Annotated in this window: 63 protein-coding genes (1 of these 63 cut by a window edge); 47 read left to right on the plus strand and 16 right to left on the minus strand. The window is 30.4% G+C overall.

Annotated features, from left to right (window positions below; translation table 11 throughout):
• From BMY18_RS12345 to BMY18_RS12395, 11 genes are all read left to right on the plus strand, one after another.
• A protein-coding gene (locus tag BMY18_RS12345; protein ID WP_092454466.1) for a hypothetical protein crosses the window boundary here: on the plus strand, window positions 1–208 show its 3' portion. 95 nt of this gene lie to the left of the window's left edge; 208 of the gene's 303 nt are visible here — the last part of the coding sequence; the start codon falls outside the window, past its left edge; it ends in the stop codon at window positions 206–208.
• Window positions 209–633: 425 nt separating this feature from the next.
• Complete coding sequence (locus BMY18_RS12350) at window positions 634–1,092, plus strand: VanZ family protein (protein WP_092454468.1); 459 nt, start codon at window positions 634–636, stop codon at window positions 1,090–1,092.
• 68 nt (window positions 1,093–1,160) lie between these two features.
• A complete protein-coding gene (locus BMY18_RS12355) occupies window positions 1,161–1,823 on the plus strand; it encodes a hypothetical protein (protein WP_092454470.1) in 663 nt (220 codons plus the stop codon).
• Window positions 1,824–1,898: 75 nt separating this feature from the next.
• Window positions 1,899–2,510: a methyltransferase domain-containing protein gene (locus BMY18_RS12360; protein ID WP_170841393.1), complete on the plus strand. Its 612-nt coding sequence runs from the start codon at window positions 1,899–1,901 to the stop codon at window positions 2,508–2,510.
• 95 nt (window positions 2,511–2,605) lie between these two features.
• Window positions 2,606–3,139, plus strand: a complete 534-nt coding sequence (locus BMY18_RS12365) for a GNAT family N-acetyltransferase (protein ID WP_092454474.1) — start codon at window positions 2,606–2,608, stop codon at window positions 3,137–3,139.
• 400 nt (window positions 3,140–3,539) lie between these two features.
• Entirely contained in the window at window positions 3,540–4,430 is an 891-nt protein-coding gene (locus tag BMY18_RS12370) for an acyl-CoA thioester hydrolase/BAAT C-terminal domain-containing protein (RefSeq protein WP_092454475.1), read from the plus strand.
• Window positions 4,431–4,872: 442 nt separating this feature from the next.
• Window positions 4,873–5,493, plus strand: a complete 621-nt coding sequence (locus BMY18_RS12375) for a GNAT family N-acetyltransferase (RefSeq protein ID WP_092454477.1) — start codon at window positions 4,873–4,875, stop codon at window positions 5,491–5,493.
• Between the two features lie 656 nt (window positions 5,494–6,149).
• A complete protein-coding gene (locus BMY18_RS12380) occupies window positions 6,150–6,584 on the plus strand; it encodes a GtrA family protein (RefSeq protein WP_092454478.1) in 435 nt (144 codons plus the stop codon).
• 77 nt (window positions 6,585–6,661) lie between these two features.
• A complete protein-coding gene (locus BMY18_RS12385) occupies window positions 6,662–7,108 on the plus strand; it encodes a hypothetical protein (RefSeq protein ID WP_092454479.1) in 447 nt (148 codons plus the stop codon).
• Between the two features lie 363 nt (window positions 7,109–7,471).
• Window positions 7,472–8,356, plus strand: coding sequence for a TraX family protein (locus BMY18_RS12390; RefSeq protein WP_092454480.1), 885 nt, complete (start codon window positions 7,472–7,474; stop codon window positions 8,354–8,356).
• 457 nt (window positions 8,357–8,813) lie between these two features.
• Complete coding sequence (locus tag BMY18_RS12395; protein WP_092454482.1) at window positions 8,814–9,170, plus strand: RidA family protein; 357 nt, start codon at window positions 8,814–8,816, stop codon at window positions 9,168–9,170.
• A gap of 341 nt (window positions 9,171–9,511) precedes the next feature.
• Here BMY18_RS12395 and BMY18_RS12400 read toward each other — a convergent pair whose 3' ends face one another.
• Window positions 9,512–10,672, minus strand: a complete 1,161-nt coding sequence (locus tag BMY18_RS12400) for a DUF2971 domain-containing protein (RefSeq protein ID WP_092454483.1) — start codon at window positions 10,670–10,672, stop codon at window positions 9,512–9,514.
• A gap of 383 nt (window positions 10,673–11,055) precedes the next feature.
• On the opposite strand from BMY18_RS12400, the gene BMY18_RS12405 reads away from it, so the two are divergent.
• From BMY18_RS12405 to BMY18_RS12475, 15 genes are all read left to right on the plus strand, one after another.
• On the plus strand, window positions 11,056–11,517 hold the full coding sequence (locus BMY18_RS12405; RefSeq protein ID WP_207647445.1) for a class I SAM-dependent methyltransferase: 462 nt from the start codon (window positions 11,056–11,058) through the stop codon (window positions 11,515–11,517).
• Window positions 11,518–11,534: 17 nt separating this feature from the next.
• Window positions 11,535–12,116 carry a phosphohydrolase gene (locus BMY18_RS12410; RefSeq protein ID WP_207647446.1) on the plus strand — a complete coding sequence of 194 codons (582 nt, stop codon included), beginning with the start codon at window positions 11,535–11,537 and terminating at the stop codon, window positions 12,114–12,116.
• A gap of 92 nt (window positions 12,117–12,208) precedes the next feature.
• The gene (locus tag BMY18_RS12415; protein WP_092454487.1) at window positions 12,209–12,886 is read left to right on the plus strand and encodes an HD domain-containing protein; all 678 of its coding nucleotides are present in this window, start codon (window positions 12,209–12,211) and stop codon (window positions 12,884–12,886) included.
• Window positions 12,887–13,007: 121 nt separating this feature from the next.
• Window positions 13,008–13,523 carry a P-loop NTPase family protein gene (locus BMY18_RS12420; RefSeq protein ID WP_092454488.1) on the plus strand — a complete coding sequence of 172 codons (516 nt, stop codon included), beginning with the start codon at window positions 13,008–13,010 and terminating at the stop codon, window positions 13,521–13,523.
• Window positions 13,524–13,571: 48 nt separating this feature from the next.
• The gene (locus tag BMY18_RS12425) at window positions 13,572–13,982 is read left to right on the plus strand and encodes an HIT family protein (RefSeq protein WP_242941028.1); all 411 of its coding nucleotides are present in this window, start codon (window positions 13,572–13,574) and stop codon (window positions 13,980–13,982) included.
• On the plus strand, window positions 13,979–14,968 hold the full coding sequence (locus BMY18_RS12430; RefSeq protein ID WP_092454490.1) for a phosphotransferase: 990 nt from the start codon (window positions 13,979–13,981) through the stop codon (window positions 14,966–14,968). The genes BMY18_RS12425 and BMY18_RS12430 overlap by 4 nt, the downstream gene beginning before the upstream one ends.
• Before the next feature lie 35 nt (window positions 14,969–15,003).
• Window positions 15,004–15,630 carry an HAD family hydrolase gene (locus tag BMY18_RS12435; protein ID WP_242941029.1) on the plus strand — a complete coding sequence of 209 codons (627 nt, stop codon included), beginning with the start codon at window positions 15,004–15,006 and terminating at the stop codon, window positions 15,628–15,630.
• 83 nt (window positions 15,631–15,713) lie between these two features.
• Complete coding sequence (locus BMY18_RS12440; protein ID WP_092454492.1) at window positions 15,714–16,370, plus strand: hypothetical protein; 657 nt, start codon at window positions 15,714–15,716, stop codon at window positions 16,368–16,370.
• A 34-nt stretch (window positions 16,371–16,404) separates the two neighbouring features.
• Window positions 16,405–16,563 carry a metallophosphoesterase gene (locus tag BMY18_RS21525; RefSeq protein ID WP_139197277.1) on the plus strand — a complete coding sequence of 53 codons (159 nt, stop codon included), beginning with the start codon at window positions 16,405–16,407 and terminating at the stop codon, window positions 16,561–16,563.
• On the plus strand, window positions 16,563–17,285 hold the full coding sequence (locus BMY18_RS12445; protein WP_278281017.1) for a metallophosphoesterase family protein: 723 nt from the start codon (window positions 16,563–16,565) through the stop codon (window positions 17,283–17,285). Before BMY18_RS21525 ends, BMY18_RS12445 begins: the two co-directional genes overlap by 1 nt.
• 435 nt (window positions 17,286–17,720) lie before the next feature.
• The gene (locus BMY18_RS12455; RefSeq protein ID WP_092454498.1) at window positions 17,721–18,227 is read left to right on the plus strand and encodes a helix-turn-helix domain-containing protein; all 507 of its coding nucleotides are present in this window, start codon (window positions 17,721–17,723) and stop codon (window positions 18,225–18,227) included.
• Between the two features lie 106 nt (window positions 18,228–18,333).
• Window positions 18,334–18,552, plus strand: coding sequence for a GNAT family N-acetyltransferase (locus BMY18_RS12460; RefSeq protein ID WP_092454500.1), 219 nt, complete (start codon window positions 18,334–18,336; stop codon window positions 18,550–18,552).
• 124 nt (window positions 18,553–18,676) lie between these two features.
• Window positions 18,677–19,027 carry a VOC family protein gene (locus BMY18_RS12465; protein ID WP_092454501.1) on the plus strand — a complete coding sequence of 117 codons (351 nt, stop codon included), beginning with the start codon at window positions 18,677–18,679 and terminating at the stop codon, window positions 19,025–19,027.
• 116 nt (window positions 19,028–19,143) lie between these two features.
• Window positions 19,144–19,629, plus strand: a complete 486-nt coding sequence (locus BMY18_RS12470) for a GNAT family N-acetyltransferase (RefSeq protein ID WP_092454503.1) — start codon at window positions 19,144–19,146, stop codon at window positions 19,627–19,629.
• 274 nt (window positions 19,630–19,903) lie between these two features.
• A complete protein-coding gene (locus tag BMY18_RS12475) occupies window positions 19,904–20,452 on the plus strand; it encodes a hypothetical protein (protein WP_092454505.1) in 549 nt (182 codons plus the stop codon).
• Between the two features lie 939 nt (window positions 20,453–21,391).
• Here the strand turns inward: BMY18_RS12475 and BMY18_RS12480 are convergent.
• The 5 genes from BMY18_RS12480 to BMY18_RS12500 all read right to left on the minus strand — a co-directional run bounded on the left by BMY18_RS12480 (window position 21,392) and on the right by BMY18_RS12500 (window position 25,909).
• Window positions 21,392–21,973, minus strand: a complete 582-nt coding sequence (locus BMY18_RS12480) for a hypothetical protein (protein ID WP_092454508.1) — start codon at window positions 21,971–21,973, stop codon at window positions 21,392–21,394.
• Window positions 21,973–22,731: an ImmA/IrrE family metallo-endopeptidase gene (locus tag BMY18_RS12485; protein WP_092454510.1), complete on the minus strand. Its 759-nt coding sequence runs from the start codon at window positions 22,729–22,731 to the stop codon at window positions 21,973–21,975. The genes BMY18_RS12480 and BMY18_RS12485 overlap by 1 nt, the downstream gene beginning before the upstream one ends.
• A 17-nt stretch (window positions 22,732–22,748) precedes the next feature.
• Complete coding sequence (locus tag BMY18_RS12490) at window positions 22,749–23,093, minus strand: hypothetical protein (protein WP_092454512.1); 345 nt, start codon at window positions 23,091–23,093, stop codon at window positions 22,749–22,751.
• Between the two features lie 234 nt (window positions 23,094–23,327).
• Window positions 23,328–24,995 carry a hypothetical protein gene (locus tag BMY18_RS12495; RefSeq protein WP_139197279.1) on the minus strand — a complete coding sequence of 556 codons (1,668 nt, stop codon included), beginning with the start codon at window positions 24,993–24,995 and terminating at the stop codon, window positions 23,328–23,330.
• A gap of 44 nt (window positions 24,996–25,039) precedes the next feature.
• Window positions 25,040–25,909, minus strand: coding sequence for a Shedu anti-phage system protein SduA domain-containing protein (locus tag BMY18_RS12500; protein WP_092454516.1), 870 nt, complete (start codon window positions 25,907–25,909; stop codon window positions 25,040–25,042).
• 445 nt (window positions 25,910–26,354) lie between these two features.
• On the opposite strand from BMY18_RS12500, the gene BMY18_RS12505 reads away from it, so the two are divergent.
• From BMY18_RS12505 to BMY18_RS12565, 14 genes are all read left to right on the plus strand, one after another.
• Window positions 26,355–27,122, plus strand: a complete 768-nt coding sequence (locus BMY18_RS12505; RefSeq protein ID WP_092454518.1) for a TIR domain-containing protein — start codon at window positions 26,355–26,357, stop codon at window positions 27,120–27,122.
• A 23-nt stretch (window positions 27,123–27,145) separates the two neighbouring features.
• A complete protein-coding gene (locus tag BMY18_RS12510; RefSeq protein ID WP_092454520.1) occupies window positions 27,146–27,763 on the plus strand; it encodes a hypothetical protein in 618 nt (205 codons plus the stop codon).
• Between the two features lie 51 nt (window positions 27,764–27,814).
• Window positions 27,815–28,498, plus strand: coding sequence for a hypothetical protein (locus BMY18_RS12515; protein WP_092454522.1), 684 nt, complete (start codon window positions 27,815–27,817; stop codon window positions 28,496–28,498).
• A gap of 38 nt (window positions 28,499–28,536) precedes the next feature.
• On the plus strand, window positions 28,537–28,782 hold the full coding sequence (locus BMY18_RS12520) for a hypothetical protein (protein ID WP_092454524.1): 246 nt from the start codon (window positions 28,537–28,539) through the stop codon (window positions 28,780–28,782).
• Between the two features lie 8 nt (window positions 28,783–28,790).
• Window positions 28,791–29,528 (plus strand): hypothetical protein, encoded by a 738-nt coding sequence (locus BMY18_RS12525; protein WP_092454526.1) that lies wholly within the window; start codon window positions 28,791–28,793, stop codon window positions 29,526–29,528.
• A 94-nt stretch (window positions 29,529–29,622) separates the two neighbouring features.
• Window positions 29,623–30,534 (plus strand): hypothetical protein, encoded by a 912-nt coding sequence (locus tag BMY18_RS12530; RefSeq protein ID WP_092454528.1) that lies wholly within the window; start codon window positions 29,623–29,625, stop codon window positions 30,532–30,534.
• Window positions 30,491–30,655, plus strand: coding sequence for a hypothetical protein (locus tag BMY18_RS21080; RefSeq protein WP_170841395.1), 165 nt, complete (start codon window positions 30,491–30,493; stop codon window positions 30,653–30,655). Before BMY18_RS12530 ends, BMY18_RS21080 begins: the two co-directional genes overlap by 44 nt.
• 3 nt (window positions 30,656–30,658) lie before the next feature.
• A complete protein-coding gene (locus BMY18_RS12535) occupies window positions 30,659–31,651 on the plus strand; it encodes a ComEC/Rec2 family competence protein (RefSeq protein WP_092454530.1) in 993 nt (330 codons plus the stop codon).
• 151 nt (window positions 31,652–31,802) lie between these two features.
• A complete protein-coding gene (locus tag BMY18_RS12540; RefSeq protein ID WP_092454532.1) occupies window positions 31,803–31,979 on the plus strand; it encodes a MerR family transcriptional regulator in 177 nt (58 codons plus the stop codon).
• Window positions 31,980–32,009: 30 nt separating this feature from the next.
• The gene (hsdR, locus tag BMY18_RS12545; RefSeq protein ID WP_242941030.1) at window positions 32,010–35,246 is read left to right on the plus strand and encodes a type I restriction-modification system endonuclease; all 3,237 of its coding nucleotides are present in this window, start codon (window positions 32,010–32,012) and stop codon (window positions 35,244–35,246) included.
• 19 nt (window positions 35,247–35,265) lie between these two features.
• Window positions 35,266–36,684 (plus strand): class I SAM-dependent DNA methyltransferase, encoded by a 1,419-nt coding sequence (locus BMY18_RS12550; RefSeq protein ID WP_092454535.1) that lies wholly within the window; start codon window positions 35,266–35,268, stop codon window positions 36,682–36,684.
• On the plus strand, window positions 36,684–38,060 hold the full coding sequence (locus BMY18_RS12555; RefSeq protein WP_092454537.1) for a restriction endonuclease subunit S: 1,377 nt from the start codon (window positions 36,684–36,686) through the stop codon (window positions 38,058–38,060). The genes BMY18_RS12550 and BMY18_RS12555 overlap by 1 nt, the downstream gene beginning before the upstream one ends.
• A gap of 187 nt (window positions 38,061–38,247) precedes the next feature.
• Window positions 38,248–38,730 (plus strand): hypothetical protein, encoded by a 483-nt coding sequence (locus tag BMY18_RS12560; protein ID WP_092454539.1) that lies wholly within the window; start codon window positions 38,248–38,250, stop codon window positions 38,728–38,730.
• 41 nt (window positions 38,731–38,771) lie between these two features.
• Window positions 38,772–40,379 carry a hypothetical protein gene (locus tag BMY18_RS12565; RefSeq protein ID WP_092454541.1) on the plus strand — a complete coding sequence of 536 codons (1,608 nt, stop codon included), beginning with the start codon at window positions 38,772–38,774 and terminating at the stop codon, window positions 40,377–40,379.
• 60 nt (window positions 40,380–40,439) lie between these two features.
• Here BMY18_RS12565 and BMY18_RS12570 read toward each other — a convergent pair whose 3' ends face one another.
• From BMY18_RS12570 to BMY18_RS12610, 9 genes are all read right to left on the minus strand, one after another.
• A complete protein-coding gene (locus BMY18_RS12570; RefSeq protein WP_092454543.1) occupies window positions 40,440–41,591 on the minus strand; it encodes a tyrosine-type recombinase/integrase in 1,152 nt (383 codons plus the stop codon).
• 1 nt (window position 41,592) lies between these two features.
• Window positions 41,593–42,756 carry a site-specific integrase gene (locus BMY18_RS12575; RefSeq protein WP_092454545.1) on the minus strand — a complete coding sequence of 388 codons (1,164 nt, stop codon included), beginning with the start codon at window positions 42,754–42,756 and terminating at the stop codon, window positions 41,593–41,595.
• A gap of 319 nt (window positions 42,757–43,075) precedes the next feature.
• Window positions 43,076–43,594, minus strand: coding sequence for a hypothetical protein (locus BMY18_RS12580; RefSeq protein ID WP_092454547.1), 519 nt, complete (start codon window positions 43,592–43,594; stop codon window positions 43,076–43,078).
• A 285-nt stretch (window positions 43,595–43,879) separates the two neighbouring features.
• On the minus strand, window positions 43,880–44,332 hold the full coding sequence (locus BMY18_RS12585; RefSeq protein ID WP_092454549.1) for a hypothetical protein: 453 nt from the start codon (window positions 44,330–44,332) through the stop codon (window positions 43,880–43,882).
• 71 nt (window positions 44,333–44,403) lie between these two features.
• On the minus strand, window positions 44,404–45,555 hold the full coding sequence (locus tag BMY18_RS12590) for a tyrosine-type recombinase/integrase (protein ID WP_092454551.1): 1,152 nt from the start codon (window positions 45,553–45,555) through the stop codon (window positions 44,404–44,406).
• Entirely contained in the window at window positions 45,555–45,752 is a 198-nt protein-coding gene (locus BMY18_RS12595) for a helix-turn-helix domain-containing protein (RefSeq protein ID WP_092454553.1), read from the minus strand. The genes BMY18_RS12590 and BMY18_RS12595 overlap by 1 nt, the downstream gene beginning before the upstream one ends.
• Window positions 45,753–45,923: 171 nt before the next feature.
• The gene (locus BMY18_RS12600; RefSeq protein ID WP_092454555.1) at window positions 45,924–46,334 is read right to left on the minus strand and encodes a hypothetical protein; all 411 of its coding nucleotides are present in this window, start codon (window positions 46,332–46,334) and stop codon (window positions 45,924–45,926) included.
• Between the two features lie 163 nt (window positions 46,335–46,497).
• Window positions 46,498–46,854: a hypothetical protein gene (locus BMY18_RS12605; protein ID WP_092454557.1), complete on the minus strand. Its 357-nt coding sequence runs from the start codon at window positions 46,852–46,854 to the stop codon at window positions 46,498–46,500.
• Between the two features lie 192 nt (window positions 46,855–47,046).
• A complete protein-coding gene (locus BMY18_RS12610) occupies window positions 47,047–47,751 on the minus strand; it encodes a hypothetical protein (protein ID WP_092454558.1) in 705 nt (234 codons plus the stop codon).
• 213 nt (window positions 47,752–47,964) lie between these two features.
• On the opposite strand from BMY18_RS12610, the gene BMY18_RS12615 reads away from it, so the two are divergent.
• The 7 genes from BMY18_RS12615 to BMY18_RS12645 all read left to right on the plus strand — a co-directional run bounded on the left by BMY18_RS12615 (window position 47,965) and on the right by BMY18_RS12645 (window position 55,805).
• Window positions 47,965–48,978, plus strand: coding sequence for a DUF6076 domain-containing protein (locus BMY18_RS12615; RefSeq protein WP_092454560.1), 1,014 nt, complete (start codon window positions 47,965–47,967; stop codon window positions 48,976–48,978).
• 530 nt (window positions 48,979–49,508) lie between these two features.
• Window positions 49,509–51,383, plus strand: a complete 1,875-nt coding sequence (locus tag BMY18_RS12620) for a hypothetical protein (RefSeq protein ID WP_092454562.1) — start codon at window positions 49,509–49,511, stop codon at window positions 51,381–51,383.
• A gap of 242 nt (window positions 51,384–51,625) precedes the next feature.
• On the plus strand, window positions 51,626–51,907 hold the full coding sequence (locus BMY18_RS12625; RefSeq protein ID WP_092454564.1) for a hypothetical protein: 282 nt from the start codon (window positions 51,626–51,628) through the stop codon (window positions 51,905–51,907).
• A gap of 494 nt (window positions 51,908–52,401) precedes the next feature.
• Window positions 52,402–53,004 carry a hypothetical protein gene (locus BMY18_RS12630; protein ID WP_092454566.1) on the plus strand — a complete coding sequence of 201 codons (603 nt, stop codon included), beginning with the start codon at window positions 52,402–52,404 and terminating at the stop codon, window positions 53,002–53,004.
• Between the two features lie 17 nt (window positions 53,005–53,021).
• The gene (locus tag BMY18_RS12635) at window positions 53,022–54,086 is read left to right on the plus strand and encodes a hypothetical protein (RefSeq protein WP_092454567.1); all 1,065 of its coding nucleotides are present in this window, start codon (window positions 53,022–53,024) and stop codon (window positions 54,084–54,086) included.
• A 67-nt stretch (window positions 54,087–54,153) separates the two neighbouring features.
• Entirely contained in the window at window positions 54,154–55,020 is an 867-nt protein-coding gene (locus BMY18_RS12640) for a hypothetical protein (protein ID WP_092454569.1), read from the plus strand.
• 167 nt (window positions 55,021–55,187) lie between these two features.
• Window positions 55,188–55,805 (plus strand): crossover junction endodeoxyribonuclease RuvC, encoded by a 618-nt coding sequence (locus BMY18_RS12645; protein ID WP_092454571.1) that lies wholly within the window; start codon window positions 55,188–55,190, stop codon window positions 55,803–55,805.
• 627 nt (window positions 55,806–56,432) lie between these two features.
• Here BMY18_RS12645 and BMY18_RS12650 read toward each other — a convergent pair.
• Complete coding sequence (locus tag BMY18_RS12650) at window positions 56,433–57,449, minus strand: hypothetical protein (protein ID WP_092454574.1); 1,017 nt, start codon at window positions 57,447–57,449, stop codon at window positions 56,433–56,435.
• Between the last annotated feature and the right edge of the window lie 222 nt (window positions 57,450–57,671).

Below are 57,671 nucleotides of genomic sequence, written 5' to 3' on the forward strand. Positions count from 1 at the left end.
AGGTCTAAGTATGCTTCTCATTGGTATAATAATGCTTTTTTATTGGAGTACAAAAAATTTCATCTGGAAATGCTCAAAATGTAATAATACATTTGAAATCACATGGCAGCAGAACTTGCTAGGGATGAATATGGGTGTTAATGATAAGTTACTATATTGTCCTTATTGTAAAGATAAAATTGAATGTAAAGGGAAAAAGAAAGTGTAATAAGTAATGAGTAATGAGTAATAAGTAATAAGTAATGAGCAATAAGCAATAAGCAAAGAGTATATTCAAAAAGGAAAAGTGTATACATCTGCCCCCGTAAAAAGAGGAGTGGCAAGTATATTGTGGAATATACTTGCCATTTTATGAAAAAATTAGTTATCATATATTAAGTAAGTTAGCTTTCCGCAGGAGGGATATTCCTGTTCCTTGGTTAACTTATATTCATAGTATACATACAAATTATGTCTCAAGAGTGATTGCTTGATGAACAAATTGCGTTTAAAGTTTGAAGGAATTGTGAAGATGGTCTATGTGTGTAAATAGAAGGAAGTTATAGAATAGGAGAGATATCCAATTAATTAAGTCACAATCGTATTATATTGCGTCAGAAATTAAAAAATATAAAGGGAAAATAAGGGGAAAAAATGAAAAAAGTAATTAAGGTTATTTTTGCTATTAGTTTTGTGTTTTATCTGCTTTTATTAGTAAGTATATTATATTTAAGGCCAAATTTCATACATCATTGGTCATATATTGAATATATAAAGTATTCAATAAATATCATTCCATTCAAAAACATAAGTAGATATATCATAGCGCTATTTACTGGAAGTATGAACCTATCAGCGCCGATAACAAATCTTGGCGGTAATCTTATTCTACTTTTTCCTATGGGATTATATTTACCATTCTTCATAAAAAAAATTAAAAAAGTAAGCACATTTTCTGTTTGGATAATTATCATAATATTTTTGCTTGAGCTCATACAACTATTGACCACAAGAGGCGCTTTTGATATTGATGATATTATTCTTAATACGTTAGGTGCAATATTAGGCTTTGTGATCTGGAGAACGAAACCTATTCAGAAATTACTGAAATAGGGATAGATGAAAAAAAGTTAAAATAGCAAGCTATTAAATGTTATTAAAACAATATCAGGAGGATATCCATGGAAATCGACCACATTTATATATGCACAGAAGCCAAAGCACCTGCTGGTGACTTGCTTAAAGCATTTGGGCTTGTAGAAGGTTCTTCAAATATACACATTGGGCAAGGGACAGCAAACAGAAGATTCTATTTTCATAACTTTATGTTGGAGCTTCTGTGGGTAGAAAATTTGGACGATGTACGCAGCGAGCTCACTAAGCCAATGAGATTATATGAACGCTGTTTATCAAGAACAAATAACTTTTCTCCATTTGGAATTGCATTTAGACCTACAAAGGAAAAAACTGAAATAGCACCATTCCCAGTGTGGGACTATCATCCTATTTATTTACCAGATTTTCTAAAAATTCAAGTTGCCGAAAATACACCACTGAGTGAACCCATGTATTTCTATCTAAATTTTGCGACAAGGCAGGCAGAGTCTCCAATTAGGAAGACAGAACCAATGGAACATAAAGTCCCGTTGAATGAAGTGACATCTGTAAAAATTCATGTAAATCAAGATGATGCATTATCAGAGTCAGCTTGTACACTAAATCGACTTAATCTTCTATCCATTAATCAAGATAGAGAACACTTTGTTGAGTTAGAGTTTGATAATGGAGTTTTAAATCAATCTATGGATTTTAGACCGGATCTACCGTTGGTGTTTAAGTGGTAATGTGACGTAGTTGCCGCAAAAAGTCAACGTCAGTTAAAAAATAGGAAGGCAATGAATATCGGGAGGAAGTTATATATGGCGAGTGTACCATTTTGGGAGGAATCCTATAAAGATGATAAAATATCTGCATTTGGAACGAATCCAAATCCAGAAGTGAAAGAGTTTATAGAACTATTTCAAAAAAGTTGGAATGTGTTAGAAGCTGGATGTGGTGAAGCTAAAAATTCCATATATTTAGCTTCAAATGGATTTGAAAGAGTAAATGCATTTGATATTTCGGAAAATGCGATTGCAAAGGTGAAAAAGATTGCAGCTAAAAATGAAGTGGAATTGAATTCATTTACACAAGATTTATGCACTTTTCCATGGAAAGAAAATTATGACTTAGTTATTTCATATGGGACGCTGCATTTTGTGGCGAAAGAAGGATGGCATCATTTCATTCAAGAGGCAAAAGAGCATACCAATGTTGGAGGAATTCATATTATTCAGATTTTTACGAATAAGGTTCCAGCATCACCAGATATTGAAGAGTTTGCGGTTGGTTTGGCGGATGAAGGAGAATTACAGGGATTTTATCAGGGATGGAAGATATTAAGCTTGAAAGCATTTGTGCTTGAAGATGAGCATCCAGGTGCACCGAAGCATTATCATGCAATTAACAAAATTGTTGCACAGAAATTATAAACAGAGTACATAATGAGTGATATATATTGAAAGAGCACAAATTAAGTGGATTTAAATGTAGATGGGTAGATTATTAATTTTTAATAGGAGGGTTTATGATAAAGACAGAGCGATTACAGATAGTTCCTTTGGAAGATAAGTATTTGGAAGATGTATTCCAACTATGGGGAAACTTTGGGGTTATTAAGTATACATACAATAAGCTATTATCATCAAGAGAGGATTGTCAAATTAGATTGAATGATTTGTTATCCAGGTATAAAGACAACTTAGGTGCAAATAAGTTCATTATTTTATTAAATAATAAAATGATTGGAATAATTGGATTTCCTGTTATCGATAACGATGATTTTAAATGTGGACTTTTTTATCAGATAAAAGAAGAATATTGGGGAAAGGGTTATGCATTTGAAGCAGCTCAAGGCGTTTTGAATTATATATTTGAAAAGCACTCAAATGCTTATGTTATTGCAGACGCAGTAGTTTTAAATGTTGCAAGTATTAAGATCCTAAATAAACTTGGATTTAAGCAGATATTTATTGAGGAAAACGGATTTAAGAATAATGGAATGGAAATAGACCTTGTACATTTTGAAATAGATAGAAGGCAAACAATAACAGTATCTTAAGATTTCCATAAAATTAATATTGCTTTATAGTTCTGTTTAATATAGAATAAATAAGTTCTACTCCCCAGTAGAATGATATATGTGAGCCACTACTCCCCTCAAAATTGTAGTGGCTTATATTTTGTGCCAGTAAGTATCATATGGTATATTAAGTGTGGGATTATATTACCATAATTTGTATTAATTTAACTTGAAATAACCATATAAAAGTTATAAACTTACTTCATACAAGATGTTGGGGAATATATTGTAATGGGGACTGTTAAAATCAGTAAATTTTAATATAGACATTTTATTAGTTACAGATTCCCAAGAGGGTCTGTGGCTATTTTTTTTGTATAAGAGCTTGTAATTTATATGGGATTTGAATTGTTAGAAAAACAGAAATGAGGTTTAATTGATGGAAAGATGTACATTAGAAAAAGAAGGATTTATTGCTAATTACTATTCAGGTAATTATGATACTGATAAAGCGATTATTTCAGTTGGCGGGGCATCATGTGATGAAAAGACAAGTATTGCTATGGCAGAATTTCTCATTAAAGAGGGCTATAATGTTTTAGTTCTCGGGTTTTATTTATGGAACGGACTTTCTAACAAATTAGCATCCATACAAGTCGATTATGTAGAAAAAGCAGTTCATTGGTTGTTGGATAAAAAGGGAGTAAAGAAAATAGCTATGACTGGAATTTCTACAGGGAGTGGTTACACATTACTTTCAGCTTCACTTATTCCAGAAATTACATGTGTAATTCCCGTTGTACCATATGACCATGTACTTGAAGGAACTACCAAAAATAATAAAAGATTGTATTGCTCTGTCTATACATGGCATGGGGAGGATATTCCGTACACCCCAACAGAATTTCTTGATATGGGAATGATGGTATGGCTTCGTAGAGCAAAGAAAGCACAAGGATATGGTCTTACAAGATTTATGAGATATGGGTATGACCAACTTACACCAAAATTAACCCCAGAATCTAGAATTAGGACTGAAAATATGAATGCTGATGTACTTCTTCTTGCAGTAAAAAATGATGACTTCTGGCCATCGGATGAAGCTGTACCACGAATAGTTGATAATCTCAAAATTTCAAATTATGCTCATCGTGTAGAGTATCATATTTATGAAAAAGCAAGTCACGCATTAACAGCAGCGAAAATTGGGTTCATTCCAAGGACATTGATTAAGCTAATAATTCCAGCGGAGAAAAAATATCCGAAAGAATGTGATGAGGCTCGTACAGATAGTGTACAGCGTATTTTGAAGTTCTTGAAGGAATGGTAATTATACATAATAACTCAGCGACAAATTCCTGTTTGAGAGATGATATGTTTCGCAATCGACACCTGTTGTGAAATGAAAAGGAGGCTAGCTGAAGTCAAATCATGAAAAGATCCACTGTAAAGCAGTGTGCGGGAGAGAGAAAATGAAGTTCAAGGGAAAAACGAACATATAATATACAATTAATAATAAAGAAAATCATGCTAGAACTTCTATCCGTAAAAAGAGGAGTGGCAAGTATACTGTGGAATATACTTGCCATTTTATGAAAAAATTAGTTATTATATTAAGTAAGTTAGATTGCCGCAGGAGGGATATTCCTGTTGTTTGGCTAACTTATATTCATAGTATACATACAAATTATGTTCGAAAAGTGATTGCTTGATGAACAAACTGCGTTTAATGTTTGACGGAATTGTGAAGATGAAAATAGGGAGAGTGAAATATGGAATTACGATTAGAAAATGAAAATGATTATTTTGAGGTTGAATCACTAACGAGAGATGCATTCTGGAATGTATATAGACCTGGTTGTAATGAACATCTTGTTTTGCATGATTTAAGAAATTCGGATTCTTTTATAAAAGAATTGGATTATGTTTGTCTTGAAAATAATCAAATCGTGGGAAATATTGTTTATAGTAAAATGTACAGTGGATTAGGGAAAAATATGAGTAGTGAAGTAATTGCTTTTGGACCAATTAGCGTTCATCCTGACTACCAGAAAACGGGAATTGGAAAAAAGATGATAAAATATACAGCAAACATAGCAAAAGAAATGGGGTTCAAGGCAATTCTTATAACTGGAAATAATAAATATTATAATCCATTGGGATTTGTATCTGCCAGTAAGCATAATATTTATTTGCCAGGGTTATCCGAACAAGAGGAAGCATCCTTTTTTATGGCAAAAGAACTTGAAGAAGGGTATTTAATAAAGAATTCTGGAGTATATGATTTTGATAGATGTTTTGAGGTTGAGGAAGATGCTCTAGAAACCTTTGAAAAAAAATTCCCTGCGAAAGTTAAGCGAGAAGCTAGGAAAACGGATTTGGTATTGAAATAGGATTATATGAAAAGTATGGCTTTGCCAAAATCGCGGATAAAAAAGATATTTGGGGAAATGAAGAGCAGATATTTACGATAGATATCTAACGGTTTAATTTTTAGAATGTTCAGCTTTAAAAGGTGAATTTATGAACAAAGGCATAAATGAAAATTTGTTCACGTTAAGCAAAAATATAGTGCCAGAGTATAAATGGACCCTGTGCAGTTGAGCTACACAGGGTCCCAATAAATTGATATAATTATTCTTTGATACAAACAAAGGATACAGTCCTAACTATAATTTAAAGAATTAAGAATTTTTTTTGATATAAATTTTTAATGCGATGATTAGTAAATAAATAGTATATATTACCGCGCCAGTGAAGAATACAGTGAAGAATAGAGCAAGTGTAAAAAATAAAATAGCTACTGTTGGCATAAGATTTCCCCTTCCCAAATGAATTATCATTCCCCATGACAATATATTTCCCAATATTTTGTCTAGATTAATTATATAATATGGAAATATTTATGACAAGTTATACTTATACAGTTATTAACTAGTAACGAGATTCAACCCCAGAACCAATTGTAAAAACAGTTTGAGAATCCATCCCCTCAATGCTATAATAAAACCTAATTTTAAATATATAGAAATTTATTAAGGAAGATAAAATGATAATGGAACAAATCAACGAGATAAAGAGAAAATATAAGGATTCAATAATACAATTTCTAAAATTTGGAATCGTTGGCGGAATCAATACGATTGTGTCATATGCAATTACCAATATAGGCTTTTATGTTTTTCATTTGCATCCACAAATATGCAATGCAGTTGCTTTTGCAATAACTGTATTTATATCATTTATTCTTAATAGTCAGTTTGTGTTTACACAGTCACAAGAGGAAAAGCCACCATTTTTGAAAGCACTTTTTAAAGTTTATGTATCTTATTCGATCACTGGCCTTTTTCTTATGGGCATTTTATTATACGTTGAAGAATCAATATTTGGAATACCACATTATATTGCAACACTTGCCAATTTGATCGTTACAATTCCAATTAATTTTATTCTTAATAAATTTTGGGCATATAAAACTAAATAGTAAAATCTAAATCAACAATAACATCACCCCTATTAGTAAAATCGTTCCAGGCAAAATTAATACATTAGGAGGATAATGTGAATAAAATAAAACAACATAAATGGTATTACGCAACAATGGTCCTATGGATACTTATTGTTATAGGATATTTTGTTGGTAAACATTTTAAGTCAGACAATATAGAATTTTTACCTTATGTAAATACGGTAGCCTATATAGCTATTATGCTAGTAGTATTTGAACCACTGGCACATTATATGATGGATTCAAGTAAGGACGGACTTACATGTATGGTATTAATAGGGTCATTTATATTTACTGTTTTAGCCATTGCGATGATTGGGATTTTTATTATTTTAACCTATAAAGAATCTAAATACAGTGATGATCTGATTTATGTACGTGATAATTCTGGAGTGCATCATGATATGATTTATGTTTATGAGCCGTTTGATGTGCTATTTATGAAGAAAATAGATTATTATAGTATTAATAAAAATGAATCGTTTAGATTTTATAAATAAAATGATTAGAGCAAATACATATGGTTGAATCAAGATGCGGTATTGTGTATATGTTGATATCCTTTTTGGGGTAATTGTATAATTAAAACTTGTTGTAAAAGTAAATCATTGATTGATTGATTGATGAACAAATTGCGTTTTAAGTTTGAAGGAATTGTGAAGAAATTCGATGCTTTTGTATGAAAAATTATCACCAAAGTTAACGTTTTAAATAAAAGCAGGAGGGTGAAAAATGGAAAGATTGATCTGTGTACTTATTTGTTTAGTTATGGCAGTAGGATTTGCAATTTTTGGCTTGATATTCTTAAAATCAAAAGGGAAGGCGTGTGGAATGATTGCGGGGTAGTAAAGAAGGGGTGGATTATGTCAACAACAGCTATAAAATTATTAGCATTAGCATTGATGGTTATAGACCACGTTGGAGAATTTATACCTGGAATGCCAATTTGGTTACGATATATGGGAAGACTTTCGGCTCCATTATTCTTTTTCTGTATGGTGTGGGGAATTTATTATACCCATGATAAAAAAATATATTTATTGAGACTTTATATATGTAGCATTTTGATGAGTGTACTAGACTATTTGGTGCCCAAGATATGCGGTAGCCATGAAATGATTAGCAATAATATTTTTTCTACATTATTTGTGGCAGGGGTAATCATTTCAGCAATTGAGTATGTACATAAAAACCCTTCAAAAAAACGTAAAACAGTATTAGTAATACTCGGGTGGCAAGCGGGTGCGTTAGGAATATCCCTTTTGGGAGATCGATTTTTGAATTCCGCAGAAATGATTTTAACTACCATGGTAGGGATTATAACTACAGTTGAAGGCGGACCTATAATGGTTTTAGCAATTATAATTCTTTATTATTGTAAGAATAGTAGGAGAAAAATTATTTTAGGTTATGGGACGTATTGCTTGATGTATATATGTTTGATAGTAACAGATTTTGTGCCACGCGTATTTTCTAGATTGGACTTTTATGTTAACAATCATATATTTGATGGATTCATTGAAATGGCTAGAATAATGCCATTTGGATTATTGGGGATAGATACAATTTTCTATACACGATCATGGTATAAAGCAATATTTATAAATCATTATCAGTGGATGATGATTTTTGCCATGCCGATAATGTTATTGTACAATGGGAAACGTGGAAAAGGGTTAAAGTGGTTTTTCTATGTCTTTTATCCAGTACATATCGTAATCCTTTATTGCATAGGAATATTCATGTAGATGCGGGTTTATAACGGGAATAGCTTGTATGAGACTGTATAAAGATGTAAGGAAAACTAGTTTCAGAATAAATACATAGTTACAAATTAATTTATATTGTTTACTATTTATATCGAGGTATATTACTGCTGCAATATGGTGTGCAGGTGCAGCTTCTAAAACAGGATTTGCATCCCAAATGTTTAATAATGCATTGGATAGTGTTGGAGCAGATTTATTGACATGTAGTATAATAAGTCTAGGTATTGGTATTGGATATTTAATAATTGCAGAAAAATCGAAAGAATAACAGAAGTGTAGAATAAAGGAGATGCTATAACCGAGATATAAAATTACTGACTTAAAATTTAATGAAGCAACAAACAGACAACTTAATATTGTTAGTTAGTAGAAAATCATGGTAATATAATAACAACTTTGAATTAAATAAGAGAATTAATATATGGGAGAATGAAGAATGAGTGAAATTAGAAGAACAGAAATTGATGAGGAATGGGCACATTCTGCGATCGTTGAGGCTGGCAATTTTATTTATGTTAGCTATTGCATGAAGAATGAAGGACAATCAATTGAAAACCAAATAAATGGAGCGTTTGATATTTTGAGCGAGAGACTTGAAACAATAGGCTTAACCTTGAAATCTGTAGTGCAAATGGATTGCTTATTTAGGGATATTAGCGATTTGTTTTATTTAGGAGAAATAATGAAGGAAAGATTTGAAGGCATATATCCTGCACGAAAAGCATATGAAACAAAGTTTATTAGAGATGGGATTGACTTTCAGGTTGATGCAATAGCTTTTAGGGAGAACTAGACATATTTGCTAGATATCCAAAATACTAACTTTCATATTAAGTTAGTATTTTTTTGGCATACATTTACACAGTATGATATAGATACATATGAGTATAATGTTAAAAATTACAAGGATTCAAATGTTTCTAATTCCGAATCATTAAATAAAACAATTAACTTAGTGTATAGTTTGCGACTCGTTGTTCAAAAACGATTTTGATATAGCGGAAATTGTATTGAATATAATTAAAAAACAATTACAATATCAAGAGGTTTTTATTATAAAGAATTATATAATAAATCGCCTACCTCATAGTGGGCGCCTAGAACTAACGATTGCTGAATTTTAAGTCCTCATCTTTATAATAGAAATAAGATTTGCTTTTCGTAAAAATTCAATTCATAACTATCATCTCTTAATGCACAATCATATACAGATATTCCTTTTCGCATAGCAAGTTTATACATATACTCTTTATTTTCGAGAGACATACCATAGCCTAAATATATCGCTTTTATATATGGAAAAGGAAGCATATTATTGTATTTTTCACATTCATTTTGAGTCAAAATCAATCTCCATTCATTTTCATAACTCCAAGCTGATGATTTAGTTAAATAATTTTGTAATAGAAATTTCTTAAAATGATTTTCTTGAAAAGCTGTTAATTTGTTATTCAAAGCTTTTTTGTAAAATAAATCAATAGGGACCTCTCTAGGCTTGGATTTATATATTATTGGCAATAAGCAACTCATTATAGTATTATTTAAGTTTTCAAGTGTATTATCAGAATTCTTTATATAATCATTAAAGTCGTATTCCACACAAAATCCTTTATGACTATCTGCATAATGCCCCCACATTTCGATATAGGTTGATAATTTAATATCATCTAATGCTGCAAATGAAGTCACTTTTATATCATTATCTTTTAAATTTAATAATGTTTTCTCAAATATTGTTGTACCTTCTCTTTGAATTCTGTATAATTCGGAATCATAATTTCCATCTGTGATTTCACGCATTGCGCGTTCGAATGTAATTGGGATATCTCTAAATAAATGCTTCTCTACGTCAAAGCAAACTGAACTTAGCAATCTAATATATTGTTCTTTGTTTATCCCTGATTTTTCTGGATTAGTTTGTTCAATGTGGCTAAGCACATATTTCTTAACAAACTCATCTTCATTTGCTGAAATGTGACAATCATAAGGGTCATTAAAATATTGTGGACTATTTAAGTAGATTGAATCGCTCTCAATACATTTTAAGCTATTAATATTTAAGGGGTAAAATTTATATAATTTCGGTGGCAGATGTTCTTCTTTATCTTTTATAAATTTCCATGCTACCTCATAAATACTTTTGTTATTTTTCACAGCCAATTTAGCCATTTCATTAATGTAATGGTTTGCCCAGTCACCTTTATAAGCCCAGTTCCTATAGTCCTTAATATCAAACTTTGATTCTTTTTCATTATAGTACCATCCCCAACTGGGAGTTTTTCTTTGATTTCTCATATTCCCTCCACAAAGTGTATATCATGCAATAAAGCAATTCATCTCACATCATTATTATAGTTTGTATAATTTATTACTATTGATGGCAACTTCTTATCCATATAATATATCATGCATCAAAAAATAGCTATCTCGCTTGATTAACAAAATTTCAACCTATGATTTTAACTTCATGTAATATGTCATTACCACCAATATATGTATTAATTTAGCTTGAAATAACCATATAAAAGTTATAAACTTAGTTCATACAAGATGTTGGGGAATATATTGTGATGGGGACTGTTAAAATCAGTAAATTTTAATATAGTCATTTTATTAGCTACAGATTCCCAAGAGGGTCTGTGGCTCTTTTTTTTGAGAACAGGAATTAATAACTATATGTGTTTAGAAGAAAAAGGGGACGACAGATCTACCTTTGCCACAATGTGTTGGAATATGTAGGCGAACGGATTGACATTCTAAATGAGTTCGGAAGAATTTTAAAGGCTGAAGGAACTCTTTCAGTTGTAAAACATAATCGTAATGGACGAGTTATGCAAATGGTTGTTTTGCTGAACAATTTTGAACATGCAAATGATTTGTTAAACGGTAAAAATGGTCATGCAAAAGATTTTGGGACAATTAATTACTATGAGGACGAAGATATCACGAAATGGTGTAATGCATTTAAAATTAAGGAAATTTACGGTATTAGGACCTTTTGGCATTTGCAGCAGAACCAGGAAATTCAAAAGGAAAAAGAATGGCAGGAGAAAATGCTTGATATCGAAATGAAAGTGAGTCAATTGGATGAGTTTAAATCAGTAGCTATGTTTCATCATATTATCTTACAGAAAAATTAATGAAGGGAAATGTGATTATGAAAGTACCAACAATAGAACAGGCAGAAAGTTTTTTATTAGAGGCAGGAGAATTAAATCCAGGACCGTGGGTCTTGCATAACAGAGTAGCAGGAATTTGTGCAAAAACAATAGCAGAACAATGTAATGATATTGACTCAAATGAGGCACAGATATTAGGGATGCTTCATGATATAGGGCGTAGATGTGGGGCGACTGATATGAAACATATACTTGACGGATATAATTATATGATGGAACAAGGTTTTGAGAATAATGCCAGAATTTGTTTGACGCATTCATTTCCCTATAAAGATGTAAAAGCTTACAATGGACAAAATGATTGTAATGAATTAGAAACAAAATTCATACAGGATTTCCTTAATAACATTGAATATAATGATTATGACCGTCTAATTCAACTATGTGATGCTATATCCTTTCCAACGGGTGCGACATTTATTGAAAAGAGATTAGTAGATGTTGTTCTTCGCAGAGGGTTTAATGATTTGACAGTTCCAAAATGGAAAGCGTTTCTTGAATTGAAGACTTATTTCGATAAGAAAACGGGGCAGGATATCTATAAGTTACTAAATGTGTAAAATAGCATTTAGAATATGAATTACTGAGGACCAAAAAGGAAAGTTGGAGTAATGACAGATAGACATAATACAATAGGGGGTTCAAGAGTTATATGAACAAAGAACAATATAATATAATTGAAAGATATATGCATATAAGTATGGAAGATAGTGCACATGATAAGGAACACATATATCGAGTTTTATATGTTGCACTGGATATTGCTAAACAGGAAAATAATATAGATTACGATGTGCTTATAGCATCGTGTTTATTACACGACATAGGTAGAAGAGAACAGTTTGAAAATCCTGAGTTATGCCATGCAGCCATTGGAGGCGAGAAAGCATATCAGTATCTTGCTGAAATTGGTTGGGAAGATAATAAAGCATTCTATGTTAAAAACTGTATTTGTACGCATCGCTTTAGAAAGAACAATCAGCCACAAAGTATAGAGGCAAAAATCTTGTTTGATGCGGATAAAATTGATGCTTCTGGGACCTTAGGGATAGCGCGTACATTATTCTATAAAGGGCAAATATCTGAACCGTTATACTCACTTGACAAAGATGGAGTGGTATTAGATGGAAAAAATGATGAAGCTCCTTCCTTTTTTCAAGAATACAAATATAAACTCGAAAAGTTATATGGGAACTTTTATACGAAGCGTGGTAATGAAATCGCACAAGAAAGACAAATTTCTGCCGTAGATTTTTATAATAGTATGTTAAAGGAAGTTCAAGATTCATATGAATTTGGGAAAAAGTTATTGGATGATGAAGTAATATAATAAAAGACAAGGTTTGATTGGGTTGAACAGCAATATTTTGTAATAGAAAAGTGATAAGAATATGTTTATGGTTTAAAATTTGGATTATACAAGATTCTTACTTAACGAGTGAGGTGTACTTATGAAAATAGATATAATTGGTTCAGTAGCTAGTGGTAAAACGACATTGGCAGCTACGATTTCAAAAACTTATAAAGTGCCTTTTTATGAAAAGGATAATATTGTATGGGTGCGGACCAATCAAGGTGATGTAAGAAGACCTGAGGACCAAAGGAATAACTTATTTCAATCAATTATTGGAGCAGACGATTGGATTGTAGAAGGCTCTCCAAGAAAAATACTTAATCAAAGTTTCGACGTATGCGACTATATTATTTTGCTTGATATAAACATATTAGTAAGATTAAAGAGAGTATTTATTAGATGGGTAAGGCAACGTGTTGGGGTAGAACTATATAATTCTGAACCAACGATAAAATCCTTGAAGTATAATATTAAATGGGTATTCGAGTTTAACAATGATAGAGAGGAGATTTTAGATAGATTATCTTCTTATGATGATAAATTCAAAGTATTTCGTAATTCAAAAGATGCTGAAAAATTTATTATACAAGTTTATGGTAAAACGGGATTGTGAAGATATTCTATGTTAGTTTGTAAGAGATTATAAAATGGGAGGTTATTTATGTACGTTAAGCAATTATCGGATGGGGATAAAGAATTATTAATGGTGAGAAGAAATAAAATTAAAGATTATCAAAAGAAGGGAATATGCTTTTCCTGTCTTAATTTTGAAAGTGGAGATATATTTCCAGATGATGGTTTGATTATTTATGAGGATAAATTATTGAGATGTCAATTTGAGAAATATCCGAGAGCAACTGGGCAAACGATAATTGTATCAAAGGAACATTATGAAGATATTTCAGAAATGCCCTTAGAATTGGGAACATACATATTAAAAGTATCTGATGCTATAATAAAACTTCATAAAGAGATATTGGGTGCAAAAAAAGTATATATGTGTACAATTTGCGATGGCAAAAGAAATCATTTGCATTCAGCCCTAATTTTTAAGATGGTGAGGAAATCATGAATAGAGATTTATTTTTCACGAAACTAAGCACTGAACTACAACTGGGCGATTTGTTATCTGAAGTATCAGAAGTAACTGGTGGCTTAACTCATAAGATGTATAAATTTGAAACCAAACAAGGGAAATACATAGTAAAGTTACTAAATCCTCATATTATGAAAAGACCTACTGCATTAGGGAATTTTAAAAGAGCAGATGAACTTGAGGAAATATTAAGAAAAAATAATATCCCAATAATTCCATCATTAAATTTTAATAATAAAAAAATGCAAGAAATAAATGGTCGATTTTTCTATGTCTATGAATGGTATAGCGGATTAACATTGACAGGTAAAGAAATTCAAAAAAATAATTGTGAAATAATAGGGGGCGTATTAGCTGATATCCACAATATTGATATAAGGCGTGAAAAATATTCAAGGGATGAGATAAATATTGATTGGAATAAATACATAGAGCTTGCAAAAGAGCAAGATTCACCAATTTTTAGTTTGTTAAAAGATAAGGAAACATTGTTATATGATAGTCAAATTAAAGGGAATCTTGCAATTAAGAATATTCCAGATATTAAAAGTATTTGCCATAATGATTTAGATAGTAAAAATGTATTATGGGTAAATGATTCCTTTAAAATCATTGATTTGGAGTGCTTGAATTATTCTAATCCATATCTGGAATTGTTTGAATTGGCTCTTTGCTGGTCTGGATATGAGGAGTGCAATATTAAGTTTGATTACCTTAAGGCATTTATAAATGCATATTTTAAAGATAATAGGAATGTAAATATGGACTGGGAAACATTATATTATAGCAATTACGGAAGATTGGAATGGCTAGAATATAATGTAAAAAGAGCATTGTTGATAGAGTGTGATACCAAAGAAGAACAGGAGCTTGGAATAAATCAAGTGAAAGAAACAATCGCGCATGTGATTTATTATGACTCGATTAAAAGTCCATTATTAAAGGGCTTAAAGTTTATTTAACAAGCAGTTAAGAAATTGTATAAGGAGAAAACTAAATGTTAGAAAATATGGAATGGTTATTCTTAGATATAGGTTCTACATTTGTGAATGAAGAAAAGTGTTATGAACGAAGAATAGCAGAAACATTAATACAGAAAAATGCGCCAAGCGAAGAATTATTTATAGAAACGATGACTAAGTATGCGAATAATAATGAAGATGCATATAGATGTGCAATCAAAGAATTTGGTTTGAATAAGGCAGCGTGGTATAGTGAAGATGAATGCTTATATCCTAATGCACGAAATATACTGGAGCGATTACATAAAAGATTTAAACTTGGAATAATAGCAAATCAGGTATTGGGAACAGCACAAAGATTAAAAGAATTTGGCATAATATCTTGCTTTGAATTAATCACTGCTTCTGCAGAAGAAGGCGTATCAAAACCGAATTTAGAGATTTTTAAAATAGCATTACAAAGAGCAAGTTGTAAACCTACTAACGCGATTATGGTAGGGGATAGATTAGATAATGATATTATTCCAGCCCAACAAATGGGGATGACAACAATATGGGTTAGACAAGGCTGGGGTGGTATGGGAAATCCATTATTAATAGATATGAAACCAGATTATTACATAGATAAATTTGAGGATATTTTAAGTATAATAGGATTATGAAAACAAACAAATATGTGCAAGAAATATCAAGAAATAAATAAATCAATCCTGTAAGATAAGCTAATTGTAAAAGAGGTGATTATATGAATTTCTCAGATTATATAAATAGGCAAAATGCAATATATAATGAATTACGGTGTAATGCTGATTTGCTCGATAATTTGTATCCACATGATTTTATTAACCGTGGTGGATATATTATAGCACTTAGACATTCACATAGTATTACTGACAGTATAGAAAAACTAAATAAAAAAATTAATGAAATAATACCAATAATGAAATATGATAGAACTAATATACATACTACTATTGCAACGTATCTTGCGAAAGATAATTTTATTCCAGATGAGAGAATTCTTGCTAAAATCATTCATATATTTGACGGAAACACAATTGCGTTTGAAAAAATAAAGATTTGTTATTCAGATTATTTAATAGACAAATCTGCTATGATTTTAGCTGGTAATCCCAATGCAGGATTCTTTAATAATTGCGATAATATTATTAAGTTATTGCATAAGGAAAATCTATTATTTGAATTCCCATGGGGAGCACATATTACAGTTTGTCGCTTTATACAAAACGGTAGTAAAAAGCAGATAGAAGAGTTATATAATTTGATTAACGAAAGCAAAGCCTTATACGAAAGTACCCCCATGTACATAGACATAGGATATAACGAAAATAATGGACAGGAATTTAAGCTAAACGTGTATAAGAGAATAAAAATAGATTAGTATTTTATAAAAGGAATGACAAGTAGGAGAATATATGATTAGATTTGTAGTTATTACTGATTTACATTATGATTACATTCATGATGGTGATAGACGAATAAATGAACTAATTAATAAAATAAAGAGTGAGCATATAGATTTCGTGATTTCCTCGGGAGATTTGTGTCATCCGATTGAAGAAAAAGGAAGATAATTGATAAACTAAATAGTGTGGGAGTACCTGTATATCATACAATGGGAAATCATGATTCAGATGAATATCTTCAAGAAACAGTATTGAAATTTACAGGAATGAAAAATGGATATTATTCGTTTGTGATTGGTCTTACTAAATTTATTATTTTAAATACTTGTTATAGCAAAAACGAAGATGGATGCTTACCTTACTACAAAAGAAATTATAACAAGAAGCAAGACATATATCCCGTTGTTCCAGAAATTGAGAGAGATTGGCTGCGACAAGAGATTCAAGATGAAGAATTGAACTATGTGGTTTTTTCGCATCAAAGTTTATCAAATAATTTCCAACAAAGGGGTCTTGCAAATCGAAATGAGATTAGAAACATTCTAGAACAAAGAAAAGTCATTCTTTGTATGAACGGACATGACCACGGAGATGATTGTAGTGTGATAAATGGAATACCCTACTACACGATGAACTCCATGTCATATATCTGGCACGGTACAAAGAGTGTTTTTTCATATGGTGATGAAATACATGAAAAATATCCATTTCTAAAAGATATGATATTATATGAAGAACCATTACATGCGCTTGTTGAAATAGATAATAGTCATGTACGAGTTATAGGGATGGATGGACATTACCAGACGATATCGCCTGAAGATATAGGGATTGGAACTACCTGGAATGGAGTATCTATTGCACCCAAGGTATCTTCTTTTGAAATGTAAGAATATTACTATAATCTAACTTAAATTGTATTACGGACTGTCTATCCGTAAAAAGAGGAGTAGCAAGTATACTGTGGAATATACTTGCCATTTTATGAAAAAATTAGTTATTATATTAAGTAAGTTAGCTTTCCTCAGAAGGGATTTTCCTGTTCCTTGGTTAACTTATATCCATAGTATACATACAAATTTTGTTCTAAAAGTGATTGCTTGATGAACAAGTTGCGTTTAAATTTTGACGAAATTGTGAAGAACAGCTTAATAAAAATATTTATCCATTTTATTACGCAAATAAAATCAAGAAAGTGCACTATAAAAGAAACAATGTCGAGAGTTTCTATAAGTCTATTGCAATTCGCTATTTATGGTAAAGACATTATAGTTACTTTTACCTATGATATTTCTGTAGATATAAAAAGAAAGGGGAAAAGATGAATGGATCTAATGAAAATCGGTAAATTTATCGCTGAACTTCGTCATGAGAATAAATTTACGCAAGAAGAATTGGGAGAAAAATTTGGTATAACTAATAAAACAATATCGCGTTGGGAAAATGGAAATTATTTGCCTAGTGTTGAAATGCTTCAAGTATTAAGTAAGGAATTTTCTGTTAGTATAAACGAATTACTTTGTGGAGAGCGGCTCAGCGATAGCAGTTTTCGTCAAAAGGCAGATGATACTATTGTAAATGTATTGAAAAATAGTTCGTTTTCCTTAAAGGAACGATGTGATTTTTGGAAGAATAAATGGTTTAAGGAACATAAAAGTCTGTTGATAATACGTATAATCATTGCTTTAGCAATATGTGGTTGTGGATTGTATATAAACAATCCAATAGCGATAGGATTATCTGCTGGTATTTCAATCGCTGTTTACATTAAAACAAGAAATGAGATGCTTGTTTATATAGAAAGGTATGCTTATGATGGTTCTGGTCAATGAATATATTTTTCATATGGATTATGGAAATTCAATCCTGTAGAACTAAATTATAATAGTTATATAAAGAGAACTAAATCAATAGTAGGAGAATACATATGGTGATAAAATAACCGCATATGCACATTATTTGCTAGTTAATCCTAAGTATCAGGGAGCTGGCGTTGGTACAGAGCTAATTGAGCAATTAAAGAAAAAATATGATGGGTATTTATATTTAATATTGACATCTGAAAATAGAGATATACTTGGCTTTTATGAAAATCGCGGATTTCAAGTGGTTGAAGGCGCAATACCAATGGTGCTTCGAGCAAATGATAAATTATAAGCGTTCTTAATTTCAGGAACAGTTTGAAAATCCATCCTCTCAATGATACAATAAAACTTAATTTAATTATGGATATTATGATACTACACAGGTATTTGGTAAAGAAAAAATAGAGGTGATATAAATGTTCCATATAAATTCGCTTTACATTTGTGTAAATGATATGGACAGGGCAATTGCGTTTTATGAAGACTTTTTTGAACGCAAAGTAAGCGAAAAAGATAGAATTTATAGTGTATTTGAAATAGATGGTTTTAGATTTGGACTGTTTGCTTATCTAGAAATGAATGAAAAACATTTATTTGGTAGTAATTGCTTGCCAAGTGTTAGTGTAAATAATAAATTTAGTTTAGAAACTAAATTAAGCAAGCTGAATGTTGTGTTTCTATTATCAAAGATTGGGGAAAACTGGGTAGCTGAGTTTGAAGATAATGAAGGCAATCATATTGAAATAACTGCACCTGTTGAGTGTTGATGAACGTTACTAAATTAAAAGTTAATGAAGTAGTGAATATTGAAAACTTGAAATTGTAGGTTAGTGAAAATATGATAAAATAATTATAAATTTGAATCTGATGGAGGAGTTATGTTATGTGTTTGACATTTAAAAAAATAAGTGATTTTGAACGTGGAATTTTATATCAGTTATTAATGGATGGTTATTCTTTTGATAATCGATGGAGAGAAAGCTTCGAACAGAATTGGAAAGAATCTGATAATTTTTTTTTTGAAAATCCAGATATTGCAGATAAATGTGGATTCATTACGGTATTAGATGGTAAGCCAATTGGTCATATATCATGGGACCCAAGAAATAGACCAGAATATGTAGAAATTGGACATAACTGTATTGCTTCCGAATATAAAGGGAATGGATATGGGAAAAGACAACTTCAAGAAGCAATAAATAGAATTCTACAGTATAAGGGGCTTAAAAAGATAATTGTAGGTACGAATTGCAATTTGGTCGCACCTCATAATTATGAAAGTGTAGGATTTAAACTTTTACAAAGGAGAAAAAATGAAGGCGCTGCATCATTTTCAGGTGATTATCTAGATTATGAAATGCTACTATAAAATATTGACAAATTCCATCTTGTCGAGAAAAAATACTAACTACATTATTAGTCTAGTATTTTTTTTGTATCCTCAATAAACAACTAAACTAATAGTTAATGCATAATTGAATCTATTATACGCCAAACCAATTTCAGAAATAGTTTGAGAATCTATCCCCCTCAATGTTATAATAAAACTTAATATGAAATTGAATGTATAATGAGGTAAATGAATAGGACAGGTATATTATTTAGGCGGTTCACCTTGCTGTGGGAAAAGTACAATTTCAGAAATGTTAGTCAATAAATATCAATTTCAATATTTTAAAGTTGATGATTATTTAAATGCCTACACCGAAAAAGGTGCAAAAGATGGAAAGCCATTACTCTCTAAAGTTTCAAAAATGACGCTAGATGAACTTTGGTTAAGAAATCCTGATATACAAAATCAAGAAGAATTGGAATTGTATTGGGAGATGTTTGAATACATTTCAGCTGATTTAAAGTCTAGAGCTAATGGAATTCCAATGGTAGCAGAAGGTGCGGTCTTTTTACCGAGAATCATGAATAAAATAGGAATATTTCAAACCAATTATATTTGTATAGTTCCAACAAAACAGTTTCAGTACGAACAATATTCAAAGCGAACATGGGTTTCACATTATCTCAGTGGATGTAGTAACAAAGAACTTGCATTTGAAAATTGGATACAAAGAGATTATCTGTTTGCAAGTGCAGTATTAGAAAATGCGAAGAAATTAGGTTATCATACCTTAGTAGTGGATGGAACAAGAAGTATAGATGAAAATTATTTAGCAGTAGAAAAGTTATTTGATTTGTGAAAGCGAGATAATGGAGCGGAAATTAGGAAAGGGAACATATCGTAATAATATTACAATCCGATTCTACGCCACCCCAGTACATGCCATTCCTAACTATAGTTCCAAGAGCTAAGAATTTTTTTTAATATAAATTTTTAATGCTGTTATTAGTAAATATAAAGTATATATTCCTATTCCAATAAAGAATAGATTGATTACAAGAAATATAATAGATACTCCCGATAGTCCTAACATAAGATGTCCCCCTTCCCCATTACAATATATTCTCCAATATTTTGTCTAGATTAATTATATAATATGGAAATATTTATAACAAGTTATATCTATACAGTTATAAACTAGTGCTAGAAGTCTAGTTCCAAACCAATTTAAAAAAAAGTTTGAGAATTCAATCCCTCAATGCTATAATAAAATTTAATTTAGATATAATATAAAAATTATTTTATAAATTACAAATAATTAAAATTTTTCAACCCCCAATTATACGCCAAAATCGTACCTTCCCCTACGCCACGTTTCAAAAATTACTCCATTTTTACGCCATTTATTTAACGAAATTTAACCCAAATTAACGATATTTAATAACTCATCCCAACAAATATATGATATGATAATCAACAACAACTTTACACCAATTTTCATACGAATCTACAAAACCCTAGTATTTAAGCCATTTTTATACACATAACACCTCACAATACTAACAAATACAAGCTAATAAAGGCAATATATACCCACCCCAAGAAAGGAAACAACCCCCTATGTTCCGTTTATGGTGCAAAATATAGGCGCGAATGGGGGAGAAGTACAGTTTTACTGGGCTTGAGGGGGGATAGGAGGTGTATTACGCCAAAATTACGCCGTTTTTATAAGAGGATTTGAGAAGTGGAAAGGAGCTATACAATCAACAAAGTTGTATCGCTCCTTTTAATATGTAATTTATATCTCATCTATAAATTTAATTATGTCTTTTATCCATTTATTTCCTGAATAGATTACAACGTCATTATCTTCCTCATATGCTTCAAATATATTTTGATATGGATGACAATATACATGTCCCCTATCATTAGTAATAATTACATATTCGCCATGTGATGCCTTGGCAATTGATAACAATTCGCACTCACCTAAATCTTTATTCTTGAAGCATTTTGATGATATCTCTTTTTGCGTAATTTCTCCTCTTTGCAATAGTAATTGTAAATAATCAAAATTATACATCCATGAATAAAATCTATCTCTAATGGATTTTAATATTATTTTAGCACCATCAATTTCTGATATATCTATTAACTCAATTACTTTAAAAACCCCATTTTTAGTACAATTTCTAACGCAAATTTCAATTTCTGCGGTAGACGCATCACTTTTTACTATATAGTAACCAGGAGTTAGTTCATCCATAATCGTTTGTGTAATACATACATTATTATTCAAATCACTACATTTTTTTGCCACACCATATATATTAGAGTCTATTGTATGTAAAAACACATTTGTATCAACTAAATATTTCATTATTTATCTAAAAGTCCATTTCTGAATAATATAGCTTCGGCAGTGGCTGTGCCAATTTTATTGTCTTTTTTTAATTGTTCAACATATTTTTTTAATAAATCATATGGAATTTGATATTCTTTATATTCTTGCAATTCCTCATTTACAACATAATAATCTTTTTGAAAATAATTAGACAAAGTACATCCTAATGCTTTTACAATTTCTTTCTTAACTGTTTTAAGTCTATCCCCGATATTAGACCTATAAAGCATTTTTCTCAAAACATTGTCAAAGCTCAGGCAATATTTATGACATAATTCATCAACTTCGATTGCTAGCTCTTTTCGTTTATCATCTTCCAATAGACCTAATGACATTATTTTATCATAATCCTTATCAATACACTTGGCAGGATATAAAATCTCACTTGCAAACTCATTGGCCTCTTTTTCCTCAGCATACATAGATGCCATATTAGCATCTGTGTCAGAAATAGCTTGACCTCTGTGTAAGAACCAATGTCCTATTTCATGTGCTAAGGTAAAATTCTGATGACCTATTGGTCGTTTATAATTTATACAAATAGTAGTTAGTTCATTGTCTCCATAACCTATAAATCCAGATAATTTACCAATATCTTCTTTAAAAATCAATAAGTTATATTTTTCAATATAATTGCCTTTATCCTCTATTAAGTTAAAAAAATTGCTAGGAAACTCTTTAATTTCAAAAAAATTCCTAGCTTCTTCAACTTTATACATTACATTATTATGCAAAACAAGTATCCTCATCTCTATAATTTAATGGTTAGTATTCCTTGCAAAAAAGTAAAATCGTTCATAAAATCTTGGATTTTCACCTTTACTTTTTTTGAAATTTCATTATCATTTCCTCTATTTTTAGAACCAATTAATAAATCTCGGCTTCGTACAACTTCACTCTTAAAATATTCTGGTTTGCAGTGCAATGCACTACAAATAAAATTTAAATCAAAATCATCAATCTCATCACAAGAAACTTGGTTATCAATTATTGCTTGGATATAGGATATATCAATGAATGTTTTTTCTGACAAAGTAACTTTATCTATTTCAAGTGAATCCATTCTATTTTTTAATTCTTTTCCTATAAACAACATATGAAACACCTTCTTCCCCTATAGTATGATAATCGACTAAATATCATAAAATATAATAGTTTATAATAGTATATATGAAAAAATTAATATTGTCACTAATATTTTCCATATTTTTAATTAAATAAGTAAATGAAATTTTAAATAATTGGTATACTATTATTTATATTATAACATATATTATGATATATATGTTGTTGTTTTCAGTAGTATGCTCAGTATTTTATAATAAATACTTTATTGTGAGTCCAAATCGTTTAAAAGAATTTTAAGGTCTTCAAATTTGTTGATTTGTATAGTGTTTATAATATCTTTCTTTAATACGCTAAGTATTGTCAATGACAAAATATATAAGATGAATACTTCGCTGTCCTCATCTTTTCCGCATTGGTTGTAATAATCATAAATTAAGTTATAGATAGTATCAACAAAAGTTGGACGCAAAGTTAACATCGTACTTATGAGGGGGCTCATTCCTTTCATATCTAATTTAAACGATAGAAATAATTTTAAATCTACTATATTAAAGGTGTCCAGGATTAAGTCGAAATATTTTGTGAAAATATACTTTGTACTCAAATCATCTGTATATGACATAATATCAAATGTGTTATTAGCACGTCCCTTTAAAATGCTATATACAATATAAGAAATATCTTTTTTATCAAGCATGTCAAATAACTCGTTAGGAATTTTTTCAAAAGCTTTTATCGCATGGTTTGCGATTGTATAATCAGAATCCCTAAGGTCTTTTGAAATATCAAAATAGAATTTACATTTAGATTCATTAATATTACAAAGTGATAGTATATCATAAAAATATGATTTCAAAGGAAAACTGTATACTTGGTTCATTTGCAAATAATTACTCGTAAAGAGACCCTTTAAGTAATCTTTGTCGTGGTCACAAACTTGCTGATTATTGAATATTCCTTTTAGTATATTGTGCTTTACAACCGATATATTAATTGGATTTTCACATAGTAAATTACCAATTAATTCTTGAAAATCTTTTTTATAAATATAGCAATGTGAAATGACTTCTGAAATCATATTTTCATAGTTACTTTCATTTTGTATTATTTTAGAAAGCTTTGATAAAGTACGTTTTATATTGACATCTTCAAGATTATCTACAATGCAAGGATTAAAGTTTAGCATTTGAAGATAATTGTCATTACAGTCATCTTTGCAGATTATACTGCCAATTGATTCATTATAATTTATGTTTGGAATATTACTCATATAAGCTAGAAATGCTATTATATTTATACGGTGTGTATTTGTATCAAATGATTCATCAAGAATTATTTTTGTTAATTTTTGAGCTAATGGTCTTAATGCTCTAATATGTAAATATTTTAGTTCGGTTTTCACAGTGTTGCTGATTTCTTCATTTTCTATAATTGAGAAATATGAATTACCTTTTAACTTTTCTATAATTTGTTGGATGCTTTGCTGCCCTAATAAAACAGGTTTGGATGATAAAAAATCAATGATGGTGGAATATACTTCCCGAGCTATTTCAGCAGAACATATGAAGTTACTTGGATGAGCACAGTCATTTCTGATATCAAGGCATCTTTTTATTGCTTTTTCTTCATTGGAATTTAACATATCAATTTTTTCGGATGCACATTTTTCAACAAGGAACTTTTCATAAGGCCTAAGGTGTTTTATTGCATCTTCAATGTCATAATCTAATCTCCGTATGGTAGGATTGCTATTTGCAAGGGCCTTTACTTTTTTATGTAAATCATACATCCCTGCAATCACTGACATAATAACACAAGCTCTATAAGAACCTGCATTGTAACAATTCAAAGCCTCCTTTAAATATTCTTTAATATCATCATAGACTACGCTATTTAGCAATTCTTCCATATCACGTAACATTTCACTCATTTCCTCTCAATATTATTTATACTACATTTCATAAAAAAGTAACTTTATTCCCCATCGCCACCAGTAATTTTACCTTTTGAATCGCTTTTCCCTAATGTTATCCAATAAGAATATCTTTCCTTTAGAAATGATTTTCGCTCTTCCGAGGTATTATTCATCATATCAATTGCTTGCATAAAACGTTGGACTTTGGATAACTCATCAGCACAATCAGCACGATACCTATATGTGGCTGGAATATTTATGATGTTATATTGTTTTCCATAAACACTACTTGATGTAAATTGATAATAATCTCTAATTGGTCTTAATCTATCAAATGATATGATATCAATATTATCATGTCTAGCGGAGGTCCGTTTCCCCGTAAGCAAATCATTATTTTCGTATTCAGCTCTTCTTCCGTAAATTAAAAGAAATTGAGGCTCAAAACTTTTTTTGCTTATTTCATTTGTAATATTAAAATAATCAAAAAGCATTAATTGATTAACTGGTTTATTTAAAATCGCTTTCCATTCATAAATTTGTCCAATTGCTTGGCTAAAATTTGCTGTCAAATTTCCTGCAGTAGTAAACATTTTTTTGCTAGGCTGTTCTATTTCAATAAAAACTGGTGAAAATGTTAAACTATCATTAGCAAGCCATACAAAATCAGGAATTCGTCTAAATGGACCACCAATTTGTGGCTGTGACACTAAGGTATGCATATATGGATAATGTCCTGATTGTCCAAATAATTCTAATGCCCCAGGCACATAAGAGGGGTTTTCTTCAAAAAAAGTTTGAAAAAACTTTTCATCATCAGAGTTATTCAACAGTAGATTTTTATATTCTTCCAACGTTATTTTCTCATATTCATCCCAAGAAATCTCTTTTGGGGCATCTAGTATTAATTCGTACTTCTTTTTAAACATTATAGTTAACTCCTTTTCAGATTAAAATCAAGATAGTCCTCTAGATTTAAAATAAAATATTTCATGTAAACATTAACATATTCATTATGGCGTATATATTACCAAATTTTAAACATAGGTAAATGATTTGCTATATTCATAAAAAAATACAGACTCTCTAAGGGAATCTGCAACAAATAGTATATATTATATTAAAAAAACAAAAGCTCCCTTATATGTTGCCCAATCACAATATATTCCCCAATATCTTGTCTGAATTGATTTTATAACTTTTTTATTTATATTACAAGTTTTTTCGCTAGATTATTAATATCATAGTCGATATATGTTTTAATTGTTTTACTTATCATAGTGGAATATAATGGATTATATTGTGAAAATATAAGTGAAAATAAAGAGTTTAAATAGGACTGATAATTTCAAATGAAATAATAAAGGGGATAGTATGGAAGATATGGGTAAGCTACAAAAACTATGTGACGAAATCGATGATTTGATAGAATCATGCGTTACTTATGATACTCCAGAATTTGTTGCATGGAAGACCCAAGTAACAAGATATTTGTCAAAACAATTTGGTGTAAAAAGTCCAGAAATGACTATTTTTGATAAACGACATTTTCACCCAGGTTCATGGACAAATGATAATCAATTAATAGTTGCTTGTGAAAGAGATTTAAAAACTACAAAATTAGAATTCACTACATATCTTGAAGAAATGGTAACAGAAGATAATAATTACACTGAAAATAAATCCAATGTAAAGACAAAAAAGGTTTTAAATGAAGTTTTCATAGTGCATGGTCATAATGGTGAACTAAAAGAAGCTATTGCACGTCTAATAGAAAAGCAAAATATTGTAGCAATTATTCTTAATGAACAAGCAAATCAGGGTAAGACTATTATAGAAAAATTTGAAGCTCATAGTAATGTCGGAGCTGCAATTGCTATATTTACAGCAGATGATATTGGAAAAGCAAATTCTGAAACAGATTATAATAGTAGAGCAAGGCAAAATGTGGCTTTTGAAGCAGGATATTTTATGGGAAAACTGAATAGAAATAGAGTGGTTATAATTGCTGAAAAGGGATTAGAACTTCCCTCAGATTTGCAAGGTGTTGTTTATACAGATAAAGATAATTGGAGAGTTGAAGTGTTAAAGGAATTAAAAGCAATTGGATTTTCTATAGATTTCAATAAAATATTTGAATAAAAAAGGAAAGGTCAAATGATACTATGGGGAAAATTGATAATTTAGAAAATTACATCAAGCAATGTGATACTTGTATTGAAATGTGTCAAAGAGAAAATACAACAACGTATTCAAAAGAATTACAAGAAAATATAATATCTATTTATGCTGGAGAACTTCCTAATATTAGAGATGGTTTAGATAATTATAGCATGACTCATATGTATGATAATTCGCCAGTTGATTACATTGGAGATATCAAAAAAATAAAGGCTAAATTAATCAATTATAGAGATGATATTGAACTAAAAGAGCAGAAAGAAATTAGAGAATTTGAAGTATTAAAACTTAAACAATCATCATTTAATATTAATAATCAAAATACAAGTACTAATACATTATCAACTACAATCAACATTACTATTGATATGGTTCAAGAAACCATTCAATCATTTCCAGATGATGTATTATCCGCCGAAGATAAAGAAGAATTAGAAGATAAGTTGGCTGGAATTGAAGCTATGGTAAACAAAAATGATAAAGATAAGATAAAACAGAAAATTGGTAATGTATTAAAGTTTGCGCTAGAGAAGGGAACTGACGTGGCTATTGCTATTTTACCTTATTTAGGAAAAGCTGCAGGAATAGCTTTGTTTCAGTGATAAGAGGAGGAAGAGTTTAGAAAAACATGTTGAAAAAGGGGCATCAGTAAAATGAGAGATATAGAGATAGAATTACATGATTTATTTAATAAATGGGAGAAAGAGCAGCTGAAAGCAGAGAATGTAAAAGATTTTTGGAGGGACGGGTTTACTGGTTATAAAACTCCAGAGAATGGGTATAAGTATATATTTATTTTAAAAGAAGCACATACTGATTTCTTAAAAGAAGAGAGTAAAGAAGAGCAAAATAAATGTAATAGTTGGATTAAGCATTTTATTAATAGTGATAAAATAAAAGGAAATTATAGAATGCTATCAATATTGTGCAATTTTGTGAAGTTTATAATGTATTATAATATAACTCATAATGATAATTATGTTGACTATAAAATATCTGAGCAGAGTAAATTATTAAATACCGAAGTTATTTCTAAAGTCGCATACATGAATATTAATAAAATGGGCGGTGGAAGTAGCTCAAATGATAATGAGATAATTGAATATGCAAAAAAATATACTGACAATATCAAAAGTGAAATTGAAATATTATCGGAAAAATCGGATAATGAAAAGACATATATATTCATTGCTGGAAAAAATAAAAGAACAAAATATTTTGAGCAGATAGAAAGATTATTAAATTTAGATATGAACAAATATGAAGTTATAAATATTCATCATCCTTCATGCAGCTTTAAGTATACGGATAATATAAGGTACTATACTGAGATTTAAGAGATAATTAAAAACAACACACAAAAGGGGATTTTGCTATGAGTAAATATGGAGAGGGCCTGGGAATTGAATTAGTTAAAGCCGTAAATAAAGGTGAATTACTAGAACCCGTTACAACTAAGAAAATAAGAGAGTATTGTGAAGTGAAAAATTGGAAGCCTTCTAATAGTTATATAAATGTCTATTTAGCTAATACAGCCGCAGAAAACCACAGTCCTACATATAAGAAGTATTTTGAAAAAGTTGCAGATGGCGAGTATGCAGTAACCAAAGAATACAGATAGGAGTAAAGATGGATAACAGGCAACTTTTGGATAATATAAAGACATACTTAGAAGATAATCAAATAGCTTATGGTAATACATTTGTGTTAAATCAGGCAGATACAGAAAATACATTCTCCGATTATATTAGAGCTTTGATTTATTCATTGCTGAGTGCTAGAACGTCATGGAATAAAGTTGAAGCTAAATTGGCAGAAGTTGATGATTTATTCTTTCAATATGATAAAGATAAGATACTTGAACAAGACCAGGAATATTTTTATCAAGGTATTTTACAACTGAGAATCGCCAGTCAAGTAACGCATAAGCAAATGAAGGTCTTACATAAGAATATTAGAACTTTTGAGACTATTGAGAATGATTATGACAGCTTAGATAACTTTGTTAAAACTAGAAAACCTATTTATATTGCACATATGCTTTCTACTGATTTGCAATACAAATTAGACCAAGTAGGCTTACCACTAGCCTGTGAACTGTTAAGAAATGTTGGCGTAGACTTGATTAAACCAGATGTACATATTTGCAGAATACTTGGTAAAGATAGACTGGGTTATTCTGAAAATCCAACTGCAACTGAAATAGAAGCTTATGAAACGGCTGAGATATTACGTGCTGATACGGATTACCCATTAACTGTAATTGATAGTTTGCTTTGGAATTATTGCTCTAGGGGATATGGAGAAGTCTGTGGAGCAACACCAAAATGTTATAAATGTGTGATTAAAGAAAGATGTAATAAATAAAAAGCAAGTATGGTTAATAAGTAAAATTGCTTATATTATTTAAAATATATGATATACTAATAAAAATAACAATTCGAAAGGGGATAATAATATAATGCTTGAACCTATCACTGCAAAGAATAAGATTGAAGTTAAACCATCAGAAATAGGTGCCAATATATATGATTGGATTGAATTAATTATAGATATAAATGGAGTTACAGATAATGATATTATAACCTTGCAAAATGATATAGACAGTATATTTATTAATAATAAAGATATGTATGTAAAAGAAGAAACTGGGTTAAATGAATTTGAAATAAATAATTATATTAAAAGAAATCTTGGAGAGATATCTCCTGCAGCTAAAAAACGTATGATTGAAAGAGATGTTGTTACCAGATACTCAGATATAGATAATTCTAGAATAGTTACTATTTCACGTGCATACATAAGTGTGAAATTATTTTATGTAATCAATCATAAGCTAAAGGATAATATTGTGTTAATTCAAAGAATAAGTGAATGCTTTAACAAAATAGCATTTTATGATATTCTAAGGGTTACTTTGATAAAAGTAAATAAAGTTGTATGTACTTCACTTTATAAATTATATCAATGTCTAAATAGATTTATGTTTGGTGATGTTGGATATAGCTTAAGCAGAAGAGGGAAAAAAGTTGATGTTGCATTTACAAGTGTAAATAGTGAGTTTGAATGTAATTTTAGTAACTATGTTATAAATAAAAGTATTAAGCAAGGTATGTTGAATGAAGATAAAAGAAAATTTGTTTATGAAGGAATATTGGGAATGCAAGGGTCGTATGAAAGTAATGCGTTTGAGGATGTTGAAGTTAATAAAAAATTTGTTGAATTAAATGATATGTTTTATTTGATTTTTCTTGAACATATAACGAGTTCTTTTTTACTTGATATGATAAATGGAGAAACAACAAAAGTGCTAAGGGGGTTCAAGAAAAATGGGATTAAACAACAACTGGGAAGAGATATCGAAAAGACCTGAAAAGAAAGTTGAGATATCAAATTTTAAGGTTAGTGAAAAATGTAATAATGCAATAAAAAGGGAAAATGTTACTGATGTGTATAAATTAAATAATATTATGCGATTTAATCAAAAAGGATAGCTAATGAGGAATAGAAAATTTACTTTTTTAGATGAGATTCAAGATTTATATATATCAATATATTTAATTGGCTACGAAGTAGAAGGGGAAAGTTGTATATTTATTTTACATACTAAAGTCCCTGAGAAAAAAATATTATATTCGATAGTAATTGATTGTTATGAAAACACTGAAAGTAATTGTACAATTGATATTTTAGAAAAACTAGAGTTAAAAAATAAACTAGATATGCTTATATGGACACATCCACATGATGACCATACAATAGGGTTAAATAAAATTATAAAAAGATATTGTGATAAAAACACTAAAATTATTACTTCAAATATATTAAATCACCCTAATGGTTATTCTGATATTTGTATAGAATTAGCAAACCAGATTAATTCAAAATGTTATAATAAATCTAAAAATAGGTGGAATGTGAATTCCGCTGCGAATTTAGGATATGGTTTACAAACGATAGAATTTACGAATGCAAGTGGTTTAATTAATAATATGAAAATTAAATGTATATCACCAGTTTCTGAAATTGGACTTGTACAAGGATTAAACAAAAAAGTGGATTTGAATAAAATATCAATAGGGATAATTATACAAATTGAAAGAAATGAAAATAGGCTTAATTTTATGTTCACAGGGGATATGGATAAGCAAACAATTGCAGCAATTGTAAATGAGCAAGAAGATGAAGAAATTCCGTTTGTATATAATTTAATAAAATTGCCACATCATGGTAGTACATATTCTAGTAATTTGGTTAATTTATTAAGAAAGGAAAGTAGGTCGGAATTAGCGGTTACAACCGTTTTTAAAAAAGATTCGCTACCTACAAAAGATGCAATAGATATATATAAAGATTATTTCGAAGATATCAGATGTACTTCAAGTCCTTTTGATAGATTATGGGGCACTGGAATGATTAAAGTTGAATATGACATCGGTTTAGAAAAGTCAGAAGTTAATACATATGGAACTGCAAATAAAATTTGTTGAGATTAAGAGTTTACATAAATAAAAAGGCTATGTTTTTCCATAGCTTTTTTATTTATGTAAACTTGTTGTCATAGTTGAATAATAAATATTCAATTGCTATTATTCAGATAACCGAATATAATTAAAACATAATTTTAAAGGAGGTTTTGTTATGGAATATATGACCACAACAGAAATATCCAGTGCCTGGGGAATATCGGCACGAAGAGTAGCAGTCCTTTGTAAACAGAACCGAATCGAGGGTGTGATTATGAAAGGCAAGACATGGTTAATACCATCGAGCGCCATTAAACCAGATGATTATAGAAGAAAAGATACTGTAAAGTAACAATACAATAATATTTATGGGGGTGTAGTATTGAATAATTTCGAGTTTCTAAAAGAAAAATGGCCAGAATTATCAAATCTAGGTGCATTAGCAGAAAAGTATATTTATACAGATTCTAATACATCATTAATTAAGCAGGGTATGATATCAGAGCTTTTAGTTAAGTATATGCTTGCTTACGATGGATTACAGGAACCAAGCTATGATAATACTCACGCTAATAGAATCAATATATTAAGAGGAAATGATTTATTGCCAAAAGAAATTGACAATACAATTAAAGTAATCAGGCTATCTAGAAATGATGCAACTCATAATGGAACAGAGTCTAAAGAAAAAGCGTTGTCAAATATACAATTGCTTTTTGAACTTTGTGTTTGGTTTATGCAGACCTATGGCGATTATACCTTTGAGTCAACAGAATATATGGTGCCAGAAGAGAATCATATAACTGTTGAAGAACTAGCAAAACAGAATATGGAATTAGAGGCAAATAATAAAATCCTTGCGTTAGAGCTTTTGGAAATTCAAAAGAGCGGAAAAGCATCAAGTAACCGTAGAGCAATAGCTTATAAAAAAGCTATTAATGTTAAACTAACAGAAGCACAGACAAGAGAAATCATTGATGAACAGCTGCGAAATGTTGGTTGGGAAGTGGACACGGCTTCTATTCGATATTCAAAAGGAACTAGACCACAAAAGAATCATAATTATGCAATAGCAGAATGGCCAACTGATTCTAAAGTTTGTGTGGGCGGTTTTGCTGATTATGCTTTTTTTGTTGGAGAACAAATGGTTGGCGTTGTTGAAGCAAAGAGAAAGCATTCAAATGTATCGTCGGTTATTGATGGACAGTGTAAAGATTATGCACTTCATATAAAAAAAGAACATGAGCAGTATGTAATAAAGGAATTTGGAAATTATAAGGTACCATTTTTATATGCCACAAATGGAAGACCCTATTTAAAACAATATGAAGAAATGTCAGGTATTTGGTTCTTAGATGTAAGAGAAACATATAACAGACCGAAACCTTTGTCAGGATGGCCAAGCCCTGATGGACTTATACAAGATTTAGAGAAAGATATAGAAGAGGCAAATAAGAAACTTCAAAGTACAGGTTATGAAGTGCTAGAAGACCCTGATGGACTAAATTTAAGATATTATCAGATTGATGCAATTAAGGCAGCTGAAGCAGCAATTGAAAATAATGCATCTAATGTTTTATTAGCAATGGCAACAGGAACTGGAAAAACTAGAACTGTTCTTGGGATGATATACAGATTTCTTGATGCAAACAGGTTTAAAAGAATCTTATATATGGTAGACAGAACTGCTTTAGGGGACCAGACATTAGATACCTTCAAAGAAGTGAAACTAAAAGATTTACTAACGTTAAATCAAATATACGATGTAAAAGAATTAGTAGAAAAGAGCTTTGAAAAGGATACAAGGGTTCAAATCGCAACGGTACAAAGCCTTGTGAAGCGCATTATGTATAATGATGGAGCTATGCCTGGAGTTTCTGATTATGACCTTATTATTGTAGACGAAGCTCATAGAGGATATATATTAGACAAAGAGCTTAGCGATGACGAAGTTTTATACAGAAATCAGGATGATTTCAGAAGTAAATATAGAGCTGTAATTGATTATTTTGATGCTGTTAAAATTGCTCTTACTGCAACTCCAGCGCTTAATACTACACAGATATTTGGAAAGCCAGTATATTCTTATGATTACCGTACGGCAGTTGTAGATGGATTCTTAGTTGACCATGATGCACCACATTTGATTAAGACAAAATTAAGTGAAGACGGTATTGTATTTGCGGTTGGTGATACTCCACCGATATATGACCCTATAACAAATGTCATTACAAACAGTGATGAATTGGAAGACGAATTAAAATTTGATGTTGAAGACTTTAATAGACGAGTATTATCAGAGAGCTTTAATGAAACAGTTTTAAAAGAAATTGCTAAAGACATTGACCCAAATGAGAGTGGTAAAACGCTCATATTTGCTGTAGATGATTCACATGCTGATACTATTGTTAAAATACTCAAAAAGATTTATACAGACCAGGGTGTTGATGAGAATGCAATCATGAAAATTACCGGTTCTATAGAAAATGGTAATAAGAAAAAAATAGGTACTGCAATTAAAAGGTTTAAAAATGAGGCATATCCTAGCATAGTTGTAACTGTTGATTTGCTTAGTACAGGAATTGATGTTGAAGAGATTACAACGATTGTATTTATGAGAAGAATTCGTTCAAGAATACTTTTTGAGCAGATGATGGGACGAGCAACTAGATTATGTCCTGAAATAGGAAAAACACATTTTGAAATATATGATGCGGTCGGTGTATACAATGCATTGCTTCCAGTATCCACAATGAAACCAGTAGTAGCAAATCCATCAGAGACATTTCAAAACTTAATAGATGGATTCGATGCTTTAGAATCTGGTAAATCAAGACAAAATCAGATAGATATTATTATTGCTAAGATGCGTAGAAATAAGAATAAAATGAATGATAATTACAGAGAACAGTTTAACGTACTAACAGGTTCTGATTCACCAGAAGCATTTATTGAAGCTATTTCAAAAATGTCAACGGACCAAGCGGCAGAAGTAATTAAGAATAGTAGCAAAGCATTTGAATATATGACTAATGAATTTCACGAAAGACCAAAATTTATAAGTAATGTAGCTGATGAGTTGCGAGAACATGTAAGAGGATATGGCAAAGCAAAAAATCCAGAAGATTATTTGACAGAATTTAAAAAGTTTGTTGAAACACATTTGAATGAAATAGCTGCTTTGAATATAGTTACAGCAAGGCCAAAAGAGCTTACAAGAGAATCTTTAAAGGCTTTGAAGTTAGAACTTGAACGTAATGATTATAGTGAAACCATGTTAAGAACTGCATGGAAGGAAATGACCAATCAAGATATTATGGCAGATATTATAAGCTTCATTCGTCAGAAATCATTAGGAGATGCTCTCATAAGTAAAGAAGAGCGTATTAAGAATGCGATAGCAAAGACAAAGGTTGTACATACAGAGTTGACAAAGGTTCAGATAAATTGGCTCGATAGGGTAGAACAGCAGTTGCTACAAGAAACAGTATTAAGTAAAGAAACATTTGATGCAGCTGCCTTTAAGAATAAAGGCGGATATAAAGCTGTCAACAAGGCATTTGGAGAAAAACTGGATATGTTTATTGATGAAATTAATAATAATATGTATACCGCGTAACTAAAGGAGATTTATAAAAATGACAAACTCAGAAATCGTACAGAAATTATGGAACTTATGCAATGTATTAAGGGATGATGGAATTACTTATCATCAATATGTAACAGAGCTTACTTATATTTTGTTCTTAAAGATGGCAAAGGAAACCGATACAGAAAGTCAGATACCCGAAAAATACAGATGGGTTGAGCTTGTTAAACGTGATGGTATTGTGTTAAAGGATTACTATGAAGAACTGTTAAGTGAACTTGGAAAGAATGGAACTGGTAGAATAAAAGATATATATTCGGGCGCACGTACTAATATAGAAGAACCTGCAAATCTTAGAAAAATCATTGTAAGTATCAATGATTTGGACTGGTATAGTGCAAAAGAAGAAGGTTTGGGGAATCTATATGAAGGTCTTTTAGAAAAAAATGCAAATGAAAAAAAATCGGGTGCTGGGCAATATTTTACGCCAAGAGTATTAATTGATATTATGACGAAACTTGTGGCTCCACAACCTGGTGAGAGATGTAACGACCCAGCTTGCGGTACATTTGGATTTATGATTGCCGCAGATACTTATGTAAAGAAGCATACTAAAGATATGTTTGATTTATCGGTTGACCAACAGAATTTTCAAAAATATGAAGCATTTACAGGTGGAGAGCTTGTGCACGAAACACATAGATTAGCTCTTATGAATGCTATGTTACATGATATTGAAGGTAAAATATATTTATGTGATACATTATCTAATCAGGGTAAAGTAATGAAAGATTATGATGTAGTGTTAACGAATCCTCCATTTGGTACTAAAAAAGGTGGAGAGCGTGTATCAAGAGATGATTTGACATTTACTACTAGTAATAAGCAACTGAACTTTTTGCAACATATTTATCGTTCACTAAAGGCGAATGGAAAAGCAAGAGCAGCTGTTGTTCTTCCTGATAATGTATTGTTTGCAGATGGTGATGGTCAGTCTATTCGTAATGACCTTATGGATAAATGTAATCTTCATACAATTCTTAGACTTCCTACAGGTATTTTCTATGCCCAGGGAGTTAAGACAAATGTATTATTCTTTACTAGAGAGAAAACAGAACTGAAAAATACAAAGAAAGTTTGGATTTATGACTTAAGAACGAATATGTCTAACTTTGGTAAGACTAATACTTTAAATCCAGGGAATTTTGAAGGATTTATTAATGCATATACAACAGAAGATAGAAATAAAGTGGAAGATGAAAGATGGTCATGCTTTACAAGAGAACAGATAAAAGAGAAAAATAATAGCTTGGATTTAGGCCTTATAAAAGATGATAGCATTATAGAGTATGAAGATTTGCCAGACCCAATTGAAAGTGGAGAGGAAGTTATTGCAAAACTTTCAGAAGCTATGGATTTAATTCAAAGTGTTGTAAATGAATTGAAGAGTCTGGAAGGTAATAAATAATGGCGAAGAAAGTTAAAGTGTTGAAAGAAATGATGGAACAAGCACTTATATCTGAAGAAAAACAACTATATGAGATACCTATGAATTGGTGCTGGGTAAAATTTGGGTGCTTAGCAGAGGATATGGCAGATGGTCCATTTGGAAGCAACCTAAAAAGAGAGCACTACACTGATAAAAAAGAAGTACGAATTATTCAGTTAAGTAACATAGGAGAAAATGGTTGGAAGGATAAGAATACAAAGTATACTACTTATGAACATGCTAAGACTATTTCACGAAGTATGGTGAAATCTGGTGAAATCGTTATTGCAAAAATGATGCCTGCTGGAAGAGCAATAAAAGTACCAAATGAGGAAAATGCATATATACTATCATCGGATTCTGTAAAATTTGTTCCAAAGAAATTGTTAAACAAAGATTATTTGTTATATGCAATAAATAGTAACTTCTTTAGAAATCAAGTTTCAGCAGAAACGCAAGGGATTACAAGGGCAAGAACAAGTATTGGAAAAATGAAAACTTATGCATTCCCATTACCGCCATTAGAAGAGCAGAAAAGAATTATAGAACAAATTGAGAATTTGTTTAGTAAATTAGATGAAGCATCATTACTAATTAATGAGATAGAAGAAAGTTATTTTACCACTAAAGCGGCTATTCTTAACAAAGCATTTAGCGGGGTGATTACAAAAAAATGGAGAGAAAAAAGTAATATCCATGAGATTGCATGGGATGAGCATAAGCTTGTGGAATATGTAGATACGCAATATGGTTATACAGAAGTATCGACAAATGAAGAAATCGGCCCCCATTATTTAAGAATTACTGATATACAAGATGGTAAAGTTAATTGGAATAGTGTTCCACATTGTAAAATTGAAGATACACAATATGAAAAATATTGCATATCTTCAAATGATATTGTTGTTGCTAGAACAGGAGCAACAACAGGTAAGAGTTTTTTGATAGAAGATGTAGAAAATGCAGTATTTGCATCATATTTAATAAGAATCACTATAAAAACTGGAATGGAATTATTGCCACAGTATTTATATCTATTTATGCAGTCACAAAAATATTGGTCACAAATTACAGATTTTAGTCAAGGAACTGCGCAACCAGGAGTAAATGCAAATAAATTAAAAGAATTAATAATTCCAGTACCAAGTATAGAAGAACAGAAACAAGTGGTTATAGAATTAAATATAATTTTAGGAAAACTTGATTCAGGGATAGAAGGTATTCATAGTTTAAATAATATCAAGCTAATTAAAAAATCAATTTTAGCAAAAGCCTTTCGTGGTCAATTATCTACCACTGATTTATCGGAAGAAAGTTCAATAGAGTTATTAAAAGAAATATTGAAAACTGAATGATGTACCGAATATAACCAATAAACGAAACATACACAAAAACTCCCTGATTTCCAGGGAGTTTTGCTATACACTCCATTATTCCTACACCATTTCTACACCAATTACAAAAATTAAACGAATGATTCTGGAAAAGATTATTTTATATTAATATGGTATAATTTGAGAAATAAAATATTTGGAGGCATAGATGAAACTTATAAATCAAATGACTAATGAGGAATTATATAAAGTTGTAACACAAAGAAAATTAGATATTCAAATATTTCGCATAGAGGTAAAACAGACAGGATTTAATGAAGAAAAAGAACTTGTATTTAGATTATTAGATGAAGTTTTAAAAGGTGATGTAGGAAGATATAAAGATGATTTAGTATATATAAATGCTCAATTAGTGGAACTTTTTAAAAATAATTTCAAGTCTATATATGTAGATGGTGATGATTATTTCTTTAATGAAGGAAAGAACAAAAAGTTGATTAGCGCAGTACTATTATTTGAGGAATTTATTGTGACGTTTGATAGAATGAGTAGAGAAAGAGAATTGTTTTATAAAGATGCAATCAGAGCAACTTTCGATGATGGTCAGGAATTGGTACTTCCACGTGAAATTGATGCTTGGATTGAAGGTATAACTAATAAGATTGCCCAATTTAAAAAAATTATAATATAATTATTAGGTTTTTTAATTTTTATTGACGAAGGAGAATAAGCTTGAATATCATACAAAATATAGATATAAGACGGAATTTATTAGAGCAGATGCTGATGGAAGAAATAGATAGTCAAAATTATAAAATATTTGAAATACTTTATAAAGAACTTAATTTATATGATAATAAAAGATTGATGGAAACACACAAAACAAATCCTAAAGATTGTAATGTTATTACAGATAGTATATTTCTAGATATTTTAGAAATAACTTTGAATGAGATTTTTAGTAATAATAATTTAGAAATAAAGGATATACTAGAAACTTACTATAATGCACAATATCCTTACGTTGTACAGAATATAGAAAGATGTAAAGGGAATAAGAAGAAATATCTTGATTCACTTAAAGGAAAAAGTAAAAGTTTAGTTTATAATCTTTACTTATTTTATTATTACACTACAAATGGAGACCCCACAATTAGCGATATCGCAGAATTGAAATTAATATATAATACAGTTTATTCAGGTTACACAGGTAATGTTACATACATAGAACAGCTTGAAAACGAATGGGGAATTCAAAATTTAAGAGATAATAAGATACATCAACGATTCTTAGGAAAAAGAAAAATTGAATTAGCAGAATATCTTAATGTGCAAGTGCACGAAATAGAAGATGTATTAATAGATATGATGTGGATTAATAAACAAACGGGTGTTTCAAACGATAAGTTTTATAAGTTTATAGAATGTGAGGAAGGTAGTTTTAAAATTTTAGATAAATATAAAATTACAGTGTCTCCACTTCATCTTTATTGCACTAAGAAAAATCTAAAGAAAATAATTCAAGATAATTTTGAGATGTTATGTAATGGAATGCTTATATGGGAATTAAGCTCTATGAAACAATATTCTAAGGAAAAATTGACATTGAATATGATAAATCGTCATGTTACAATGGAAAATCCAGAGGCATTCTTGAATAAATTAGCAAGTTCAATATACTTTGAATTACTAAGTAAACTGTACTATGATAGCATAGAATTATATTATAAGAATTTTTCATTTGATAAAATTACAGGTATGAATGCTATTTATAATATGCAAGAAGATATAAAGAAACTAAAAGAAGTGATTTCAGAAAAATCAGAATATACAAATAAATTGAACGAAGAAAATTTCAGCTTAAAACAGAAAGTAAATAGTCAAATGAAAGTAGAAGATAGGCCGTTTATTGAGCAAATCACATTATTCGAAAGACAACGGGCTCAAGCAAATTTGGAAAATCAATCATTAAAGCAAAAAGTAAGCGACCAAGAAAAATATATAGAATTGCTCGAAAGTAAAGACGTTATAGAAGAAGAGATAATCTATAGGATAGAAGATATTAGTTCTAAAAAGTTATTATTTATTGGCGGTATGAATGAAATGGTAGATAGAATAAAACCGATATTCCCCAATTCAATATTTGTAAGTGATGAGGGTATAAAAGTAAATTCAGATGTTAAAGCCATTGTAATGTTTCCTAAATATATGAATCATAAATTGTTCTATAAATATATAGCGGTAGCAAGAGAAAATAATATTAAGGTAGTGTATTGTAATAATAATAATGACAAAATGGTACTTGGAGAGATTTATAGACAAATAGTATTAGTAAAATAGAATATCTATACACAAAAACTCCCTGCTTTCCAGGGAGTTTTGCTATGCTTGCCATTTCTTCTACACCATTTTCACACCAATCGCCTTAAATTTGCTCATAGAATCTTTTAGATTATCCTGAGTGGGATGGTCATATATATCTAAAGTTGTCCGAATTGATTTATGACCCAAAATAGCTGAGACATTTTTGATATTCATACCAGATGCAATGGCCTGGCTTGTGAACATATGCCGAAACATATGTGGATGTAAGTGTTGTATAACAAGTCTTTCATCATTCATATACTTTTCAATGCTTCTAAGTGATGAACAGAGAGAAGATTGAGAAATCATTTTACCATTTTTAGTAAAGACTAAATCTCCAAATTCTGAATAAGTATCAATATCCACAGTCTCATTATTTCCTTTATGAGTTATCAACACTTTTTCAATTGCAGGCGTGATTGGAATGATTCGAGATGAACTTTTGGTCTTGGGGTTATTTATTTCAAATTTGCGTTCGCCATTTTTGTTGATTTCCCTGACTGTTCTATCAATTGTAATCTGCATCTTTTTAAAATTTATGTTATCCCATATTAAGGACCTGATTTCTCCGCTTCTCATACCAGTTAAATAAAGTAACTGATATAAATTTTCCCAGTCATATTTCGCTTTATGAATATAGGTGAAAAATCGTTCGATTTCAATATCTGACAATACCATTTTCTTAATCTCTTTTTTTGAATAGAGTATAACTCCTAAAAGTGGATTTTTACTAATAAAGTCATTTGAAAGTGCTGCCTGAAAGATTTGTTGAGATATCATCTTGACCTGTTGAATGGAAGATGGTTTATGACCCATTTCCTGCATATCATCAAATAAATTTATAAAATCGATTGCTCGAACATCAGTTAAATTCATTTCACCTATTGCATTTGCAATGTGATTATAGGCATTTCGATAGCCTGCTTTTGTTGTTCCAGCTAAATTCGACTTATATTTATTAATCCAAATTGAGAAAAATTCATTAACCGTAACATCAAGACCGTCACCACCAATCCCGTGAATATCATTTGTAAGAGCAGTCTCTAATTTTGTTCTTAAGTTATCTAAGTTTTTATCTAAAATATATTTCAATTGGCCATTACTATTATGGTATTTTGCCATATAAGTTCCATTTGCTCTTTCACTAAGAAATTTTCCGAGCTCTCGGCCCTTTAAATCAGTTCCCATATTAAATCACCTCTCTTGCTGGGCCAATCACCTTTAGTTTCGCCATTTCCTTGACCAAGTTCTCCTCGGTTACATGGGTATATAAATCCATAGTGATATTTGTCTTACTATGTCCAAGCACAACTGAAACAGTCTTGATATCAATTCCACTTTCAAAACAACGAGTCGCAAATGTATGCCTGAGCACATGGGGCGAAAAAAATTCCATAGTCATATTGTATTTTTTATTGATAGTATTAACCTTGGTTCTTAATATTTTTCTTATATTTGTAGATGAAACCATAGAGCCATTTCTTCCGACAAAAATTAAATTTCCAAATTCACCATGATTTATTTTCTTGAATTTTAGAGTTTTCTTTCTTTGGTTGTCAAAAAAGTAGAGGGCTTCTTTTGAGAGGGGCACCATCCGTGCAGAATTTCGTGTCTTCGGTGGGTGAAGTTCATAGATGTACTTTCCGTTGCCATCTTGAACTTCGACTCTGGTTTTACGGATATATAATTCTCGTTTTTCTAAGTCCACACAATCCCAAGTTAAAGCCATAATCTCACCACATCGTAAACCACTAAGAAGTAGTATATTAAAAAATTCACAATACCAACTATCTGTGATTTCATTTAAGAATATTTCTTGTTCGTCAATAGTAAGAACTCTTATTTTCTTATCATCTTCACCATTGATGGTGATACCAACAACAGGGTTCTTTCTAATTAAATCATTTTCATATGCCTTTTGAAATATGTTAAATAAAATGGCTTTCAATCCTTTGATTGTTCCCGTTTTATAGCTCTTCGAGTGCATAAAATCGATTATTTCTAATATATGAATCGGTTTAACAGTCGAAATATTCATGGTCCCTATTTGAGAAGATATTATTTTATAGCCACTGACATATGAGCTTATTGTGGTACTACGGACATGGGGACGTTTATATTTTTCTAGCCATATTGCATACCATTTATCCACTGTCAAACTAGAACGGTCTCCATTAATTCCGTGTTCTTCTTCATAAATTGCATCGCCTAATGACTTCTTTATCTCTTTCAAGGATTTACTATAAATACTTTTCCGTTTGCTTTGTTTATCCGTATAACGAGCTTGATATTTGCCATCTTTTCGCTGAACGATTCCTGGTCCTAATTCTTTTCCATTAAGGTCTAATCCCATATTTTTCCGTCTCCTTTACTGTAGTTAGTTAATATATGTACAATATAACGTATAAAAAACAACCTGTCCGTACCCTGGGAAGCAATTGGTTAAACTTCGGCGGTATGTAACGAGAAGTGGGAGTATGCTAATAGAATCTTTGTGCGTATTGTACGATGATTTATAAGCTGGCCAATATAAAACGCCATTTCATACGCCATTTGAGGTGTGAAAGAAGCATAAAAAGAGAGAAAGAAAAAGAAAAGATGACAAAGAGAGAAAGACAAAGCATAAAATAGGCTTACCAAATTGGTAAGCCTAGTGATTATTTAATTTTTATTTAATTTTCTTTCTTCTTTTTACTTTCTTGCCATTTTTTAATCATATCATCCCCAGAATCCTTATTGTTTATTTTTACGGCACCCCAAACTCCCAAAGCATCCTCGAGGTCTTTTAATAAATCCTTAATATCATTATTATTATTGCATATCTTTTCTATACATTGATTAAAATAATCATAATCAACATCCTCATCGGAATGCCCATTCTCATCTTCATCCTCATCGGAATCCTCTATTTCAAACCCATATAAATCCTCTAATTTTTTGATATCTTGTTCTTCTTCAATATATCTAATATTGTAATAAAAATAGCTAATTCCATCTGCTTCAATTTCATCCCTTGCACTAGATGTATGTGCCATTGCCTCAATTACAGCGGCCCCAATCGCGTCGGATGCATCAATATTAAAATGGAAATCTTCCTGGTCTAATTCCAAATCGTAGCATTTATTTATATATTCCATTCCTTCAGTAAAATTCATAGATGCTAATTTTTTTAATTTTATTTTCTTACTCATAATAATTCTCCTTTGTGTGTTGGGTTAGTAGTTAATGTTATAATAAAGATAAGGCTATTAATTATTGGTGTTTGTATTGAATATTTCTTGTTAAATATCTGCAAATGAAATATCAAATTCCATTGTATAAACTCTATTATACCAAAACTTCTGGTTATGTCATTAAATATTTGTTGATATTTTAGTCCCACTAAGTGCAATTATCTTTGGCTTCGTTAAACGGAGCAAATAGTTACCAAACAACCGTCTGAGTGGGAGAGTGGGACAACTTTTAAAGTTTAATTTTTATGAGGATATTGGATGTACTATCTTTTTATGAATCTCTTCCATCAGTGCTAGAATTCTTGTTGCAACTTCATTAACATCAAAAAAACTAGCAGTGGAATTATCATATATTGATTTGAAAATTATAAAATCCTTTATTTCATCTGTTTCTAATTCCACATTATATTCGGGGTCAGTATATATTAATGATTCGGTTTGCTCTTGTGAAAGGCCTTTTATATTGGGGACAACCAACTCTATATATACATTTCCACAATGGTCACATGCTAAACAACTGATATCTAAAGTAATTCCTGAAGATTCATGTTTAAGTGATAAACCTGTCTTCCAACAATCATTTTCATGTAATAACAAAATTTCACTGCGAAAAATAGCTGCTAGTTCTGCTTGAATTTCTAATGCTATTTCTGCGGAACCTATGCCTTTGTTTTTGATTAATTTATGTTTACTCATAATTTTTCTCCTTTTTTATGTTTATTGCATATTGTTTAACTGTAGTTTGGTTGATGCATATGGTGCTGCCCTTATTCATCGAACAGATGTAAATATATATCGTAGGTTGTTGCAACATTTGCATGTCCTAACTTGGTACTGATTACTTTTATGTCATATTTTGCTTCATACAGACGACAGGTCATAGAGTGTCTCATGGTGTGTGGACTGATATGCCTAAATGGTATTCCTGCCTTATTCATTTTTGCTACAATATAATTAATGGTGTTTCTAACACTTTTGGCGGATACATGTTTTCCCATTTTTGTTATAAAGACAAGGTTGCCAAAAGGATTAGCTTTATTTCTATATTTTGCAGTTTTGGCTTTTTGATTATTTAAGTGAATTAACATTTCACTACTTATTGATATATTACGAATACTTGATTTTGTTTTTGGTGAATTCAATTTGGTAACATATTTATTACTATCTTTATCTTTAACTTCAATAAATGTTCGCTGTACTTTTATTTTTCTATTTTCAAAATCAATATCCGACCACCGAAGCGCTAGCATTTCACTAATCCTAAGTCCTGTATCAAATAAAAGCTCAAACATCTCATAATAATAGGATGTCTTTGAGGCCTCTAAGAACTGTTTTTGTTCTTCGGCGGACAATGCTTTTTGTGGGATGATTATATTTCCATCATTATCTACAATGATTGAATCCTTATAGTCCTTAACACGTATTCCAGAACAAGGGTTATTTTTTATATGCTGAAAAATAACAGCTTGTTGAAAAATATTTGAGGCTAATACTTTTACATTTCTTATAGAGCCGATAGAATAACGTTCCCCATTTTTTTTTGGTGTTGTTTTCATTCTATTTATAATGCTCAAAATGTGGAAAGGTGTTACCATATTCACATCTAATGTTGATATCTCTGGTCTAATATGTTCATAAGCATTTTCGTAATTTTGAAGGGTGTTATCTTTGATTTCAAATATATTATTCATACATTCATCAAACCATTCATCCACAGTATATCCTGACTTTCCATTAGAGGATAAGCTGCAGCTATCTTCATATTTTAATTTGTTGAATTCTTGTTTTAAGGCTTTTAAGTCGCTATTGCAGGTCGAGATACGTCTTCCGTATCTGTTTAAAAATCTTCCATAATAGTAGGTATTTTTGTGTTGGTATATTCCTGTACCAAGTTGTTTCCCCAATAATGATTTTCCCATTAGAATGCCCCCTTTCCAAGACCTGTATGTTGGTCTAGAAAAGTATCTAATAGTGTCTTATTTACAAAATATCTACTACCAATACGAATAACGTATGTAGCAGAAGGATTCTTGATTAATTTAATTGCAGTGGAGGTACCGACTCCCAAATATTCACATAAATCTTTGGTGTTTAATAATTTTTTGTCTTTATTCATAATTTTCTAATCTCCTGTATCTATCATAATTTTCTCCTTTTTATTGGTGTGTCTTTAAAAAGACCAACACCGTTCTCCTGGTGTATTACCATTTACAAAGCCCTTTTTATTAAAACAATAGGGCCTTGCAGTTGGTAATTATGATTCTAAATTAAATTTTTAAGTATTAATTTAGTGTGTATATTCAACTTCTCCGTCTTCAAAAATCCATTTCCATTTCTCCCCATATCCACCTTTGAAGCGAAGATAGGACCCTGCCTGCACATATGGAGCTAAAGCATCAAAAAACACTGCGTCATCCCCGTTGCTTTCTCCTGTAAACTCTACTTTACATATATCTCCATTTAAATTAAATATAGGAGTATATCTGATTTTTTTCATTGCTTCTTCGAGCGTTGTGCTTTCGAGAACTGTTTTTGTATTAACCCAACTAAAATAATAACATTCCTTTCCATCATTATCATAAGTTTTATAAGGCATAATTTCAGGAGTAAATACACTCTTTAAGCCCTCTAACGCGTTTTTAAAATCTTCTTTTTTGATTATAAATTTACAACCTGTCATTTCAATAGGATATCCCATATTTTATTTCTCCTTTTCTTGTTGTGTATGAATCATTGTCTTACATCAGCAAAACCTTATTTAACTCAGTAAACATAAGGATTTTCCGACAATTTTGTAATAAAAAATATTGCTATTTTGTGTTAAGAATATTATGTTTTTTATTTTTGGTTTGATATAAATATTATTCTTTCATTTCAAATACTAATTTATCGTATATCTTTTTCAAATCCTGAAATTTTTCAAGTTGAAATAAGTATTCCTTTTTGCAGTCTAAGATTGTTAGTAGTGCATCCTTTTCAGAGATAACCGTAGCCTCAAAACTCCCGTTTGCTTGATAATACGTGATTTCAACGTATCTGCCATCTTCCAGGCGCGTGATATCCATTATCATATAATACTCATCTTTATCCCAGTTTTTATCCATATCATCGACCAAATCTAGATTCACATCCACAACTCCAATTGGTGGGTTATCAAGCTCGTCATAGACAAATATTTTCTTTGTTTGCTTTTTAGGTGTTTCTATTAAGTTTTCCATTTTGTATCCTCCAAATTATATTTTGTTTTTGATTGTGTAGCTGTTAGGACAGCATCGTTCTTCTTGTGAAATTTTAATTCATCAGCAAAACCTTATTTTATTCAGTAAACATAAGGCTTTGCCGACAGTCTAATAATGAAAAATGTTGCAATTTTGTGTTAAGAATATTATAAGTTTTTAATGGTTGGGTTCTTACAACTCATCTGCAAAAATGTTTTCTTGATATTGTAGACTAATAAGCAAATATAATATCTCTAACTTGTTTCTTCTATCAAAGCTTCTATATAGAGTGTGCTGCTTGTTACATTCTACCAACCATATTGTGTCTGTGTTTGGGCAATTAGTTAAAGATATATATGGATGGCTGCCTGCATCATAATACTCTTTGTATTTAACCGTGTACCCCAACTGACCTAATAATTTTATGAAATCTTCATCAGCTTTTCGGTACATAGAGATGTAACGAATGATATTTTGTATATCCTGACCTTCTTCATATGAATTAATATAAATTTGAGTAATAGGCTTATTGCGAAATGAAGCAAGGTCATAAATATATTTGGTTTCACAATCAGCTTTCACTGTTTCTTCTTTTACTTTTAATATAATTTCGTCAATCAAAAATCTGTAAGTTTTTACTTTCGTTAAATATACTTTCTGAGTGCCCACTTCAAGGAATACTTCGTTTTGAAAGTAATATAATCTGTTTTCTGGAATAAATGAATTGATTTTAAAAGTGAAACCTAGTTTGCTGAGACATTGAGCTAACTCACATATATTAATATCATTTAAATCATCTTCAAATGTTCTTTTGTTATTAATATCTCTTTCCCAAAAAGTTGATATTGTTTCTTCTAGTTGATTGTTTAAGAGTTCCAATGTTTTTTCTTCTGTCATAATTTTTCTCCTTTATGTGATTGCAAATGCAACGGTTAATGGTAAATTGAGTAGCTATAAGTTAACTTAATGTTAAGGTGTAGCTAAATAATATCACAGCTTTGTAATTTTGTAAACAGTAAATACAAATAAATTTAAAATATTTTATTTCTTGACATTTAGACGGCATTACTTTATGCTGAATTTAACATGTAGCTAGAGGAGGGGAATGGTTTGAAATATTTTGCGAAATATGAGAATAAGAATATGTATTTTAGGTCTGGAGAATTAAAAAATGACAGAGATTATTATGAAGATTCAAATGAATTCTTAGAATATAAAGTAGGAGAAAATTTATTAAACTTCTTATATTTAGACTTAGAAAAAGAACTTAATAAAATAATAAATCGTAAAATCAATTTATTTAATTTTGTACTTTTTAAGATGGCTGATATAATCCATCCATATATCTTAATGTTTCCAGATTATTTTTTTGAAATAGAAGAGCAATCGAAGACAGGATATGAGTCTCTGGATTATAAAAGTGATTTGGACGTTGATAAATATACCCATTCAATAATAAAGTTTTATCAAGAGACTTATAAAACTGCGGTTGATTTGACATTTAATATGGAATATGAACAGTTAAAAGATTTAACTCCGTCCCAAAGATATAATATTTTTAAAAAGAGCAATGCACATAATGAGGGTATAATATCTATTTATAACAATATCCCCCCAATGTCTTTATTAAATATAAAAATCTTAAACGAGCTTAAAGATAGTGAGTATAGACAGGAATATTGGTATGAGATTTCAAGTTTAGAACAATTATTGGCGCTCGAATTTCAACAAATGATGGAAGCAAATATAAAATTAAAGAAATGTGGTTTGTGCGAAAAGTTGACCGTAATGGATAGGGTCCATAATAGAGTGCAATACTGTACAAGGCCACTGGAAGAGAATCCCAACCAAACATGCCAATCCTTTATGTCCCAAAAGAAGAATTTAACTAGCATAAAAGAACATCCCATTAAGAAAATATATCAGAAAAAGAGAAAAAGCATCTATTTTGCCTGTTCCCAACACAAGGAAGATGCTGCTACGAAATTAACTCCAGATTTCTATACAAATGTGTGGATTAAGGAAGCAACAAGGATTTATGATGAATATTTAAGTAAATATGAACAAAATCCTTCTGAAAATTTGATAAATGAAATGTTAGAGAAATTAAATAATATCGTTTAATATATAGAGGTGTTAGTCTTCAGGGCTAGCATCTTTTTTTGTTTGTATGGTAAATGCATACCTAAATATTTCTAAAATAGTTGTGAAAACTCCCTAAACATCTAGCTTGTCAGCTTTGTTGAAATTTAAAAATATTGTATACGGGTACTCTATATTAATATACATAATAATATTTTATTTTTTCGAAAAATTTTAAAAACTAGAATTAAAACTAAATCAAAGACTTAAAACCTTAAATTATATATCAAATTTAAACACTATTTAATTAATTAACAGATTATTTGGATAATTATTATAAATATACTTGACAATTATTAAATATTGTAATAATATAAAAAAGAAATATGAATTGTTTAACAATTTAATAAAATACAAAGGAGAATAAAACAATTATCACACAATTAAATTTAGAAAAAATTAACTATAATAAAGATAGTAGCTATAAATATAATATTAAGATAAGAAATGACTGTCTTAATAACATCACTAAAGAGAATATATATAGTGAATCTTTTAGGTGTTGGATATTTTTGAGAAAAACACATCCATATATAAAAGAAGATAATGATTTAGTGATAATAATTAGACCATTAAGAAATGATAGTACTAAATCATGGATGAAAGAGTATATCATAAAAAGCTTTTCAGATGAAGAATATGAATTATATGTACAATTCATTATAAATATATTCAAACAGAAAATTGCATTTAGTTTATATTTTTCAATTTATGGTGTTGATATATCCATATCAGCAATCAAGTCTTCGAATGGAGAGATTAGCAAAGGTTCATCTTTAAGTAAAAGTAATACAGATTGTGTCCAAACGTTGAGTGCTGATATTGATGGACTTGAACCTGAAAGCATAAATGCTATCTATCAAAAATTGCTTGATTTGGATTTAGAAACAATATGTATTTGGTCTGGACATGGAATACAATTTCACATTTTGTTAAACAAACCTTGTATGGACCTGCTGGCATTATCAAAATTCAATGATGCCTTACAACAAAATGGATTCGATGTTGATAAGCAGGTGCGTGACTGTTCGCGTATACTGAGGCTGGGTTTCTTCAATATGAAAGCAAAAATACCTGATAATAATAAATACCAAGATATTATCAAAGTAGAACAGATTGCAAATACAAATAGGAGATATGAAATTTCTGATATCTTTAAAAAACTGGGAGTAGATTATATTCCTGCTAAACGACCATTTGGAACTAAGAGGGTTGATTTGTTAAAAAATCCAAATGCACTGGAGACCTATAAATTTGCATGTGAACATGAAGGATATTCACCATCAAAACCCAAAATTAAAAAAGTTGTGCAAGTAAAGACAGTTGAGCCTGAAGTAATTGCATCAGATAAAAAGCTAATAATATCTCAGATTGAGACGATTAACCTGCAAGAATTATATCCAATGCTTCACATTTCGCAGCTATCAGTTGGATTTAGAAATATGTTATATGGGTTTAGAGAAGGATATGCGGATAATACACTTATGTTTATAGTGGCTAGACTGCATCATTACGGATTTTCGTTAGTTCAAATACAAAAAGTAACTTCTAAACTAGCGATACTTGATACTTTTAATTGGAGTTGGGATGAAGATATGGTTGCTCACAAGACAGAATATTTCTTTAATCTAGGTATTCATAATGTGCCAACAAATACATTTAAAGATTTAGAGGAAGAATTTGGACCATTAAAAAGTCAATTTATTAAGAAAACAAAGGATATGAAGTCTGTTAATATACATATTCCAAGAACGCTGTTTACGTATCAGCCGAATGCAAATGGAAATCAGATTGCAAAGATAAAATCAGCGGCATTCGTATTATATCTCAACTTTTTATTAGATACGTACCAATATTCAATTGAAAATCCAGACCAGTGCAAAATGTATTTAGAACAAGATATTATTGAATTATCAGGCAGAAAGCGGAGTGCAACCAGAGACGCACTCGAAAATCTAACGCCTAAAGCGATAGATAAGGTACAAATTAAATTAGTAAGCAAGAAAAAAGCAGTTTCTAAAAGGGATGGTGCAGCTTATCGCTACTTTGTTAATCCGATTAATAAATATAATGGATATATTGAAATGAATTTTGAGAATTTGAAATATTTGTTAGACCAATGTAAATCGAATCAATTATCAAACAGTGCACTTATGCTTTACTTCTATATGATTTTTAGAATGGGAGAAAATGATACAGAGACAATTGCTCAATTCACAATGGCACTTGCAACTGGCATATCGCAATCACAGATTCAACGTTTGCTTGTAGAATTAGAAGCAAAAAAACTAATTACAATTAGTAAAAATGGATATCGAGAAACTAATAAATATTGCATATTAAATTATAATGATGAAATTGCTCCAATTGTTAGCTGTTCTTTTTGACAAATAAACAAGTACATAAAAAATCGCAAAAAGAAACCCACATCCCAGGGGGATGAAGGCTCTTCTTAGTTTGATTAATCATTGTTCGATTCCATATATATATGTATCAGTTTTATAAATGCTAGGTCTATTAAAACCTTACTTTTAAAATTGCTACAACATTGTAGCACCCTGTATTTTATATTATAGACAAGTAGTCCAATAATTATTCCAAAAATATGAAAGAAAGGAAAAATATTTTTATGAAATCTAAATTTTCTAATATAATGCAAAATCTTCAAATTAATGAAACCTTATTTCTAAAGAACAAAGCATATATTATCATTATCACGAAGTTAACTTCGATTGATTATAAGCTAATATATTATTTTGGTCTAAAAGATAATACCGAAGTCTTTTATCTAGACCGCCATGAATTGAATATCATATTCGGCGGAACAGAGATTTTTGAATATTTCAAAGAAAGCGGTCCTTTAGACATGGAAACGATGTTTCTAATTTCTAATGACCTGCTAAACAATTAATAACAACAATCATTAATCTATCCAGCCATTCGGCTAATAAACACCCTACATAAGAAGTTGCATATAATGCGTAAATAAAGTTATAAAAATTGAATAGTTATCTACAATATAAGGTAGAGATTGATGAGGTTAGAAAAATTTAGTCACACAACTAAACACGTCTCCTACTTATAAAGCATTATGCTTAATCGCATATGTTGAAAAATGAAGAGACCTCCGTCACACCATTACACCTCATTTCTCGCTTTCGCTCAAAAAGAGTGTAATGAGTGTGCTTCGGAAATATAACCAGATAGGAAATTGCTACGCAATTTACCTTCGGCAGCCTATCTATATTTCCGAAGTTCACTCCGGTCTCTTCTACTTACCCGATAATTTATCTATATATTTTATGTGGTTGCTCTCTTCGAGCAACATAAAGCATAAGTGCCAATACAAAAAGATAAGAGCCAATACAAAAAGATAAGTGCCAATACAAAAAGGAGTTGATTAATTTGGCAAAAAAAACATTAAGTCACATATATCCTAAGGATATTAGAGTTTTTTTGGTTTTAGCGAAAACAGGTGCTATGAATAAAGAAACACTTAACAACCTAAATATCTCAAATACTAGAATTCATAACATGGTAAAGGCAAATATTATCAAAGAGGTTTCATATCCAGTTAAGCACGGTACAGGTTTAAAATCTGCATATGAACTTACAAATACAGGAAAGTCATTATGTAAAGATAACGGCATTCATAAATTTATTTCAAATGGGCAATCTACGAGACATAACGAAAGTCTTTCGTCTTATCTTGTAGAAAGTCTAACTAAAGCAGAATTACAGACTTGTTTGTCTGAACGAGAATTAAAAGGTTTCATAGAAGATAAATTAAATGAATACTACGCCCAAGGCGAGTATGAAAGATATGAAAAGCTATTTGATGCAATGTCCAATAATGAATTAAGTATGCCTGATATATTGTATGTGTCAGCGGGTCAGACATTTGCTATAGAATGTATCACAGAAACCTACACTCAGACTCAAATAGACAATAAAATAATGACATGTGAACTTCTAAATATTGAAATCACATTTGTAAAAGCTACATAAAAAGAAAGGGAAAAAATATGATAACAAAACAAAGAAAAGAATCCGTATACATGGACCATATCACTATCATAAATATGATTTTCAAGCTAGGAAATAGCATGATGACAAGGTCTCAAATAAAACAATTATTTTCGCTTATAACAAATGAGAAGCAAATAAATATAGAATTCGAAATTGCAGATTTGATAAACAGTAAATTCCTTCTACAGAAGCAAATATTTGGAACCAAGACACAACTACTTTATTTGAATAAGTACATTTTAGGAAGGCTATTAAATAAACCGTCCCAGAATGTAGCTGCGATGTCGTTTACGAACCTTAAAATATTTGAAAATATATTCAAAACAGAATACATAATAAAAGTAATAATCCCAAATATGATGGAACAGAACCTCAAAATTGATACTGATAATATAGCTACTTACATTCGAGCAATCGGGGGAAATTTTTTTAAAAAACCTAACCAATTATATACTTTTAATTATTATCAGGATTTCGAGTTCATTGCTGGACAAAAATATGCATTAACAGAAGAATTCTATGATGATAAAAAGATATCTCTGTGCGAAGCAGAATTGTTCAAGAAAAATATACTTAAAATGGAAATATCAGAAATTCCATATCTAAATGAGAAGAGTATGAGAGACAGCATTAAAGCTAGTTATTCATCAGATATTGAAAGTAACAAGCAATTTTATAATTTTAATAATTTAATGGCTCAAAGGTTCTATATAGAAGAAATCGAAAATGATTGTATTAAAATTGTGTATTTTGATACTTTAAATAATCTTAAGTTAGAGAAGCTATATAAAAATTTGATATATATTATGCTTATGTTTAAAAAATACTTAAACAACAACATAAACCTAGATATCACAGTTTATATGTGGGATGAATCAAGATGTTCAGAGCTCCTAAAAGCTGAAAAGAGAAGTGTTTTTGATGTAAATACACAGGAAAACAGAGATACAAATAGAAGAGACACTTATTTCGCAAACCTGGGGATTAAGAGGGAATATTGGGATGATATAACTGTACAGTATCAGGTTATGGACATTGCAAAATACAATATTCATATCTAAAAATAGCAACTTCGAAACAATTTTTTGTTTCGGTAACATAAATCACAAAAAGAAATTAGGAGAAAAAATGAAAGATGAATTACAAGAACTTCAGGGAACCCATGGCTTTTATATTAAAATAATAATTATGCTAAATGGGACAGCCTACAAAGAGCAAATTATAAAGATTTCCATGATGATGATGTGCTGTGATAGGGAGTATGCGAAATGTCAGATTAATGAATTAATAAAAGTAGGTCTGTTTGTTGAGGTGGAGAAGGTCGTTGTTTTAGCCGATTATTTTCATTCAAAATATGATATTCAAGCAATAACAACTGCTACATATAATCCAAAAACCAAGGATGCTATAAGGTGTCTATACAATGCAGAACTTTTAATTACAACCATTATTCCGCAAACAGCTGAATCGTTCTATCATGCAGAGCCTCATTATCCTAATCAGGTTTTAAGAATCGAGGACCTGGAAGGCATTAATTTGGGGAATTACATTCAAGTATTGGGAAATAACCTTGTGGATAAATTATATTCTTGGTGTTTCCATGAAGAATATAATATCCAATGTTCCAAGGAATTTAATATTGATTATAATATGGACAAAGAAGATTTGTTAAAATCAGATTCTTATAATTTTTATACACTTGCAGATAGGTATCCTATTATTGTTAATGATGTATATTCCCAACGAGACATGGATATTCAATTAGCGGCATACTATTGTATAACCGATGAAACAGTATTTAAAGAGCTTGAGGATGCTATTGATTTTCTTCACGAAACTTTCTATCTGTATTTCCCAGAACAATATCATTATTTTGTGATTACATTAATTTGCGCAAATGAAACGCTGTTTAATAAATTCATATCATTTAAATATGATAATGTTTATACCTCGATTGGAATTAAAAATATCGAATTGGACCAATATACGAAATAGATAATAGATACAAAATATAGATAAAATATACAATACAGAAACATGCAAAGGCTCTGTTCAGAACCTTTGCATGAAATAATATAAAATAAAATAACACGATATAACATAATATAAAATAAAATAAAATAAAATAACGTAAATTAAAACAATATGAAAGGATTTTACATATGATTGAGAGAAAAAACGAAAAGCCACCTGAACACTTTCCCATCGAATTTTATAGGTCCCATCCATCAACTATGTCAAACAATACCTATGTAATCGGCCTGGATTCGGGAACGATGAATGCAGCTATAGTTGTTGCTCAGGTAATAAAAGAATATCATCCCAAACGTAATTACTATAAAATCGTAGAATTTATATATCCTGAAAAGGAGATGAGAAATTTAACTTCGGATGAAAAATTGTTATTTCTGGCTAATTTGATTTGGGATTTATGCATGAAATATAACGTTTTAGCTATTACCTTTGAGATGTTACCTTTGACGACGGTAGGCCCTAAAAAATTAAAAGGGGTACTTCTAGCTCACTCAATGACAGCCATTACAGAGCTTATTTGTGCCTGTTTGGATATTAAGCACTGTCCAATTCCAGTCACTACGATAAAATACTATGTAACAAAAAATGGTGATGCAAAAAAAGAACAAGTCCAACAATGCGTTGACAAATTGCTTGAATATCAATATAGTGACATAATTCTTGGAAATGACCACATCGCTGATGCTCTTGCAGTTTTGCACACATACATGTGTTTATATTTTCAGAAGGATGTTAAGCAAGAGTGAGGTGAAATGAAGTAGCTTGCCAATCAAAATCTTACTAAAAAAGTGAGCCTGTATACCAAGCAAAATAGAAAAAAATAGCCTACAGAAAAATTCTGTAAGCTATTTCGGGCTTTAAAAAGCCCGTTGTTGTATAGGAATCTTGCTAAAAAATCAGCTTGCCACATCTTGGTTATTGAGTTGTAAGTTGGGTCAGTGTCCAGTTTGCAAGGAGACCTACAAAGGTTTTGAGTTTACCATAGGCTGACTTAGGTATAGGCATATACTGAAAGAAAACTTATATTATTTATTAATAGAATATTTTAATAAGATTATATCCTTTGGGATTAATCTTGATTATGGTTGTAGAAACTTATGTGAGTGATACCAAATGTAAGTGGAGACCTTTAAGTTGGTTTAAATATTATGCCAACAGTATCTAATTCCTATTTATGAAGAAAAATAAAAAATATTTTAAAATATCCTCGTAGTCTTCTGTCTATGGGGATATTTTATTGTAGTGGGAGATTAATGTGTATATAAACAAGAATTGAAAAATATAATAGAATTTAAAATTTGAACTATTTAAAAACAACCTACATAATTATGTAGGTTGTTTTTAGTCTTTGTAAATACTGTTTTTTCTTTTTCCTAGATTCTATAAAATCTAAACACATAAAATCCATTATTGTCAATTCCTCTATATTCAATATAATAAGCATTATTTACTCCAACGGCAGCAACATCAAGGTTCCATTGATAAGTGCTTTTATTTACATAGGCTTCATCAAACCCAGCACCACCTGTATTATCAGTCATCATTTCAGCTGGTACTCCTTGTGCTAGACAATATTCTCTAATTGTCACTTTTCCAGCAGCTCTTAATTTAGCTTCAAGTTTTGCTTGATAATCGGCTACATCAAGTGTCCAAGGTGCTGGTGGAATATATGGTTGTGTAGGTGCTTCGGTAGGCTCTACGTATGGTTCCGTTTCTGGTGGATTAGTAGGTGCTTCCGTAGGTGCTTGTGTTTCAACTGGTGGCGCATTTGTTGGTGCCTGTGTCACTGGTTGAGTAGGTGCATCTGTAGGTGCATTTGTCACTGGTTGTGTTGGTGCATCTGTCACTGGTTGAGTAGGTGCGCTTGTAGGTGCATTTGTTTCAACTGGAGTATTTACAACAACATCAACTGGTTTATTATTTCCTGGTTGAGTAGGTGCTTGTGTAGTAGGTTGTGTTTCAACTTCTGTTACAACCTGTTTTACTGTAACCTTTTCTGCAATTGTTTCGGCAATAGTTCCGTCCTCAGCTTTTTCTATAACTTTAGCTTTTGTAACTATTTCACCTGTTATTGTATCAGTAACTTTTGCTACTGTAACAGATGTGTTTCCATCTACTTTATAGGTAATTTCTCCAGTTGGTGCTACGGTTGTTTCAACCTCACTAGCGTCAAATGTTAATGTTTCACCTGTACTTGTTGTAACTGTTATTTGTTCTGTTACTTTAGTTTCTTTTTCTTTTATAGTTTCAGGCCCGTTTGATTCTTGGGCTATTCCTTCTGCCGTGGTTTTTGAATCAGAGTTGTTTGAACATCCTCCAATAGTTAAGTTAACAAGTATAAAGATTAAAACCATACTTATTGTCTTGCGTAGTTTCATAAGTTTTTTCATAATATCGTCTCCCGGTTTAATGGACACACAGTCTTTTTAGACTGTGCAGCTCTCTTTGAGAGCTGTTAAGCATACTTGTATTAGAACCTTTAAATAGGCTTTTATTCCTTATATTTAATAGAGCATAGTTTTAGTCAAAAGGTTTCATATTTTTTGAAATTTTAATTTAGTAGTAATATTTGGTAAATTATTGTTAAATTATAACGTAGCTGAGCGGTAATA

The sequence above is a fragment of the [Clostridium] fimetarium genome (genome assembly GCF_900111235.1).
In the GTDB taxonomy this organism is placed as follows: Bacteria; Bacillota; Clostridia; order Lachnospirales; family Lachnospiraceae; genus Clostridium_N; species Clostridium_N fimetarium.

What these genes read in the sequence shown, in the direction of transcription:
- BMY18_RS12605 (WP_092454557.1), bottom strand. Translation starts at nt 46,854, where the DNA reads ATGGAAAACTTAATAGAAACACCTAAAAAGCAAACAAAGAAAATATTT.
- BMY18_RS12480 (WP_092454508.1), bottom strand. Translation starts at nt 21,973, where the DNA reads ATGAAATATTTAGTTGATACAAATGTGTTTTTACATACAATAGACTCT.
- BMY18_RS12415 (WP_092454487.1), top strand. Translation starts at nt 12,209, where the DNA reads ATGAACAAAGAACAATATAATATAATTGAAAGATATATGCATATAAGT.
- BMY18_RS12585 (WP_092454549.1), bottom strand. Translation starts at nt 44,332, where the DNA reads ATGAGTAAACATAAATTAATCAAAAACAAAGGCATAGGTTCCGCAGAA.
- BMY18_RS12505 (WP_092454518.1), top strand. Translation starts at nt 26,355, where the DNA reads ATGGAAGATATGGGTAAGCTACAAAAACTATGTGACGAAATCGATGAT.
- BMY18_RS12465 (WP_092454501.1), top strand. Translation starts at nt 18,677, where the DNA reads ATGTTCCATATAAATTCGCTTTACATTTGTGTAAATGATATGGACAGG.
- BMY18_RS12475 (WP_092454505.1), top strand. Translation starts at nt 19,904, where the DNA reads ATGTTAGTCAATAAATATCAATTTCAATATTTTAAAGTTGATGATTAT.
- BMY18_RS12525 (WP_092454526.1), top strand. Translation starts at nt 28,791, where the DNA reads ATGGATAACAGGCAACTTTTGGATAATATAAAGACATACTTAGAAGAT.
- BMY18_RS12560 (WP_092454539.1), top strand. Translation starts at nt 38,248, where the DNA reads ATGAAACTTATAAATCAAATGACTAATGAGGAATTATATAAAGTTGTA.
- BMY18_RS12535 (WP_092454530.1), top strand. Translation starts at nt 30,659, where the DNA reads ATGAGGAATAGAAAATTTACTTTTTTAGATGAGATTCAAGATTTATAT.
- BMY18_RS12500 (WP_092454516.1), bottom strand. Translation starts at nt 25,909, where the DNA reads ATGTTTAAAAAGAAGTACGAATTAATACTAGATGCCCCAAAAGAGATT.
- BMY18_RS21525 (WP_139197277.1), top strand. Translation starts at nt 16,405, where the DNA reads ATGATTAGATTTGTAGTTATTACTGATTTACATTATGATTACATTCAT.
- BMY18_RS12380 (WP_092454478.1), top strand. Translation starts at nt 6,150, where the DNA reads ATGATAATGGAACAAATCAACGAGATAAAGAGAAAATATAAGGATTCA.
- BMY18_RS12435 (WP_242941029.1), top strand. Translation starts at nt 15,004, where the DNA reads ATGTTAGAAAATATGGAATGGTTATTCTTAGATATAGGTTCTACATTT.
- BMY18_RS12635 (WP_092454567.1), top strand. Translation starts at nt 53,022, where the DNA reads ATGATAACAAAACAAAGAAAAGAATCCGTATACATGGACCATATCACT.
- BMY18_RS12360 (WP_170841393.1), top strand. Translation starts at nt 1,899, where the DNA reads ATGGCGAGTGTACCATTTTGGGAGGAATCCTATAAAGATGATAAAATA.
- BMY18_RS12495 (WP_139197279.1), bottom strand. Translation starts at nt 24,995, where the DNA reads ATGAGTGAAATGTTACGTGATATGGAAGAATTGCTAAATAGCGTAGTC.
- BMY18_RS12350 (WP_092454468.1), top strand. Translation starts at nt 634, where the DNA reads ATGAAAAAAGTAATTAAGGTTATTTTTGCTATTAGTTTTGTGTTTTAT.
- BMY18_RS12600 (WP_092454555.1), bottom strand. Translation starts at nt 46,334, where the DNA reads ATGGGATATCCTATTGAAATGACAGGTTGTAAATTTATAATCAAAAAA.
- BMY18_RS12395 (WP_092454482.1), top strand. Translation starts at nt 8,814, where the DNA reads ATGAGTGAAATTAGAAGAACAGAAATTGATGAGGAATGGGCACATTCT.
- BMY18_RS12590 (WP_092454551.1), bottom strand. Translation starts at nt 45,555, where the DNA reads ATGGGAAAATCATTATTGGGGAAACAACTTGGTACAGGAATATACCAA.
- BMY18_RS12640 (WP_092454569.1), top strand. Translation starts at nt 54,154, where the DNA reads ATGAAAGATGAATTACAAGAACTTCAGGGAACCCATGGCTTTTATATT.
- BMY18_RS12390 (WP_092454480.1), top strand. Translation starts at nt 7,472, where the DNA reads ATGTCAACAACAGCTATAAAATTATTAGCATTAGCATTGATGGTTATA.
- BMY18_RS12440 (WP_092454492.1), top strand. Translation starts at nt 15,714, where the DNA reads ATGAATTTCTCAGATTATATAAATAGGCAAAATGCAATATATAATGAA.
- BMY18_RS12420 (WP_092454488.1), top strand. Translation starts at nt 13,008, where the DNA reads ATGAAAATAGATATAATTGGTTCAGTAGCTAGTGGTAAAACGACATTG.
- BMY18_RS12370 (WP_092454475.1), top strand. Translation starts at nt 3,540, where the DNA reads ATGGAAAGATGTACATTAGAAAAAGAAGGATTTATTGCTAATTACTAT.
- BMY18_RS12470 (WP_092454503.1), top strand. Translation starts at nt 19,144, where the DNA reads ATGTGTTTGACATTTAAAAAAATAAGTGATTTTGAACGTGGAATTTTA.
- BMY18_RS12575 (WP_092454545.1), bottom strand. Translation starts at nt 42,756, where the DNA reads ATGGGATTAGACCTTAATGGAAAAGAATTAGGACCAGGAATCGTTCAG.
- BMY18_RS21080 (WP_170841395.1), top strand. Translation starts at nt 30,491, where the DNA reads ATGGGATTAAACAACAACTGGGAAGAGATATCGAAAAGACCTGAAAAG.
- BMY18_RS12355 (WP_092454470.1), top strand. Translation starts at nt 1,161, where the DNA reads ATGGAAATCGACCACATTTATATATGCACAGAAGCCAAAGCACCTGCT.
- BMY18_RS12400 (WP_092454483.1), bottom strand. Translation starts at nt 10,672, where the DNA reads ATGAGAAATCAAAGAAAAACTCCCAGTTGGGGATGGTACTATAATGAA.
- BMY18_RS12610 (WP_092454558.1), bottom strand. Translation starts at nt 47,751, where the DNA reads ATGACAGAAGAAAAAACATTGGAACTCTTAAACAATCAACTAGAAGAA.
- BMY18_RS12455 (WP_092454498.1), top strand. Translation starts at nt 17,721, where the DNA reads ATGGATCTAATGAAAATCGGTAAATTTATCGCTGAACTTCGTCATGAG.
- BMY18_RS12365 (WP_092454474.1), top strand. Translation starts at nt 2,606, where the DNA reads ATGATAAAGACAGAGCGATTACAGATAGTTCCTTTGGAAGATAAGTAT.
- BMY18_RS12645 (WP_092454571.1), top strand. Translation starts at nt 55,188, where the DNA reads ATGATTGAGAGAAAAAACGAAAAGCCACCTGAACACTTTCCCATCGAA.
- BMY18_RS12430 (WP_092454490.1), top strand. Translation starts at nt 13,979, where the DNA reads ATGAATAGAGATTTATTTTTCACGAAACTAAGCACTGAACTACAACTG.
- BMY18_RS12595 (WP_092454553.1), bottom strand. Translation starts at nt 45,752, where the DNA reads ATGAATAAAGACAAAAAATTATTAAACACCAAAGATTTATGTGAATAT.
- BMY18_RS12410 (WP_207647446.1), top strand. Translation starts at nt 11,535, where the DNA reads ATGAAAGTACCAACAATAGAACAGGCAGAAAGTTTTTTATTAGAGGCA.
- BMY18_RS12425 (WP_242941028.1), top strand. Translation starts at nt 13,572, where the DNA reads ATGTACGTTAAGCAATTATCGGATGGGGATAAAGAATTATTAATGGTG.
- BMY18_RS12550 (WP_092454535.1), top strand. Translation starts at nt 35,266, where the DNA reads ATGACAAACTCAGAAATCGTACAGAAATTATGGAACTTATGCAATGTA.
- BMY18_RS12375 (WP_092454477.1), top strand. Translation starts at nt 4,873, where the DNA reads ATGGAATTACGATTAGAAAATGAAAATGATTATTTTGAGGTTGAATCA.
- BMY18_RS12650 (WP_092454574.1), bottom strand. Translation starts at nt 57,449, where the DNA reads ATGAAAAAACTTATGAAACTACGCAAGACAATAAGTATGGTTTTAATC.
- BMY18_RS12580 (WP_092454547.1), bottom strand. Translation starts at nt 43,594, where the DNA reads ATGAGTAAGAAAATAAAATTAAAAAAATTAGCATCTATGAATTTTACT.
- BMY18_RS12515 (WP_092454522.1), top strand. Translation starts at nt 27,815, where the DNA reads ATGAGAGATATAGAGATAGAATTACATGATTTATTTAATAAATGGGAG.
- BMY18_RS12570 (WP_092454543.1), bottom strand. Translation starts at nt 41,591, where the DNA reads ATGGGAACTGATTTAAAGGGCCGAGAGCTCGGAAAATTTCTTAGTGAA.
- BMY18_RS12625 (WP_092454564.1), top strand. Translation starts at nt 51,626, where the DNA reads ATGAAATCTAAATTTTCTAATATAATGCAAAATCTTCAAATTAATGAA.
- BMY18_RS12510 (WP_092454520.1), top strand. Translation starts at nt 27,146, where the DNA reads ATGGGGAAAATTGATAATTTAGAAAATTACATCAAGCAATGTGATACT.
- BMY18_RS12520 (WP_092454524.1), top strand. Translation starts at nt 28,537, where the DNA reads ATGAGTAAATATGGAGAGGGCCTGGGAATTGAATTAGTTAAAGCCGTA.
- BMY18_RS12530 (WP_092454528.1), top strand. Translation starts at nt 29,623, where the DNA reads ATGCTTGAACCTATCACTGCAAAGAATAAGATTGAAGTTAAACCATCA.
- BMY18_RS12555 (WP_092454537.1), top strand. Translation starts at nt 36,684, where the DNA reads ATGGCGAAGAAAGTTAAAGTGTTGAAAGAAATGATGGAACAAGCACTT.
- BMY18_RS12540 (WP_092454532.1), top strand. Translation starts at nt 31,803, where the DNA reads ATGGAATATATGACCACAACAGAAATATCCAGTGCCTGGGGAATATCG.
- BMY18_RS12490 (WP_092454512.1), bottom strand. Translation starts at nt 23,093, where the DNA reads ATGTTGTTTATAGGAAAAGAATTAAAAAATAGAATGGATTCACTTGAA.